We start from the raw sequence: 49279 nt of genomic DNA on the forward strand, positions 1-49279 counted from the left end.
GCCAGGCTCCCGGCCTGAGCTACGAACACCTGAATAAACTCAGCAATCGTCTGGCTCATCGCTTGCGCGAGCAGGGCGTTGGTCCTGACGTATTGGTAGGCATTGCGCTGGGCCGTTCGCTGGAAATGGCCGTGGCATTACTGGCCGTTCTCAAGGCGGGCGGGGCCTATGTGCCGCTGGACCCCAAGACACCAACCGAGCGCTTGAGCCATGTGTTGCAGGACAGCGGTCTCAAATGGCTGCTGACCCGCAGCGAGCTGCTGGCGAGCCTGCCGCCGCTGGGTGATATCCAGTGCTTGCTTCTGGATCAGCACGATGAACAGGGCGATGTCGCTGAACATGATCTGGATGTAAACGTCGATCCGGCCAATCTGGCTTACGTGATCTACACCTCCGGCTCCACCGGTCGTCCCAAGGGCGTGGCCATCAGTCATGGGGCGCTGGCCGAGTTCGTCACCCTGGGTGCGGCCTACAGCGATTTGCGCGAAGGCGATAAGGTCCTGCAATTCGCAACCAACAGTTTCGACGGCTTTGTGGAGCAGTTCTATCCGCCGCTCTGCAATGGCGCCTGTGTGGTGCTGCGCGATGATCGGCTCTGGGACAGTGCCACTTTCCATCAGGCGGTTGTCGAGCACGGTATTACCCTGGCGGACTTGCCAGCCGCGTACTGGCTGACGCTGGTTCAGGATTACGCTGCCCGGCCACCCGTTCACTATGGCGCGTTGCGTCAGATCCACGTGGGCGGCGAAGCCATGGCGGTTGAAGGTTTGCGCTTGTGGCGCAAGGCCGGGCTGGGCCATGTGCGTCTGCTCAACACTTACGGGCCGACCGAGGCCACGGTAGTTTCGAGCATCTACGATTGCAGCGCATTGACGCCTGAAGCCGTTTCCTGGCGTGGCGTGCCGATTGGTCAGGGGCTGGCGGGACGTCGCCTTTACGTGCTCGACGACCAGTTGAACCTGCTGCCGCAAGGCGCGGTGGGTGAGTTGTATATCGGTGGGCCTGGTCTGGCCCGGGGTTATCACGGCCAGCCGGCACTGAGCGCCGAGCGCTTTATCGCCGACCCGTTCGTGGCGGGTGAACGGCTTTATCGAACCGGCGACCGGGCGCGGCTGGGAGCCGATGGTGCGCTGGAATACATCGGTCGCGTCGATCATCAGGTGAAGATTCGCGGCTTCCGGATCGAGCTGGGAGAAATCGAATCGCGCCTGCAGCAGTGCTCCGGCATTCGCGAAGCGGTGGTTCTGGCGCTGCCACTGGCTGGCAGCACGCAACTGGTGGCTTATCTGGTTCCAGAATCCGTTGCAACCGGCGATGCCGAACAGGCGGCGTTGCGTCAGAACATCAAGTCCCAGCTGCAAGCCAGCCTGCCGGACTACATGGTGCCGACTCATCTGCTGCTGTTGCCGAACCTGCCGCTGACCCCCAGCGGCAAGCTCGACCGCAAGGCCTTGCCGGTTCCTGACCCAAGCCAGTTGCAGGCCACTTACCGCGCACCGCAAACCGAGTTGCAGGTCTGTCTGGCCGCCATCTGGGTGGAAGTGCTGCACGTCCCTCAGGTTGGTCTGGACGACCAGTTCTTCGAGCTGGGCGGTCATTCCCTGCTGGCCGCGCAAGTGATTGCCCGGATCAAGACGCAACTGGGTGTCAGCCTGCCGTTGCGCACGCTGTTCGAGAAACCTGTACTGAGCGATCTGGCCGCAGAAGTGGCGTTGCTCACCGATGACACGGCCGACAACGACTGGAGCGATATGGACCAGTTCATGGATTCACTGGAGGAATTTGGCGCATGACCGGGACTACTGCTGCACGTATCGCTAAACGCTTTGTCGGGCTGCCCCTCGAACAGCGTCAACAGTTCCTCGCCAGGCTGCGCCAGGAAGGCAAGGACTTCAGCCTGTTGCCGGTGCCGGTCAGTCGTCATGATTTTGCGCAGATCCCGCTGTCCTTCGCACAACAGCGTCTGCTGTTTCTCTGGCAGCTTGATCCGCTGAGCGATGCCTACAAGATGACCACCGGCCTGCGTTTGCGCGGTGAGCTGGACGAGTCGGCCTTGTTGCACTCGTTCGATCATCTGATCGAGCGCCATGAAGTGTTGCGCACGGTGTTCCACACCGAAGGCGATCAACCGCATCAAGTGATTCTCGACAACCAGCATGTGGCGCTGGAGCGTGTCGATCTGTCGGCGTTGTCGGTGGATGTGCGCGAGATCGAGCTGGCTCAGCAGGTCGAGCAGAGCACCCGTCAGCCGTTCGATCTGCAAAAGGGGCCGTTGCTGCGTGCCAGCTTGTACCGTCTGGCTGGCGACGAGTACGTGCTGGTGGTGAGCATGCATCACATCGTCTCCGATGGCTGGTCGATGGATGTGATGATTCAGGAGTTCGTGCATTGCTATCAGGCTTACAGCGAGAGCCGTGAACCTGTGTTGCCGGAATTACCCTTGCAGTACGCCGACTATGCGATCTGGCAGCGCAAATGGCTGGAGGCGGGCGAGGGCGAGCGGCAGCTCGATTACTGGCGTCAGCAACTGGGTGATGAGCAGCCACTGCTGGATGCTGCCCATGATTTTCAGCGGCCTGCGACCCAGAGCTTTCAGGGCGAGCGCCTGCACTTCGACTTCGGCCTCGACCTGTCCCGCCAACTGAACGCCTTTGCCCGTAGCCAGGGCATGAGCCTGTTCATGCTGGTACTGGCCGGTTTTTCCCTGTTCCTGTCCCGCAAGGCCGGGCAACGGGATATCCGTATCGGTGTACCCAATGCCAACCGTGGCCGGGCTGAAACCGAAGGCCTTATCGGCTTTTTCATCAACACTCAGGTGCTGCGCTGCGAAGTGGACGAACGCCTGAGCTATCTCGATCTGCTGGCCCGGATTCGTGAGACTTCCTTTGGTGCCCAGGCTCATCAGGATGTGCCGTTCGAGCAACTGGTGGATCAACTGGCACCGGAGCGCAGCCTGGGTCACAACCCGCTGTTCCAGGCCAAGTTCAACCAGAACGTGGTCCTCAAGCAGAAAGTGGCGCTCAAGCTGCCGGGGCTGGAAGTCAGCGAGTATGAGTTCCACAAGGATGGCGCGCATTTCGATCTGGCGCTGGATATCACCGACGACGGCACGTTGATCCATGGCGACATGACTTTCGCCAGCGATCTGTACAAGCGCTCGACCATCGAGGGCTTCATTCCTGCCTTGCTGGAGCTGTTCAAAACCTTGCTGGCGGCTCCCGAAGCGCCTTTGTTCAGTCTGGGCGCGTTGCCGGTCCAGCAGCCGCAAGTTGCCCGTGAACCTGCTGCGCAGGTGCTGCAACAATGGAATGTTCAGGTCGAGAAGCAGCCCCATGCCTTGGCCGCTCGTTGCCTTGAACATACCTTGAGCACTGCCGAGCTGGATCAGGCGGCCAACCGCCTCGCACATCATCTGGCGAGCCTGGGCGTGGGCGAAGGCCAACCCGTGGCCGTGCTGATGGAGCGTTCGCTGGAATGGCTCACGGCGGTGTTGGCGATCTTCAAGGCGGGCGGCGTCTACATGCCACTGGACGTCAAGGCGCCGGATGCGCGCCTGCAACAGATGTTGGAGGGTGCCCGCGCGCGGGTACTGCTGTGTGCCGAAGGCGATCAGCGCCAGACCTCGCTGGCAGTCGCTGGCTGTCAGGGCCTGGCCTATGCGCCGACGCAGTGGCAGCACCAGTCTGTGAGCAGTCCGGTTATTGAGGTTTCGGCACAGTCGCCAGCCTATGTGATTCACACCTCCGGCTCCACTGGCCAGCCCAAGGGTGTACTGGTCAGTCATGGCGCGCTGGCCAGCTATGTGCGCGGCCTGCTTGAACGTCTGGATCTGGCGCCGAACGCCAGCATGGCGCTGGTCTCGACCATCGCCGCCGACCTGGGCCATACCGTGCTGTTCGGTGCCCTGTGTTCCGGGCGTCCCTTGCACGTGCTGACCGAGTCCTTGGGGTTCGATCCGGACGGTTTTGCCGAGTACATGGTCGAGCATCGCGTCGGCGTATTGAAAATCGTGCCCGGCCATCTTGCGGCCCTGTTGCAGGCCGCCAATCCCGCCGACGTACTGCCACAGCATGCGCTGATCGTGGGTGGCGAGGCTTGTCCGCCAGGCTTGTTCGAGCAGGTTCGTCAGCTCAAGCCGGGCTGCCGTTTCATCAACCATTACGGCCCCAGTGAAACCACGGTCGGTGTGCTGACCCATGAAGTCCGGGCCATCGATCCGTCCCGCTCCGTGCCGGTGGGGACGCCGTTGCCGGGTGCTCACGGTTACGTGCTGGACGATGTGCTGAACCTGAGCGACGAACAGGTTGCGGGCGAGTTGTACATTGGTGGCGACAGCGTGGCGCTGGGTTATCTCGGGCAACCGGGCCTGACGGCCGAACGTTTTGTGCCGGACCCCTTTGCCGGTGAAGGACAGCGCGCCTATCGCAGTGGTGATCGGGTGCGTCGCAGCCGCCAGGGGCTGCTGGAGTTCATCGGTCGCAGCGACGATCAGGTGAAAGTGCGCGGTTATCGCGTGGAGCCTGCCGAAGTGGCGCGGGTACTGCTGCGTTTCGAGTCAGTGGCCGAGGCTGCGGTGGTGGCGCAAGCGGTTGAAGGTGACGAGTCCCGTCTGCAACTTGTGGCTTATTGCGTGGCCGCTGCGGGCACGACGTTGCAGGTCGAAGACCTGCGCGAACAACTGACCGCCAGCCTGCCGGAATACCTGGTGCCTGCGCAGTTCGTGGTGCTGGAGCGTCTGCCGCTGACCGCCAACGGCAAGCTGGATAAACGCGCCTTGCCCAAGCCGGGCGTGGTCAAACAGCGCTATACCGCACCGGTCGGCGAGATCGAGGAAAAACTCGCGGCGGTCTGGGCCGATGTACTCAAGCTGGATAAGGTCGGCACCACCGATAACTTCTTCGAGCTGGGCGGGGATTCGATCCTCAGCCTGCAAATCATCGCCCGCGCCAAACGCCAGGGCCTCAAGCTGAGCCCCAAGCAACTGTTCGAGAAACAGACCATCGCCCAGTTGGCGACGGTGGCCAAGCTGATCCAGAAGAAGCCTGCTGCGGTGGTCGAGCAGGTCAGCGGGAGCTTGCCGCTGCTGCCGATCCAGGCACGTTTCTTCGAGATGAACATTCCCGAGCGTCACCACTGGAACCAGTCGGTGATGCTCAAGCCCAGCAGCCCGCTGGAAGCCAGTCATCTGCTGGCAGCCTTGCAGGCTCTGATCGAGCAGCATGACGCCTTGCGCCTGGGTTTTGCCCAGCAGGATGGTGAGTGGCAGGCGACCTTCGGGCCGCTGTCCACCCGCGACCTGCTGTGGGTGCATGAGCTGGACGATCTGTCGCGCCTGACCGAACTGGCCGACGAAGCCCAGCGCAGTCTGGACCTGAAAAACGGCCCGCTATTGCGCGCAGTATTGGTGAGCCTGCCCGAAGGCGAACAGCGTCTGCTGCTGGTCATCCATCACTTGGTAGTGGACGGCGTATCGTGGCGTGTCTTGCTGGAAGACCTGCAACAGGCTTACGTCGCCCTGAATACCGGCAAGGCTCTGGCGCTGCCCGCCAAGACCAGTTCCCTCAAGGCCTGGGCTGAGCAACTGCATCGTTATGCCGCCAGCGAAACCCTGGCTGCCGAACGTGATTACTGGCGACAAACCCTCAGTGGCGATATCCAGCCGCTGCCTTGTGACAATCCGCTCGGCACGCAACGCAATCGCGATGTCGCCCATGCTTCGTCCTGGCTGAGCAAAGACCTCACCCACAAGCTGCTCAAGGTGGCGCCAGCGGCTTACCGGACTCAGGTCAACGACCTGCTGCTGACCGCGCTGGCGCAGGTGCTGTGCCAGTGGAGCCAGCAGCCATCGGTGTTGATCCAGCTTGAAGGCCACGGCCGCGAAGACCTGTTTGACGATATGGACCTGAGCCGCACTGTCGGCTGGTTCAGCAGCCTGTTCCCGGTCAAGGTGACATCGCAGGCCGATACGGGCGCCAGCATCTGCGGCATCAAGGAGCAATTGCGGGCCGTGCCGAACAAAGGCGTCGGCTATGGCGTTCTGCGTTATCTGGGCGATGCCGGTTTTGGTCGTGAACTGGCTGCCTTGCCGCAAGCGCAGGTCACCTTCAACTACCTGGGACAATTCGACGGCAGCTTCAGTGAACGTGACGGCGCATTGTTTGTGCCGAGCGCGGACAGCTGCGGCCATGCCTTGAGTGAAGACGGGCCGTTGAGCAACTGGCTGAGCATCAATGGCCAGGTATTCGATGGACAGTTGCAACTGGACTGGGCATTCAGTGCCGAGGTCTATCAGGCTTCGACCATCGAGGCTCTGGCGCGTCAGTACGAGCAGGCGCTGACAGAGGTCATCGAACACTGCCTCAATGGCCAGCAGGGCGTTACGCCATCGGACTTCCCGCTGGCGGCCCTGACTCAGGCGCAGTTGGACCGCTTGCCGATTGCCGCCGCAAATATCGACGATATCTACCCGCTGGCACCGATGCAGCAAGGCATGTTGTTCCATAGCCTTTTCGAGCATGAAGCAGGCAACTACATCAACCAGTTGCGCGTCGATGTGTCGGGGCTGGACGTCGAACGCTTCAAGGCTGCCTGGCAAGCTTCTGTGGATGCTCATGAGGTGCTGCGCAGTGCATTCGTCAGCCATCTTGAGCACTCGCTGCAAGTGGTGCAGCGCCAGGCAACCCTGCCGTTCATTGAGCTGGACGCTCGCGGACAACAGGCGACATGGCTGGATGACTGGGCGCAGGCTGACCGCCAGAAAGGCTTCGATCTGACCCAGGGGCCATTGTTGCGTCTGGCGCTGCTGCGTACGACGGACAATACCCATCACCTGATCTACACCAGCCATCACATCCTCATGGACGGCTGGAGCAGTTCGCGCCTGTTGGGTGAAGTGCTGCAACGCTACAGCGGCCAGCCGCTGCCACAGCAGGGTAGCCGTTATCGCGATTACATCGAATGGCTGCAACGCCAGGATGCCCAGGCCAGCGAGCGCTTCTGGACGGAACAGGTGGCCGAACTGGACGAGCCGACCCGTCTGGTCCAGGCGCTTAAATCCAGTGCAGGCGGGCAGGGTTATGGCGATTACTTCCACCTGATCGATGCTGTCGGCACCCAGCGCCTGAGCGAGTTTGCCCGCGAGCAGCGCGTGACGCTCAACACCTTGGTGCAATCGGCGTGGCTGTTGCTGTTGCAGCGCTACACCGGTCAAGCCAGCGTGACCTTTGGCGCAACCGTGGCAGGACGCCCGGCGGACTTGCCAGGGGTTGAAGAGCAGCTTGGCCTGTTCATCAATACCTTGCCGGTCATCGCCAGCCCGCGACCTGAACAGACCGTCGCTGACTGGGTGCAGCACGTGCAGGCCAAGAACCTTGCCCTGCGCGAGTTTGAGCACACGCCGCTGTACGAAATCCAGCGTCTGGCGGCCAGCGGCGGCGAGGCGTTGTTCGACAATATTCTGGTGTTCGAGAACTACCCGGTGTCCGAAGCCTTGCAACAGGCCCCGGCAGGCTTGGCTTTCAGTGGGTTGCACAATCAGGAACAGGCGCATTATCCGCTGACGCTGGTTGTCGAGGCTGCCGATGTGCTGTCGGTACGTTTCAGCTACGACTGCCAGCACTTTGGTGCAGAGGCCGTGGCGCAACTGGCCAGCCATTTCGATCACTTGCTGCAAACCCTGAGCGCTGCACCATCGGCCTCGTTGGGCGAACTGGCATTGCCCACCGGCTGGACGCAAGCCGTGCAGGCGTGGCCAAGCGCGCAGTGCGCTCACCAGTTGATCGAAACCCAGGCCGCTCGTGTGCCTCAGGCCATTGCCTTGACTCTGGGCAATGAGCAACTGACTTACGACGCACTGAACCGTCGCGCCAACCAGCTGGCTCACAAACTGCGCGAGCAGGGCGTTGGCCCGGATGTGCGGGTCGGTCTGGCGGTGGAGCGCAGCCTGGAAATGATCGTCGGCCTGCTAGCGATCCTCAAGGCCGGTGGCGCCTATGTGCCGCTGGACCCGGATTCCCCATCTGAGCGCCTGAACTACCTGATGGACGACAGCGGCATTACTTTGCTGCTGACCCAGGATCACCTGCTGGCCAGCCTGCCGCTGCCGCCGCAGGTGCAGACCCTGTCGCTGAGCGATTCGCTGGAAGGCTATGCCGACAGCAACCTGGTCAACCTGACGACGCCGGATAACCTGGCCTACGTGATCTACACCTCGGGTTCGACTGGCAAACCGAAAGGCACGCTGTTGCCGCATCACAACCTGATGCGCCTGTTTGCCGCCACCGATGACTGGTTCAAGTTTGACGATCAGGATGTCTGGACGCTGTTCCATTCCTACGCCTTCGACTTCTCGGTCTGGGAGATTTTTGGCGCGTTGTTGCACGGCGGTCGCCTGGTGATCGTGCCTCGCGACGTCAGCCGCTCGCCGGAAGATTTCCATGCCTTGCTGGCGCAGGAAAACGTCACGGTGCTGAACCAGACGCCGTCGGCGTTCAAGCAGTTGATGCGGGTGGCGTGCGACAGCGAAAAAGCTCTGGCCCTGCGCTCGGTGATCTTCGGTGGCGAAGCGCTGGACGTGGCAAGTCTTGCTCCATGGTTCGAGCGCTTTGGCGACCAGAGCCCGCAACTGATCAATATGTACGGCATCACTGAAACCACGGTTCACGTGACCTATCGCCCGATCAGCCAGGCAGACACCCTGAGTGCCGCCAGCCCGATTGGCGAGGCGATTCCTGATCTGTCCTGGTACGTGCTGGACGCGGACTTCAACCCGGTAGCGCTGGGTTGCAGTGGCGAACTGCATATCGGCCATGCCGGTCTGGCGCGGGGTTATCACAACCGTGCAGCCCTGACGGCCGAACGCTTCGTGCCAGACCCGTTCTCCCAGGACGGCGGCCGCTTGTATCGCACCGGCGACCTGGCCCGCTATCGCGCCGAAGGGGTAATCGAGTACGCCGGACGTATCGACCATCAGGTGAAGATTCGCGGCTTCCGTATCGAACTGGGTGAAATCGAGGCGCGCCTGCTGGCTCAGGCCAGCGTTCGCGAAGTCACCGTGCTGGCGCTGGACGGGCAACTGGCGGCGTATCTGGTGCCTCAGGATTCAAGCAGCGATCCGCAAACCCTGCGCGAAGAACTGAAAGCCGAACTCAAGGCGCATCTGCCGGATTACATGGTGCCTACCCATTTCGTGGTGCTGGACGCCATGCCGCTGACCGGCAACGGCAAACTGGATCGCAAGGCCTTGCCGAAACCGGATGCCAGCCAGTTGCAGAACAGCTATGTGGCGCCCGAAAGCGAGCTGGAGCAGCAACTGGCAGCCATCTGGGCGGACGTGCTGAAAGTCGAGCGAGTCGGGCTGAATGACAACTTCTTCGAGCTGGGCGGTCATTCGCTGGTGGCGGTGCAGGTGCTGGTCCGTGTGCGCGAGCAATTGCAGCACGAGGTTTCGCTCAAAGAGTTGTTCGAACAACCTTGTGTGGCGGGTCTGGTTGCCGTGATCGAGCAAAAAAATGGCAAAAGTGACCCTGCACTGGACGAATTGACTAAATCGCTAGAGGCACTCAAACGTTTATCAGCGGAGGAAATTGATAATTTGATTGCTTAGCAGGAGATACCCCCGTGCAAGAGTTGCTTGAGTCCGTAAAATCGCTGTCCGCCCGTGAACGCAAGGCGCTGGCGGTACTGCTGAAGCGACAGGGGGTGAATCTCTACGCCGTCACGCCAATCTTCAAGAGAGAGTCGCAGGAAGGTTCTGCGCTCTCTTTCGCCCAGCAGCGGCAATGGATCATCTGGCAGCTTGAGCCACAAAGCGCCGCCTACAACATCCCCCTGGCCCTGCGCCTGCACGGCACCCTGAATGTCGAGGCCTTGCGCCGCAGTGTCGAGCACTTGATCGCCCGTCATGAAACCCTGCGCACGACCTTCGAGCAGCAAGGCGATAACGCCCTTCAAGTGGTTCATCCGGCTGGCGCTTTCGCCCTGAGCGTGGACCGGCTTCAGAGCGGTGAAACGGTCGAGACGTACGTCGAACAGGAAGTGCAACGGCCCTTCGATCTGCAACAAGGGCCGCTCTTGCGGGTCAAGCTATTGAGCTTGAGCGATGACGAGCATGTGTTGGTCCTGACCCAGCACCATATCGTCTCAGATGGTTGGTCGATGCCGATCATGGTCGATGAGCTGCTGCGCTTTTACGAAGCCTGCAGCCAGGGACGCGAGCCGGAACTGGCCGCGCTGCCGATCCAGTACGCCGACTATGCGCTCTGGCAACGTAACTGGCTGGAGATGGGTGAGCAGGAGCGCCAGCTGACCTATTGGAAAAACCAGTTGGGCGACCAGCCGCCAGTGCTTGAACTGCCCACCGATCGTCCACGCCCGGCCGTGCGGACCTATGGCGGCGCACGCCTCAATGTCGAACTGGATAGCACATTGCTGGGCCGTTTGAAGGACGTGGCGCGGCAACAGGGCGTTACCTTGTTCATGCTGTTGCTGGCGTCGTTCCAGACCCTGCTGCATCGCTACACCGGGCAAAGCGATGTACGTGTCGGCGTGCCGATTGCCAACCGCAACCGCGCCGAAACCGAGGGCCTGATCGGCTTTTTCGTCAACACCCAGGTGCTCAAGGCAGAGTTCGATCCGCAGACAACGGTTGTCCAGTTGTTGCAGCAGATCAAGCAGACTGCCTTGCAGGCTCAGGCTCATCAGGACCTGCCATTCGAGCAACTGGTGGAAGCCTTGCAGCCGGAGCGTGACTTGAGTCGCAGCCCGTTGTTTCAGGTTGCCTATAACCATCAGACCCAAGGCCGGAACGAGGCCCGCCAGTTGCCCGGCTTGCGTCTGGAATATCAGGTGTCGGACAAGCACACCGCGCAGTTCGACCTGACCCTGGATACCTGCGAGCGGGAAGACGGCCTGGGTGCTTCGCTGATCTACGCCACTGACCTGTTCGATGCCGCCACCATCGAGCGCATGGCCGAGCACTGGCGCAATGTGCTGCACGCCATGACGGCTAATCTCCATCAGCGGATTGCGGACCTGCCCTTGCTGAGCGCTGCCGAACGTGAGCAAACATTGCAGGACTGGAACCGTGATGCGGCGGTTTACCCCAGCGAGCAGTGTGCCCATCAAGTGATCGAAACCCAGGCCGCTCGCGTACCGCAGGCCATTGCCCTGACTCTGGGCAATGAGCAACTGACCTACGATGCACTGAACCGTCGCGCCAACCAGCTGGCTCACAAGCTGCGCGAGCAGGGCGTTGGTCCGGACGTGCGGGTCGGTCTGGCGGTGGAGCGCAGCCTGGAAATGATCGTCGGCCTGCTAGCGATCCTCAAGGCCGGTGGCGCCTATGTGCCGCTGGACCCGGATTCCCCATCTGAGCGCCTGAACTACCTGATGGACGACAGCGGCATTACTTTGCTGCTGACCCAGGATCACCTGCTGGCCAGCCTGCCGCTGCCGCTGCAGGTGCAGACCCTGTCGCTGAGCGATTCGCTGGAAGGCTATGCCGACAGCAACCCGGTCAACCTGACGACGCCGGATAACCTGGCCTACGTGATCTACACCTCGGGTTCGACTGGCAAACCGAAAGGCACGCTGTTGCCGCATCACAACCTGATGCGCCTGTTTGCCGCCACCGATGACTGGTTCAAGTTTGACGATCAGGATGTCTGGACGCTGTTCCATTCCTACGCCTTCGACTTCTCGGTCTGGGAGATTTTCGGCGCATTGCTGCACGGCGGTCGCCTGGTCATCGTGCCTCGCGACGTCAGCCGTTCGCCGGAAGATTTCCATGCCTTGCTGGCGCAGGAAAACGTCACGGTGCTGAACCAGACGCCATCGGCGTTCAAGCAGTTGATGCGGGTGGCGTGCGACAGCGAAAAAGCTCTGGCCCTGCGCTCGGTGATCTTCGGTGGCGAAGCGCTGGATGTGGCAAGTCTTGCTCCATGGTTTGAACGTTTTGGCGACCAAAGCCCGCAACTGATCAATATGTACGGCATCACCGAAACCACGGTTCACGTGACCTATCGCCCGATCACCCAGGCCGACACCCTGAGTGCCGCCAGCCCGATTGGCGAGGCGATTCCTGATCTGTCCTGGTACGTGCTGGACGCGGATTTCAACCCGGTAGCGCTGGGTTGCAGTGGCGAACTGCATATCGGTCATGCCGGTCTGGCGCGGGGTTATCACAATCGCGCAGCCCTGACGGCCGAACGCTTCGTGCCGGACCCGTTCTCTCAGGACGGCGGTCGCCTGTATCGCACTGGCGACCTGGCCCGCTATCGCGCCGAAGGGGTAATCGAGTACGCCGGACGTATCGACCATCAAGTGAAGATTCGCGGCTTCCGTATCGAACTGGGTGAAATCGAGACGCGCCTGCTGGCTCAGGCCAGCGTTCGCGAAGTCACCGTGCTGGCGCTGGACGGGCAACTGGCGGCGTATCTGGTGCCTCAGGATTCAAGCAGCGATCCGCAAACCCTGCGCGAAGAACTGAAAGCCGAACTCAAGGCGCATCTGCCGGATTACATGGTGCCGACTCATTTCGTGTTGCTGGACGCCATGCCGCTGACCGGCAACGGCAAGCTGGACCGCAAGGCCTTGCCGAAACCGGATGCCAGCCAGTTGCAGAACAGCTATGTGGCGCCGCAAAGCGAACTGGAGCAGCAACTGGCAGCCATCTGGGCAGACGTGCTGAAAGTCGAGCGGGTTGGTTTGAACGACAACTTCTTCGAGCTGGGCGGCCACTCGCTGCTGGCAACTCAGGTGATTTCCCGGATTCGTCAGCAGCTGAACCTCGAACTGTCATTGCGTAACCTGTTTGAAGCTCAGAGTCTGGCCAGTTTTGCTCAGGCTGCGGATCAGGGCCAGAGCAGCAAGGCTCCAGGATTCGTTAAAGCAGACCGAAGCCAGCCGCTGGGCTTGTCCTATGCCCAGCAACGTCAGTGGTTCCTCTGGCAACTGGAGCCGGAAAGCACCGCGTACAACATGCCTGCGGCCTTGCGCCTGAGCGGGTCGCTGGATATCGAGGCTTTGGAGCAGAGCTTTACGGTCCTGATTGCCCGTCATGAAACCCTGCGCACGACCTTCCGCCAGAACGGCGAGCAGGCTGTACAGATCGTGCATCCTGCGTCGCTGTTCACCCTGCCTGTCGAACACGTGCCTGCGGGGCAGACACTGCAAGCCTGCGTGCAACAGGAAGTGCAGCGTTCCTTCGATCTGGAGCAAGGGCCGCTTTTGCGGGTCAAGCTGCTTAACCTGGGCGAGAACGAGCATGTGCTGGTTCTGACCCAGCACCATATCGTCTCCGATGGCTGGTCGATGCCGATCATGGTCGATGAGCTGGTGCGCCTGTACGAAGGCTACAGCCAGGGGCATGAAGTCGATCTGGGTGAACTGGCGATTCAGTACGCCGATTACGCCCTGTGGCAGCGCACCTGGATGGAGGCGGGTGAACAGGCCCGTCAACTGGCGTACTGGAAAGAACAGCTGGGCGACGAGCAGCCGATTCTGGAATTGCCTGCGGACCGGCCAAGGCCCGTCGTGCAAAGCCATGCTGGTGCAAGATTCGGCCTTGAGCTGGAAAACGGTCTGGTGGATAGCCTCAGAAACGTGGCGCGTCAGGAAGGCGTGACGCTGTTCATGTTGCTGCTGGCCTCTTTCCAGAGCCTGCTGCATCGCCATTCGGGACAAAACGATATTCGGGTCGGTGTGCCGATTGCCAACCGTACCCGTGCTGAAACCGAAGGTTTGATTGGCTTCTTCGTCAACACTCAGGTGCTGCGCGCCGGGTTCGACCTGCACACCACGTTCAGCGAGCTGTTGCAGCAGGTCAGGCAGACGGCCTTACAGGCTCAGGCCCATCAGGAACTGCCATTCGAGCAACTGGTGGAAGCCTTGCAGCCACAGCGCAGCCTGAGCCATAGCCCGTTGTTCCAGGTGATGTTCAATCACCAGACCCAAGGCAATGCCGAGGTTCGTGAGTTGTCCGGGCTGAGTGTTCAGGGCCTTGAGTCGGACAGCCATGCGGCGCAGTTCGACCTGAGCCTTGGCACCACGGAGCATGCCGATGGCGTGAGCGTAGGTCTGACTTACGCGACCGCGCTGTTCGACAGTGCGACCATCGAGCGTATGGCCGAGCACTGGCTGAGCTTGCTGAAAGCCATCTGCATCAACACCCGCCAGCGGGTCAGCGAACTGCCGATGCAAAGCGAGGCCGAGCGTCAGCAGATTCTGCAAGGCTGGAACCACAGCGCCGCCGCTTACCCGAGCGAGCAATGCCTGCCGGCACTGATCGAGGCTCAGGTTCAGGACACGCCGGATGCGGTGGCATTGGTTCTCGGCAATGAACAACTGACCTATCGCCAGCTCAACAGCCGCGCCAACCAACTGGCCCACAAGCTTCGCGAACTGGGCGTCGGCCCGGATGTGCTGGTGGGTGTCGCGGTGCAGCGCAGCCTGGAGCAGGTAGTCGGTCTGCTGGCAATCCTCAAGGCGGGCGGCGCCTATGTGCCGCTGGACCCGGATTTCCCTCAGGACCGTCTGGCCTACATGATCGAAGACAGCGGCCTGCAATTGCTGCTGACCCAGACGGCGCTGCGCGAGCGTCTGCCGATCCCGGCATCTGTCCAGAGCCTGTGCCTGGATCAGGCCGGTGAGTGGCTGGCAGGCTACAGCGACGAGAACCCGATCAACCCGGCGCATCCGCAAAACCTGGCCTATGTGATCTACACCTCCGGCTCCACCGGTCTGCCAAAAGGCGTGACCATCGGCCATCAGGCGCTGGTCAACTTCCTCCATAGCATGGCGGAGCAGCCGGGGCTGAATGCTCAAGATAAAGTCCTGTCCTTGACTTCGCTGTCGTTCGATATCGCCGGGTTGGAGCTGTACCTGCCGCTGATGCGCGGAGCTTCGGTGGTGCTGTTGCGCCCTGATGAAAACAAGGACCCGCAAGCCTTGCTGGCGGTGATCGAGCAACAGGTTGTCAGCGTGATCCAGGCCACACCGTCTACCTGGCGCATGCTGCTGGACAGCGCTCCGGCAGGCGCCTTGCACGGCAAGACTCTGCTGTGTGGCGGCGAGGCCTTGAGCGTCGAGCTGGCCCAACGGCTGATCGATCAGGCCGGGCATGTCTGGAACGTCTACGGGCCGACGGAAACCACCATCTGGTCGGCGCGCCATTACCTGACCCGCAGTGACGATATCTGGCTGGGCCGGCCTTTGGCCAATACCCGTCTGCACATCGTCAGTGACGATATCAATGTGTTGCCGATCGGCACCCGAGGCGAGCTGCTGATCGGTGGCGATGGCCTGGCTCGCGGTTATCACCAGCGTGCTGCGTTGACCGCCGAGCGCTTCATTCCCGATCCGTTCGGCCCGCCCGGTTCGCGGCTGTACCGCACCGGCGACCTGACGCGCTATCACGCCGACGGTGTGATCGAGTACGTCGGGCGCCTGGACCATCAGGTGAAGATTCGCGGTTTCCGTATCGAACTGGGTGAAATCGAAGCCAGCCTGCAGGAACACCCAGGCGTGCATGAAGGGGTGGTCATCGATATCGACGGGCCGGCGGGCAAGCAACTGGTGGCTTATCTGGTTCCCGCCGAGGAGGGGCAAGACCCCAACACCCTGCGCGATGAACTGAAGGCGCATTTGCGGGCCGGTCTGCCGGATTACATGGTGCCGAGCCACTTCGTCTGCTTGCAGCATATGCCGCTGACCCCCAACGGCAAGCTGGACCGCAAGGCTCTGCCCAAGCCCGATGCCAGCCAGTTGCAGCGCAGCTATGTCGCGCCGTCTACCGAGCAGGAGCGGCAGATCGCCGAGATCTGGGCGCAGGTGCTGAAGGTCGAGCGTGTCGGCCTGACTGATGACTTTTTCGAGCTGGGCGGGCACTCGCTCTTGGCGGCCCAGCTCATTTCCAGAATCCACTCGGGCCTGGGGATCGATGTCCCTCTGCGCCTTATTTTCGAGAAGCCGCAATTGAACGAATTTATCCAGGCATTTGAAAACAGCGGCTTGTCGCTGACCGAGGACGGTTTGTCCGATATCGAAAAAATGATGAATGAAATGGCGGGTATCTGACATGGACAAGTCTGCAGCAGAACGTATTGCCCAGCGCTTCGTCGGTTTGCCCGTGGAGCAGCGTCGCCAGATCCTCGCCAAGATGAGCGAGACCGGGCAAAGCTTCAGGTTGTTGCCCATCGCGGTAACCCGCCATGACGTGCAACGTATCCCGTTGTCATACGCCCAGCAGCGCATGCTGTTCCTCTGGCAACTGGAGCCGGGCAATATCGCCTACAACGTTCCGCTGGCTGTGCGTCTGAATGGCCCGCTGGATGAGCGCTCCCTGGCGCAGGCTCTTGAACTGCTGGTGCAGCGCCATGAAACCCTGCGCACCCGATTCGTATCGGTAGACGGCGAGTTTCATCAGGAAATCCTTGAACAGGCGACCGTCGCACTGGACGTCGCCTATGCCAGCCACGACGACATTGAGGCGCAGGTCAAAGCCGAATTGCAGGCGCCCTTTGATCTGCTGAGCGGCACGCTGCTGCGGGTGAAACTGTTCCGCCTGAACGACGCCGAGCATGTGTTGACCGTGTGCATGCATCACGTGGTCTCCGATGGCTGGTCGGGTGAGTTGCTGATTCGTGAATTCGTTCAGCTCTATCAGGCGCAGGTCGCCGGACAGCCTGCTCAATTGCCGCCACTGGCGATTCAATATGCCGACTACGCCATCTGGCAGCGCGCCTGGCTGGAAGCCGGCGAGGGTGAGCGTCAACTCGAATACTGGAAGCAACAACTGGGCACCGAGCATCCATTGCTGGAATTGCCGCTGGACCATGAACGGCCTGTCCAGCCGAGCTATCGCGGTGCCATTGTGCGGGCAGACCTGCCGGAAAAACTTTCCGCCCGGCTCAAGATTCTGGCGCGCAACAACGGCCAGACCGTATTCATGCTGACCCTGGCCGCGCTGTCGGTGGTGTTGTCGCGCTACAGCGGTCAGGCCGATATCCGCATCGGCGCGCCCAATGCCGGTCGTACCCGCAATGAACTGGAAGGTCTGATCGGCTTCTTCATCAATACCCACGTGCTGCGCATTCAGGTGGATGAGCGCCAGACCTTCGTCGAGCTGCTGGATCAGGTCAAGAACGTGGTGATGGGGGCGCAGTCCCATCAGGAGTTGCCGTTCGAGCATCTGGTGGATGCCTTGGCCCCCGAGCGTAATCTGGGCCACAACCCGCTGTTCCAGTTCAAGATCAACCAGCATGTCTTTGCCGGTGATCAAGGCAACGCCGGTACGGCGGTGGCCGGGCTGACCGTGGCCGAGTTCCCGGTGGGCGGCGGTGATGCGCGTTTCGACCTGGCCTTTGACTTCACCGACACCCCGTCGGGGTTGCGCGGTTATTTCACCTACGCCACCGACCTGTTCGAGGCTTCGACCATCGAGCGTATCGCGGCGTCGTTGCATGACGTGCTGGAAGCGCTGGTGGCGCATTCCGGCGAGCGCCTGGCGGATCATCCGCTTGCCGTCACGGCTCCGGCTGCACCTCGAACTGCCGATTTCGCCAGTTCCGATTTCCTGACCCTGTGGCAAAAAGGCCTGCAAGCCGGGCAGGGCAAGCCGGCATTGCGTGTTGGTCAGCAAGTGCTGAGCTATGACGAGCTGGAACAGCGCTCCAGCCAGTTCGCCCGTTATCTGCAAGGCGAAGGCATTGCCTCTGGCATGACCGTGGCGCTGTGTCAGGACCGTTCGGTGGAGTGGGTGGTCAGTCTGCTGGCTGTGCTGAAACTGGGTGCGGTTTACCTGCCGCTGGATACCCAGCAACCTGCCGAGCGCTTGCAGCAACTGGCCAGAGACAGCGGCGCGGTGCTGCTGATCCACGCCCGAGGCGATGACAAGGCTGCCAGCCTGGGTGTCTGCCCGGTGCTGGCCTATGACGCCAGCCTGTGGGCCGATGTCGATAAAAGCCCGTTGAATATTCAAGTGCTGGCGCAGCAACCGGCCTACATCATCTACACCTCCGGCTCCACCGGGCAGCCCAAAGGCGTGGTCATCAGCCATGGCGCGCTGGCCAACTATCTGCAAGGCGTGCTCCAGCGTCTTTCTCTGAGCGCCGAGGCGAGCATGGCCATGGTGTCCACCGTGGCTGCGGACCTTGGGCATACGCTGTTGTTCGGCGCCCTAGCATCCGGTCGTCAACTGCATTTGCTGTCCCATGAACAGGCATTCGATCCCGATGGTTTCGCCGCGTACATGGCCGAGCATCAGGTGGCAGTGTTGAAGATCGTGCCGAGCCACCTGCAAGGCTTATTGCAGGCGGCAAGGTCCTCCGATGTGCTGCCGGAGCAGATGCTGATTCTGGGTGGCGAGGCCAGTTCCTGGGCCTTGATCGAACAGATCAGAACCCTCAAACCGGGTTGCAGGATCGTCAACCACTACGGCCCGACCGAAACCACGGTGGGTATTCTGACCCATGAGGTGCAGGAAAAACTCGAGGCCTGCCGCAGCGTGCCCGTGGGACAACCCCTGGCCAACGGCAAGGCGCGGGTGCTGGACGCCTGGCTGAACCCGATGGCCGAGCGGGTGGCCGGTGAGTTGTATCTGGGTGGTCGCGGCCTGGCTCAAGGTTATCTGGGACGCGCGGCCATGACTGCCGAGCGTTTCGTGCCGGACCCGGAAGGCGATGGCGAGCGTCTGTATCGCGCCGGTGACCGTGCGCGCCGGGTAGACGGTTTGTTGGAATATCTGGGCCGTGCCGACGATCAGGTAAAGATTCGCGGCTATCGGGTCGAGCCGGGTGAGGTCGGCCAGGTGCTGCAAGCGCTGGATGGCGTGGCCGAAGCCGTGGTGCTGGCCTTGCCGCTGGAAAGCGACGAATCCCGCCTGCAACTGGTGGCCTATTGCGTGCCAACGGCGGGTACGAAGCTGGAAGTGGAAGCCCTGCGTGAACAATTGACCGCCAGCCTGCCGGAATACCTGGTGCCTGCGCAGTTCGTGGTGCTGGAACGCCTGCCGCTGACCGCCAACGGCAAGCTGGACAAGCGTGCGCTGCCCAAGCCGGGCGTGGTCAAACAGCGCTATACCGCACCGGTCGGCGAGATCGAGGAAAAGCTCGCCGCCGTCTGGGCCGATGTACTCAAGCTGGAGAAAGTCGGCACGACCGACAACTTCTTCGAGCTGGGCGGGGATTCGATCCTCAGCCTGCAAATCATCGCCCGCGCCAAGCGTCAGGGCCTCAAGCTGAGCCCCAAGCAACTGTTCGAGAAACAGACCATCGCCCAGTTGGCGACGGTGGCCAAGCTGATCCAGAAGAAGCCTGCTGCGGTGGTCGAGCAGGTCAGCGGAAACCTGCCGCTGCTGCCGATCCAGGCACGTTTCTTCGAGATGAACATTCCCGAGCGCCATCACTGGAACCAGTCGGTGATGCTCAAGCCCAACAGCCCGCTGGAAGCCAGTCATCTGCTGGCGGCCTTGCAAGCCTTGATCGAGCAGCATGACGCTCTGCGCCTGGGCTTTGCCCAACAGGATGGCGAGTGGCAGGCGACCTTCGGGCCGCTGTCCACCCGCGACCTGCTGTGGGTGCATGAGCTGGACGATCTGTCGCGCCTGACCGAACTGGCCGACGAAGCCCAGCGCAGCCTGGACCTGAAGAATGGCCCGCTGCTGCGAGCAGTGCTGGTGAGCCTGCCCGAAGGCGAACAGCGTCTGCTGCTGGTCATCCATCACTTGGTAGTGGACGGCGTGTCGTGGCGTGTATTGCTGGAAGACCTGCAACAGGCTTACGTTGCGCTGAATACCGGCAAGGCTCTGGCGTTGCCGACCAAGACCAGTTCCCTCAAGGCCTGGGCTGAGCAGTTGCACACTTACGCCCAAAGTCCGGCGCTGGCGTCGGAGCTGGCTTACTGGCAAGCGCAGTTGCAGGACGTCAGCGATGCCTTGCCGGTCGACCATCCGGACGGCGGGCAGCAGCAGAAACACGCCACCTCCGTGACCACTCACTTGAACGGCGACCTGACACGGCAATTGCTACAGGACGCTCCGGCCGCCTATCGCACCCAGATCAACGACCTGCTGCTGACCGCGCTGGCCCGTGTGATCAGCCGCTGGACTGGCCAGCCCGATGCCTTGATCAGGCTGGAAGGCCATGGTCGCGAAGACCTGTTCGACGACATTGACCTGAGCCGCACCGTTGGCTGGTTCAGCAGCCTGTATCCGGTCAGGCTCACTCCGCATGCGGAGCTTGCCGATTCGATCATGTCGATCAAGGAGCAACTGCGTGCCATCCCCAACAAGGGCATCGGTTACGGCGTGTTGCGTTATCTCGGCGCAGAACCTGTGCGGCAGAGCCTGCAACAACTGGCGCAGGGCAGCATTGTCTTCAATTACCTGGGCCAGTTCGATGGCAGTTTCGATGCCAGCGATGCGCTGTTCGCACCCTCGGGGGAAAGCAGTGGCACGTCCCAGAGCAGTGAGGCCCCGCTGGCGGCCCCGATCAGTATCAATGGTCAGGTCTACAACGGCGAGTTGCGCCTGAGCTGGAGTTTCAGCGCGGCGGTTTTCGAGCCCGATACCGTGCAGCGCCTGGCCGATGAATACGCCCGGGAATTGCAGCAACTGATCGCCCATTGCACCACCGAGGGCGCGAGCGGCATTACCCCGTCCGACTTCCCGCTGGCCCGTTTGAGCCAGAAACAACTGGGGCAACTGTCGATCAATCCGCGTGAAATCGAAGACATCTACCCGCTCTCGCCGATGCAGCAAGGCATGCTGTTCCACACTCTGTTCGAGGAAGAGGCGGGCAACTACATCAACCAGATGCGCGTCGATGTGGCCGGTCTTGAAGTCGGGCGCTTCCAGGCGGCGTGGCAGGCGACAGTGGATGCTCATGAAGTGTTGCGCAGCGGATTCGTCAGCCATCTGGAACACTCGCTGCAAGTAGTGCAGCGCACAGTGAACGTGCCGTTTGTCGAGCTGGATGCTCAGGGGCAATCCTCTGTCTGGCTGGATAACTGGGCACAAACGGATCGGCAGAAAGGTTTCTATCTGGCTCAGGGGCCGCTCTTGCGTCTGGCGGTATTACGCACCGGCGACAACACTCATCACCTGATCTACACCAGCCATCACATCCTCATGGACGGCTGGAGCAGTTCGCGTCTGTTGGGCGAAGTGCTGCAACGCTACAGCGGTCAGCCAATGCCACAACAGGGTAGCCGTTATCGCGATTACATCGAATGGCTGCAACGCCAGGATGCACAGGCCAGCGAGCGCTTCTGGACGGAACAGGTGGCTGAACTGGACGAGCCGACCCGTCTGGTCCAGGCGCTTAAATCCAGTGCAGGCGGGCAGGGTTATGGCGATTACTTCCACCTGATCGATGCTGTTGGCACCCAGCGCCTGAGCGAGTTTGCCCGCGAGCAGCGCGTGACGCTCAACACTCTGGTGCAATCGGCATGGCTGCTGCTGTTGCAGCGCTACACCGGGCAATCCAGCGTGACCTTTGGCGCAACCGTGGCAGGACGCCCGGCGGACTTGCCGGGTGTCGAAGAGCAACTTGGCCTGTTCATCAATACCTTGCCGGTCATCGCCAGCCCACGTCCTGAGCAGACAGTGGCGGACTGGGTGCAGCAGGTGCAGGCCAAGAACATTGCCTTGCGCGAGTACGAACATACACCGCTGTACGAAATCCAGCGTCTGGCGGCCAGCGGCGGCGAGGCGTTGTTCGACAACATTCTGGTGTTCGAGAACTACCCGGTGTCCGAAGCCCTGCAACAGGCGTCGCCGGACGGCCTGGCCTTCAGTGGCCTGATCAACCAGGAACAGACGCATTACCCGCTGACCCTGGTGGTGAATCTGGGCGAGACGCTGTCCCTGCGCCTGAGCTACGCCCGTCAGTACTTCAGTGAAGACGTGGTGACGCAACTGGCAACCCACTTCCAGCACCTGCTTCAGGCGCTGGTGCGTGATCCGGCTGCTGCCATCGGCGAGCTGTCGTTGCTGGATGAACAGGAGCAGCAACAGATTCTGCACGAATGGAACGCCACCTCTGCCGAGTTCCCGGGCGAGCGGTGCGTACAAACCCTGATCGAAGCCCAGGTGCTGGCGACCCCCGATGCTCCGGCGCTGATCTTCGACAATCAGCAGATGAGCTATGCGCAACTGAACGCACGCGCCAACCAGTTGGCTCACAAACTGCGCGAGTCGGGTATCGGTCCTGATGCGCTGGTGGGGATCTGCGTCGAGCGCAGCCTGGAACTGGTGATCGGCTTGCTGGCGATTATCAAGGCCGGTGGGGCTTATGTGCCGCTGGACCCGGATTATCCGCAGGATCGTCTGGCCTATATGCTGGCTGACAGCGGCATTGGCCTGTTGCTGACCCAGACTTCGTTGCTGCAAGGCCTGCCGGTGCCTGATCATGTTCAGTCGTTGTGCCTGGATCAGGAAGGCGACTGGCTGGAGGCTTACAGTCAGGACAACCCGGTCAATCGCACCCATCCCGAAAACCTGGCGTATGTGATCTACACCTCAGGCTCGACGGGTAAACCCAAAGGCGCTGGCAATAGCCATCGCGCCCTGGTCAACCGGCTGCACTGGATGCAGAAAGCCTACGGGCTGGATGCCAGCGACACCGTGTTGCAGAAAACCCCGTTCAGTTTCGACGTTTCGGTCTGGGAGTTCTTCTGGCCGCTGCTCACCGGCGCACGTCTGGCGATAGCCTTGCCGGGGGATCATCGGGACCCTGAGCGTCTGGTGCAGACCATTACCCGCTACAACGTCACGACCCTGCACTTCGTACCCTCGATGCTTCAGGCCTTCATGACCCATGAGCAGGTGGAAAACTGCCACAGCCTGCGCCGCGTGGTGTGCAGTGGTGAGGCCTTGCCAGCTGAACTGGCGTCGCAAGTGCTCAAGCGTTTGCCGCAAGCCGGTCTGTTCAACCTCTATGGCCCGACCGAAGCCGCCATCGATGTGACCCACTGGACCTGCACGCCGGAAGATACCCTGAGCGTGCCGATCGGCCAGCCTATCGATAACCTCAAGATGCACATTCTGGATGACGGCCTGCTACCGGCAGCCCGTGGTGCCGCGGCCGAGTTGTATCTGGGCGGTGTGGGTCTGGCACGGGGTTATCACCAACGTGCTGCGCTGACTGCCGAACGATTCGTGCCCGATCCGTTCTCGGCCAATGGCGGTCGCCTTTATCGTACCGGCGACCTGGCGCGCTACGGTGCCGATGGGGTGATCGACTATGCAGGCCGGATCGACCATCAGGTCAAGATCCGCGGGCTGCGCATCGAACTGGGTGAAATCGAGGCGCGGCTCAATGAACATCCGGGCGTGCGCGAAGCCCATGTGATCGATATCGACGGCCCGAGCGGCAAGCAGCTTGCAGCCTACTGGGTCGCGAACGATGGCGCGCAGGATGCGAATGGATTGAAGGATCACCTCAAGACGCTGCTGCCGGATTACATGGTGCCGACGCACTTTGTCGCGCTGGAAGTCATGCCGCTGACCGCCAACGGCAAGCTGGACCGCAAGGCCCTGCCAAAGCCCGATGCCAGCCAGTTGCAACAAGGTTATGTGGCGCCACGTACCGAACTGGAAGAGCGGCTTGCCGGTCTCTGGGCGGACGTGCTGAAAGTCGAGCGTGTGGGCCTCAACGACAATTTCTTTGCTCTTGGTGGCCACTCGCTGTTGGCGGTGTCCCTGGCGGGCAGGATTCGCGAAGCGTTCGATATCTCCATCAAACTGCATGATTTCCTGTTGATGCAGACTCTGGGCGAACTGGCTGACTTCCTGCGGGCAGGCAAGGCGAAGGTCAAGTCTGCGGTCATCCGCATGAACAACAGCCAGTCTGACAAAACCCCGCTGTTCTGCTTGCCGCCCGGTGGCGGCGGCACTTACTCCTATTACCCGCTGGCAGGCAGGCTGAGCGAAGATCGGCCGGTGTATGGTCTGGTCAACAAGGCCTATGTGGTGCCGGGCTGGTTCGACAGGTCATGGGAGGAAATGGTCGGTTACTTCGTCGAGCAGATCAGACTCACCCAGCCTGTCGGACCATACAACCTGCTGGGCTGGTCCCTGGGCGGAGCCTTGGCCATCGATGTCGCACATATCCTGGAACGTGGCGGCGACAAGGTGAACTTCCTGGCGCTGGTGGACACGATGCTGCCGGCTTGCGCAGGCCTGAGCTGGATCGAGGAAGACCCTGAAGTCCGGGCACGGAATCAGGACCAGAACCTGTTTCAGAGCCTGATCCAGAGTCTGGTGGCGTTCGTGCCGGGGCTGGCCCGTGAGCGTGTTATCGAGCTGATCGCAAGCGCCAGGGTATCGCTCAAGGATGAACGTGAAATCGCTGACCGGGTGATCGAACAGGTTGCACAGGATGCCGGTATCGGCGTCGAAAGCCTGCGCAGCGTGTTCCAGGACATCGCGATCCAGGATGAAATCGAAACCGGCTACAAACTGCTGCACGCCAATGCCGTACTGGCCGAAGCCTTCACCCTCAAGACACTGGACGTGAAAGTGGATTGCTGGTGGGCAGGACAAAGCCGCGAACCGGATCAGATCCTCAAGGCGCAAGCCGTGGTTGAAGAACAATGCTCGGTAAACGGGCTGCGCTCCTCGACCACGATCCAGGAACGGCACGACAACATTGTGATAGGGGAGGCGTTTTTGGATGGGGTTGTAGAAGAACTGAAGGGGAGGTGAGCGGCAAGCGGCAAGTGGCAAGTGGCAAGCTTTAAGCTTTAAGTCAAAAGCTTGTAGCTTGTAGCTTGTAGCTTGTAGCTTGTAGCTTGTAGCTTGCCGCTGCTGCCTTCGGCAGCTCTAAAACTCCCCACGCAATGTGAGCATGTAATTGCGCGGGTCGCCGTAATAATTCCCTCGGTCGACATCCCCGGTCGCCTTGTAATACTTGCGATCCAGCAGGTTATTGCCGTTCAGGGCCACGCTCCAGTTTTCGTCGATTTTCCAGGAGGCTCTGGCGTCCCAGATAGCGCGGCCGGGGTTTTTGATTTCTGCTGATGATTCCGCTTCCGAATAGCCGCTCTGGGCCGAAACCCCGGCGCCGAGGGTCAGACGGTTCCAGGTGCCGGGCAGGGTGTAGTTGCCGGTCATGCGAAACAGGTGTCGGGGTGTTTCGGCCGAAATGGACTGGCCGTCGCTGCCACGGGTCATATTGAAGGTGTAGCCCGCCACGGTTTGCAGGCCGGGCAAGGGTTCGCCGCTGGCTTCTACTTCAAAGCCCTTGCTGCGCCGGATATTGCCGTTCAGGTAGCAGGTGCCGTAGATATCGTTCATCAGGCACTCGCCAGGGTGGGTGTTGTCCTCTATGGCCACATCCTTTTGCTTGACGTAGAACAACGCAAACGAAAGGTTCAGGCGCTGATCGAACAGTTCGCCCTTGATGCCGGTTTCGTAGTTGGAGCCTATGGCCGGTTCCAGCAGGTTGCCAGCGGCATCCCGGTAAACGCTTTGCGGCAGAAAGATATCGGTGTAGCTGGCATACAGCGACCAGTTCGGGTCCAGGTCGTAGATCGTGCCTATGAACGGCGTGACTTCATGTTCCTCCCTGGACTTACGGGTGACGCCTGCCGCCTGGGTCTGGTAGTCATACCAACTGAGGCGACCGCCCATGACCAGGCTCAACGATTCGGAGAGATGCAGGCGCAGATTGGTGTAGGCACCATAGCGTTTGTCGCTGAAATCGGTGATGGAAGTCCAGTCGGGCTGTGCCGGTTCGGCAATCAGGTGGTTGTCGGGGTTGAAGATGTCGATTGGCTGGTTGGACGTTACGTTGACCTGCCTGGACTTGCGCGTCTGCTCCGACCAGTTGCCGCCGAAGGTCAGTTGGTGCTCCAGGCCGAAGGCCTCGAAATGACCATCCATGTGCGCGTCGAAGCCGTTGCTTTGCAACTGGTCGGAGCGAAACAGGGTCCGGGCGATACGGGAGCCGGTCAATGTCGTCGGGTCGATGGCGCCTTGGGCATAAGCCACTTTCTGCTCGAATGAACCCGTGGAGTGGGTGGCGGACAATGTGCCCGACCAGCTCTCGCTGAAGTGATGATCCAGCTCCGTGAACACTTCGTCCGTACTGGTCTGGTGACGGTTCCAGTCCTGAGCCAGAGAGGTCGAGCGCGGCAGGTCGATGGCACCGCCATCGCTGTAGCGGGGCAGGCCGAAGATGGTGAATCCTTTGATGTCGGCTTCCTGGCGACGCAGACCTACAGCCAGGGTCGTGTCGTCACTCAGATCGGTTTCCAGGATGCCGTACAGCAGAGGTGCAGACTTCTCCAGGCCATCGATGAAGTAACCACGATCCGCATAGGACGCCACGAAACGGCCACGAATGCTGCCTGAATCGTTCAGCTTGCTGCTGCCATCCAGATCGACCCGATAGTTGTCCCAGGTGCCGGCGCGGGTAGTGATCGAAAACTGCGGTATGGCGGTAGGACGTTTACGTACCAGATTCACCGTGCCGCCGGGGTTGCCTGCGCCGATCAGCAGCCCTGCAGCGCCCCGGAGGATTTCCACCCGGTCATAGATTTCCATATCGGGAGTCATCCAGCCGGTCACGCTATAGCCCTGACCGGATATGCCGTCGATGGTGTAGCTCTCGTCCTCCATGGCAAAGCCACGGGAACTGAAGACATGGGAACCGAAATTGCGCTGGGAAAAGGTGACGCCGGTGGCCTGGGCCATCACGTCTTCCAGGCTGTAGAGGTTCTTGTCGTCCATCAACTGGCGGGTCACGACACTCACCGACTGCGGAATTTCACGCAGGGACTGGGCGCTTTTGGTGATGCTCACTGCGGACGTGGTGTAAGAACCCGAGCCTTCGGTCGTCAGGCCTGTCGGCGGCGCCTGAATCGACAAGGGCTTGAGGCTGACCGGAGGCACAATGGCGGTTAGCGTCAGGGTGTTGTTTTCAAGGCTGTAAGGCACTCTGGCCTGTTCGAGCAGGTTTCTGGCTGCCTGCTCGGGGGTGAACCTGCCGCGCACGGTCTGGCTGCTTTTGCCCTTGATATCGTCCGGGTTGTACAGCACTTGCAGATCACCCTGGCGCCCCAGCTCATTCAGGGCGCTGTTCAGGGGTTGGGCGGGGATATCGAACTCGATTTCCTGAGCCAGGGCCTCACCCTTGAACGCCATCAGCAGCGCAAGGCTCACCACTCTCATCGCAGGCCTTGGCTGGAGCAGCAGGCGGACAGGCAGTGGAGGGCGGGTGCGTGATTGCATAGTGATGGCTCTTCGATCAGTAACGCAGGGTAAACCATACAGCCGTATGGGGCACTGCCTCTGGTCGTCCTTTACCAGGCTATGTGAAAACTACTGCGTTCGGTCATGCTGCGTTGAAAGCAGTCTGTTCACGGCACGTTTTTTCAGCGTGATTCATAAAGAATCCATACGAATGAGGTCGGAATCAATTTAGTGAATTCTGTAAATAAAAAAGACCAGAGGTTGGCCTCTGGTCTTTTTGTGGTGCGCTGCGGATCGATTCATCCGCAGACAGTGAGCGGGATCAGAAGTCGCCGCGCAGGGTCAGGACGTAGCTGCGTGGTTCGCCGTACAGGTTGGAGCGATCCAGAGCCACGGCTGTGGTGTAGTACTTGCGATCAAACAGGTTGTCGGCGTTCAGAGCGACGGTCCAGTGCTCGTCGAGCTTCCAGGAGGCGCGTGCATCCCAGATGGCGCGGCCTGCAACACCCAGTTGATCGTTGGACGGTACTGTATAACCGGAGTCAGCCGATACGCCAGCGCCCAGAGTCAGACGGTTCCAGGCGCCGGGCAGGTTATAGCTGGTGTTCAGACGCAGCATGTGTTTTGGCGTCTCGTAGGCCACTTCCATATCGGAACTGTTTGCCAACTGGTTGAAGGTGTAGCCGCCAAAGACCTGAAGCCCTGGCAGTACTTCGCCACTTGCTTCGATTTCAACACCTTTGCTGCGCTTGATGCCGCCCTGGACGTAGCAGGTGTTGTCAGAGCCGCCTGGGCAGAGCTCTTCTGTCGTCTGGTCGACATAGGCCACGTCTTTCTGCTTGATATAGAACAGAGCCATCGACAGGTTCAGTCGCTTGTCGAACAGTTCACCCTTGATACCCGTTTCGTAGTTGGAGCCAATGGCCGGGTCCAGCGGGGCGCCGCCGACCTGTCTGTAAGCGGCTTGCGGGGTGAAGATATCCGCATAGCTGGCATACCAGGACCAGTTGTCGTTGATGTCATAAATCAGGCCGGCGAAAGGTGTAAATTCCTGAGTCTGTTTGGATTCATAGGACAGGGCCGGGCCGTATTTGGCGTTGTAGTCATACTCGAACCAACTGAGGCGTCCTCCCAGTACCAGGCTCAAAGGCTCGGTCAGGTGGATGCGGGTATTGGCGTAGAGGCCAGCTCGTTCTTCAGTCGAGACGTAATTGCTTGTCCAGCCTGTATTCACCGGTTTGGCAAGTGAGCTGGTGTCGACATCGAAGATATTGATGGCAAGGGGAGTCGCGATTGTGACGTTCTTGTTGTCTGCTCTCTGTCTCGACCAGTCAGCACCCAAAGTGACCTCATGGGACAGGCCGAAGGCGTCGAACTTGCCTTCCAGCTGGCTGTTCAAGCCCAGGCTGTTGACTTCATCATCGCGAAACAGCGTGCTCTGGAAGCGTGAGCCAGCCAGTGTTGTCGGGTTGACTGCACCACGTGCAAATGCAACGGCCTGATCGAATCCGCCTTCGGAGTAGGTCAGGGAGGTCTTGTTGAGCCAGTTTTCGTTGAAGCGATGCTCGACTTCAAAGAAGGCTTCGTTCATGTAGGTTTCGAGACGGTTCCATTTGGGAGCCAGGTTCGTCGAACGGGAAAGATCCAGCGACTGCCCGTTGCTATAACGCGGCAGGCCGTAGATCGAGTAGCCGTTGATGACCTTTTCCTGACGACGCAGGCTCATGGTCAGCGTGGTGTCGTCGGTCACATCGGCTTCGAGGATGCCGTACAGCAGGGGCGTGCGGCTGTTGCGGTTATCCTGATACGAGCCGTTGTCTTCATAAGCGGCCACCATGCGGCCACGGACAGTGCCCGAATCATTGAGCTTGCCGCTGCCATCCAGGTCGACGCGGTACTGATCCCATGAGCCCGCACGGGTAGTGATCGAGAACTTGTTCTCGGCGGTCGGACGCTTGCGCACCAGATTCACTGCACCACCGGGTTGGCCTGCGCCCACCAGCAGGCCCGAAGCGCCGCGCAATACTTCAACGCGGTCATAAATCGCCATGTCCGGCTGCATCCAGCCGGTGATCTGGTAGCCCTGGCCGCCAATGCCATCGACCAGAAAGCTTTCCGCCAGCAGCGAGAAGCCACGGGAGGTATACACGTGACCACCGAAGTTACGGTACTGGAAGCTGATGCCAGGGGTGTCTTCCAGCACCTCGCTCAGGCTGGTGAGGTTATTGTCGTCCATGACCTGACGGGTCATGACCGTGACCGATTGCGGCGTTTCACGCAATGATTGTGCTGCGCCCTTGCCGATAGTGGTCGCACCGGTGGTGTAGGAGCCGGTGCCGTCAGTGGTGGTGCCCAGAGACTGGGAGTCAATCGCGGTCGGTGCCAGGTTGATGGCCGCCGATGAGTCCTGCGCACTCAGGGTCAGTGCATTGCCTTGCAGGCTGTAGGTCAGGCCTGCTCCGGCCAGCAGTTTCCCCGCTGCCTGTGCCGGAGTGAACTTGCCTTGTACTGCGCCGCTGGTTTTACCTTGTACGTCCGCCGGGCTATAAACCGCGCGCACACCACCCTGGCTTTCCAGTTGACTCAGGGCACTGCTCAGCGGTTGGGCCGGGATACTGAACTCGATTTCCTGGGCTTGTACCTGGGCGGCCATGGGCATGCTCAGCGCCAGACCAATTGCTGCCATGGCAGGTCTTGGGCGGAACATGCGGCTGATCAGCAAGGCCTTGCTCAGTGGTGTGAGTCGTGATGGTGTGTACATGGAGTGGCTCTTTCTAGTTGGTATTGGCAGGGAGATCAAAGAGCGTTGTTCAGGCCTGTCCGGAAGCTGGCTTGTGCAGAATCGGAGCAGACGCTGTTCAACTTTTTACAGGGAGCCAGGCTGACGACAGATGCCCGCGCAGGTTTGTTGCTAAAGAGAACGAAAATGCCTCTCAGTTATTTAATGAATTTTTCACATTTGCCTTTAAAAAGATGGCGCAAGGCCATTTCTGGTGTTTCCCAAGAGCAAAAAAAGCCCCGCTCGCGGTCTGAGCCGGGCGGGGCCATGTCATGGATAACGGGCTGGATTCAGGCAGATACCTGTTCGGCCTGCACCTGTTCCACGTCGATCTTGCCGGCCTGCATGCGCACCAGTTGGTCGGCAATCGGGAAATACCGGTCGTCGTGGGAGATGACGATGATGGTCTTGCCTTGCTGCTTGAGTTCGGGCAACAGCTCGGTGTAGAACACGCGGCGGAACGCCGGGTCCTGATCGGCGGCCCATTCGTCGAACACCAGCACCTGGCGCTCGTCCAGCCAGGCATTGATCAGGGCCAGGCGCTTGCGTTGGCCGGTGGACAGGTCGGTGGTGGTAAAAGCGCCATCGCGGATGCTGACCTTGTGAGCGATATCCAGACGCTCCAGGTATTTACCCGCATCGGCAGGCAGTTTCGCTTCGCCCTGCATCGGTTCGTCGAACAGGTGGTAGTCGGCAAAGATGGTGGTGAACAACTGGCGATAATCGTCCAGCTCTTCTGGCATGACCGCTTTGCCGTTGAGGCGGATTTCACCTTGCTGTGGCTTGTAAAGCCCTAGCAGCAACTTGATAAGCGTGGTCTTGCCGCAGCCGTTCTCGCCCACAATGAATACGATATCGCCCTGTTTGATGCTCAGGTTGACCGGGCCGAGATGGAAGGACTCGCTGCCTTCCACGGGTGGGTAGTCATAACGCAGTTGATGCAATTCCAGGGTCTGCATGTTTGCCAGCGTATTGGGGCGATCGCTGACCAGCAGGTGCGGCTCGGGGCTGGAGAATTTCCACGACAGTTCGGCGATGCGGCGCATGGCGATCTGGGCGCGGCTGATGCCGGGCAGGGCGGTGATCAGGCGTTCCAGCGGGCCTTTCATATACAGCATGACCAGCACGAAACCGCCCAGCACGGTCTTTTCGGTGCTTGGCCATAGCGCCTGAAAGGCAATGGCGATGCCGATGACGGCGAAGAACAGCATCGAGCCGAAGGTTTCTGCGCTGACGAAAATGTTGGCGGCGCGCACGTTGGATCGGCAGATGCGCTCGGTCGCGCCATGGATCTGCTCATCAAGCATGTGCTGACGGCGTTTGCGCTGGATGCGCAGTTCCTTGGCACCGGCCGACAGGGCCTGATAGTGCTTTTGCAATTCGTCTTCGCCGTTACGTGCTGCGATGATGCTGCGGGTTCCGAAATGATGAGCCAGGTACTGCGCGCCAGTGCCCAGCACCACGGTCAGTACCGTCAGGGCCAGAATTTGCCACGAGAGCAGGGCCAGATACGTCAGGCAGCCCAGAGTGACGGTGAACGAAATCACCATCGGCGCAATCGACAAGGCGAAGGTGCTGAGGGTGTTCACGTCATTGAGCAGCACCGGGATCAGGCGATGTGAGCGGTAGCGCTCCAGTTGCTCGATGGGCGCGACCAGCACCTTGGCGGCCAGCTCCCGGCGCAGGTTGGCGACCACACGCTGGCCGACATAGTTGGTCGACAGGTTCGAGACAGTAGAGCAGGCCAGGGTCAGCACGCACAGGCCGGCGAACAGCAGAGCGGTGTGGGTGTCGGGGCCGCCTGCCATGTTCATCGCATTGTTGATGGTGGCCAGCAGGGCGGTCACGCTCAGGCCGCTGACAACCCCCAGCACAGTGGAGAGAACCACCAGCCACCAGAATGGCTTGAGGATCCTCAGGGTTTCCCGGGCGAGGCTTTCTGATTTGGGTGTCATGCTGTTGTCTCGTTATTGTCCGTTGTAGCGGTAATGCCGATCAGTCAAGGCACAAGCAAAACCTGTGGGAGGCAGCTTGCTGGCGAAAAAGGCCTGAAAACTGGCAGATATTCTGCGTCTGTACGCCAGAGTCGCCAGCAAGCTGCCTCCCGCAAAGTGATTCATTGACCTTGACTGATCGGCATTGCGTTGTGAAAGCGTCAGAGTTCGCGAACGACCCGAAAGCCCAGCCAGTCGCCACGTACATCGGGCTTGCGGCTGTTACGGTTACCGGAGCGGGAGAAGATCGGCGCTTCGGTCCAGTCGTTGCCGCGAATCATCTTCCAGCTGCAATCACCGGCCAGCCAGGCACTGCCATCGGTGGGGGCGCCGTTGTAATTGCTGGTTTCGCAATCGGCGGTCCACTCATACACGTTGCCGTGGGCGTCATAGATGCCGAAGTCATTGGGGCTGTAGCTGCCCGCGGGGGCCGTGACGCTGAAACCGTCTTCCGGGCCATAGGTGTTGGCATGCTTGGCGATGCCGTATTGCTTGCCTTCATCCATGGGGAAGGGGAACGGGCCGGTGCTGCCGCCACGGGCTGCATATTCACGCTCGGCCTCGCTGACCAGCCGGTAGGTTTTGCCGGTCTTCTTCGACAGCCAGGCGGCGTAGGCCTTGGCTTCGTTCCAGTCCATGCACACCGCAGGCTGGCGATCGGTCAGTGGATAGCGCGGCTGTCCGGCCTTGCACTCGCGACCCGGACGGGTATCGCCATCGGGCATCTTGTAGCCGGTGCTTTTGATATAGGCCTTCCACTCGCCGCTCAGCACCTGGAACTGGCTGATGGCGAACGGTTTGGCAAAGGTCACTTCATGCAGCGGGCCTTCGTCGGGCTGGCGGCCGAGTTCGGATTCCGGTGCGCCCATGGTGAAGGTGCCGGCAGGCAACACGACCATTTCCGGACAGTCCTTGCAGTCCTTGAACACCTTGCCCGGTTCGGGCGTGGCGGCCATGGCGGCTGCTGGCAACAGCGCACCCAGCAGGGCGGTCAGTGACAGAGTGGACAGCATGTTGTTCATAACGGGCCTCAAGGCAGCAAACTGAAAGCGGGTGACAAGCGTCATGGGTGTTGGCCGAGGACGGCCAGGAAGCGATCTATTTCGGCCTCGTTATTGAGCAGGCCCGGAGCGGTGCGCACGACCGGTCCGATATCTCGATCCACGGCATCGACCACTACATGGTTTTTCATCAACCAGGCCGCCACGTCGTCGCAGTTGCGGTCCTTGACTCTGAAGAAACTGAACCCCGACGACAGCTCGGGCGCCATGGGCGTGACCAGTTCGATGCCCGGCTGTTCTTTCAGGCGTTGCTTGATGTAGGTGTTGAGCTGGTGGATGCGCGACTGGACATCGGCCTTGCCCAGTTGCAGGTGCAACTCAAAGGCCTTGTCTACCGCCCAGCGGTGCTCGAAGGAGTGGTAGCCGCCGGGTGTCATGATCGTGCCGAAGTTGGTCGCTTCCGAAAAACTGGGGATCAGCGGGGTGACATCTTTCAACTGCTCCGAGCGGGCGCAGATGATGCCGGTGCCTCGTGGTCCGAACATCCATTTGTGGGTCCCGGCGACGAAGAAGTCGCAGTTCATGCTCGGGAAGTCCAGGTTCTCGACCCCGAAACCGTGTACGCCATCGATCACGTACAGGATGCGGTCCTTGTCGTCGCGATTACGGTTCTGCTCCTGAACCAGGGCACCAATCTCACCGACCGGCAGCTTGACGCCGCTGCCCGATTGCACCCAGGTCATCCCCAGTACGCGGGTTTCGGGACGAATGGCCCGGGCGATGTTGCCGATGATCTCGTCGGTCGAAACGGTGCTGGAATCCTTGAACAGGCGGATCTTGCGGACCTGTGTGCCTTCTCTCTTCTTGCGCGAGTTCAGGATGTTGCGGGTACAGAAGTGTTCATGTTCGGTGGTGAGGATTTCCTGATCCGGCCGTACATGAATGCCGCCATAGATAATGGCCAGACCTTCGGTTGTGCTGCCGGTCAGGGCGATCTGACCGGGCCTGGCATTGAAGTACTTGCCGGCCCACTCGCGAACCTTGTCTTCGCGACGGCTGGTTTCCTGCAGGTCCCAGTCCATGGCCAGGCCGGGGTTGCGGTCGATATTGGCCCGGTGTTGCTCGATGGCATCGCTCACCGGCCTGGGGTGCGAAGTAATCAGGAAGTTGGCGAAGTGGATATAGTCCGGGTCCTGATTGAACAGGCCGCGCAAGGTGGTCCATTTGTCCTTGGGAGCCAGTTCGATAGCGGCCGCCGTGGCCGAGTGGGTCAGGCTGGCACCCATGGGCAGTGCAGCCGCGAGCAGGCCAGCCTGTTTGAGAAAGGTTCTGCGGTCAGTCATGAGCGGCCATACCTGAAATGTCGGTGTGCAAGCTGTAGAGGTTCATTGGCGGGTGACCGGTCTGGCCGAGTTCTGCACCTGCTCCCAGACCCGCAGGAAGTTGCCACCCCAGAGCTTGGCAATGTCGGCTTCGGCATAGCCGCGCTCGATCAGTTCGGCGGTCACGTTGCGGATCTCGCTGACATCCTTGAAGCCATCCACGCCGCCGCCATCGTTGAAGTCGGAGCTGATGCCCACGTGATCGATGCCGATCTTCTTCACCGTGTAGTCAATGGCGTTGACGAAGTCCTTGACGGTGGCCTTGGGCTCTTCTTCGAGGATGGCGTACAGCTTGCTGGCGTAAGCACCGAAACGTTGCTCCGGCCAGACGGTAATGATCGCGTCGCCCGGCATCAGCGCCATGGCCAGGTTCGGCAGTGGCGGCAGGTCGAAGTCCTTGCGCAGCTTGTTGAGCTTGTCCTGGGTCTTCTGGGTCAGGGGTTTCAGGTAGGCCGGGAACGCCACGACCTGCACCACGCCGCCACTCTGCTTGATGAGCTGCAATTCCTCGTCGCTCAGATTACGTGGAATGTCCACCAGCGCCCGTGGCGCGGAGTGCGAGGCGACCATGGGTGTGCGGCTCAACTGGCTGACCTGCTCCAGGCCCTTGGTCGACATCTGTGACACGTCGATGATCACGCCCAGATCATTCAGGCGATGCACCGCCTGCTTGCCGATCTCGGACAGCCCGCCCAGCGGGTCCTGGGAGTCATTGAAGAACGGCAACGGACGAGAAGAGTCCGCCCAACTGTTGTTGCCCACATAGCTGAAGCCGAACATGCGCATGCCGCGCGCCGTCCACTGGTCCAGCAGATTGATGTCGTTGCCCAGCGGGTAGGCGTTGAGCATGCTGATGAAAATCGCAAACTTGCCTTCGCCATGCAGGCGGCGCATGTCGTCCGGGGTGTAGGCGATGCCGACCTGGTTCGGGAAATCGCGGACCATGCCGGTGATGATCTTGTAGCGGACCTCTTGCTGATGGCGCGCCTCATCCACGAAGCCCGGTGTCGGGCGGTGCGGTGCATTGGGGCCGTTCCAGATTTCCGGCCAGCCAAATACCGTCAGTGCCGCACCCGACAAACGCCCGCGTGCGGTCTTCACCAGATCGAATTGCCCGGAGCCATCCTTGTCCGCTTCGTTGCGCTCGCTGCCGAACTTCAAAGGCACGGTGATGTGGCTGTCAAAGGAAATGATTCGTTCCTGCAGCTCTTCGGCCTGTTTCATCACCTTGACCGGGTAACCCGATGGCGACCAGTAATTCCAGGCCAGCCAGCCTGCGCCTGCACTGATCGCCAGAGCCAGGGGCAGGCCAATGAAAAGAGCCTTTTTCCAACGCGGTTTTGTCATTGCCATCTCTTTCAGGTTCGCCGTTCAGAAGCACGCACAAGGGCCTTTGCTATCTGGGGAGAACGAGCGGATGACGGAAAAATTTAGCGCGGATGCAGTTCGCGGTTCTGCCCCTAAATTTCTCCGTCGATGCTACGTCCTAGCTTGGATAAAGACCGTTTCGGGGCGTTAACAGGTAGGGCAATGACGATTTCTCGACGAGGTTTTATAGCGGGCCTGGCGCTGACCGGTGCTGCGGTACCGGCTGCTTATTACGCACATCGCGAACTCACGCGCGTCGAAGAGCCCGTTACACCGGGGGAAGCGACTGCCGCAGCGGCCGACACCGCCACCCAGAGGCTGGCCGATAAGCTGCGCGGGATATGGGATATCCGTTTCGAGGGGCGTGATGCTGGACTGGCCGGAGCACCGCTCAAGGGCCTGGAAATGTTCCTGGACATTGCCCCGCGTGGTCGTGGCCTGCGGGGTTATATCGACACCGCTGAGCGTCTGCGTGGCGAGGCTGAGCCGCGCTTCCGGGTGATCGGCGACCTGCGTTCTGCCGACGCCTCGAAGCTGTATTTTCGGGTCATTGACGGCCATCTCGATGACAGCCCGCAAAGCGATGCGCCGGACTATGAATTCAGCATGGTTCTGGATGAAGTCTGGGGCAGCTTCGGTAATGCGGGCAGCGGCACCTTGAGTGGGCGCATCGAGCGTCTGGATCGTCCGCTGGCGTTGCCTGAGCTGGAAAATCGTTTTATTGCCACCAAGCAAGTGTTCCCCGAAGCCCGTGACCGTATCGGGCTGACGCCGCCGTTTCTGGCCTGGCTGGTTTCAAAGGAGCATCGCCTGTTTCACCAGCTCTGGCATGCCAGCCGCGACAAGTGGCATCGCCTGCCCGAAGAAAAACGCAATGCCCTGCGCGGTATCGGCTGGCAGCCAGGTCCGCGAGACAAGGAGCGCGATGCCCGTGGTGAGCGCAAGGACCGTAATGGCTCGGGCATCGACTTTTTCTATATGCATCGGCACATGCTGATTCAGGCCCGTCAGTTTCAGGAGCTTCCTTCCTGGCCGCGCTTTCCCTTGCCGCAACCGGAGCTGGAGCGGGATCGTCAGGGCTTTGCCCGTTACTTCGATAATCACGATGGCTGCGCGTTGCCACCGCCCTGGCAGGCCAATGGCGATGCGGAATATAGCCAGTTGGTCAGCGATATCAAAAGCGACGAGACATTCAGCACGCATTTTCAGGCGTGGGAATCCCAATACCGGGACCCGCGCTTCTTGTCGAAACTGACCCTTGGCCAGTTCGGTTCCCAGGTTGAGCTGGAGCTGCATGACTGGTTGCACATGCGCTGGGCGTCCGTTGCGCGAGACCCTTCAAATGGCGAGCCGGTGCCCATGGCCCGTGACTCGGCGGATTTCGCGGCACGCTGGTTCGAGCCGGAAAACGACTTTCTCGCTGACCCGTTTTCATCCCATGTGCATCCGGTGTTCTGGATGTTCCATGGCTGGATCGATGACCGGATCGACGACTGGTTCCGTGCCCATGAGCGCTTTCATCCGGGAGAGGTGAGCCGTCTTGAGGTCAATGGCGTGCCATGGTTCGCGCCGGGGCGCTGGGTTGAGATCAGCGATCCCTGGCTCGGCCCGCAGACTCATGGATGCAGCACCACACCGGGCCTGAATGCCGGGACCACCATGGAAATGGACCCGGAGGTCATGAAACTGGCGCTGCGCATTACTTTTGCGGCCGATGACAAGCTCGGCAACCTCCTGCGCCGCGTGCCGCGTCGGCCGTGGTATGCGAGGAACCTGCTGCCGGAGAAGTGGTTTGGCGGGGTTTGATTCCTGAATCTGTAGGATCGAATTTATTCGGGAAGGCATTATTTCTTCAGATAAAGATGCGGCGGATGTACAGGCCCTTTCCCGGATAAATCCGGTCCTACTCTAGTACGGTGCAAATCTGTAGGAGCGAATTTATTCGCGAGACATTAGTGAAGGGTTTGTGTCCAACCGCCACCCAGGGCCTTGTACAACGCAATACTTGCCTGCACCCTCGACAGCCGAAGCTGCACGCTCACATCCTGGGCCAGATACAGCGTGCGTTGGGTTTCCAGCACGGTCAGCAAATCCTCCGCGCCAGCCTCGTAACGGCTCTGGGCGATGCGGAATGCGGTCTGGGCCTGTTTGAGTTCTTCGTCGTGCCAGTACCTTTGCTGGTCCAGGCCGCTGATGCTGTTCAAGGCTTTCTCCACGTCGGCGAAGCTGTTGATGATCGCGCCGCGATAGGTTTCCAGCAGTTCTTCCTGGCGGGCCGTGGCCTTGTCGCGCTCTGCGCTCAGGCGTCCGTTATTGAAGATCGGTCCGGTCAGGCCGGCAGCCAGACTGCTGAAGGGCGCTCGCAGCCAGTCTTCGGCCCGAACCACCTCCGTGCCTAAAGTAGCGCTCAAGGTCAGTTTGGGCAGCAGGGCAGCGCGGGCTACGGTGACATCGGCTTGGGCGGCGGCCAGTTCGGCTTCGGCCTTGGCGATGTCAGGACGACGGGTCAGCAGTTCGCTGGGCAGCCCTGTGCCGATCTGTGGCCAGCTCAGGTTCTCGAAATCCTGATTGCCCAACTGCAGATGTTGCACGGGTTGGCCGAGGAGGGCAGCGAGGGTGATCTGTTGCTCATTGGCCAGTTGCTGAATACGCGGCAGTTCACGTTGTTGAGTTGCAACCAGGTTCTTCTGCTGAGCCAGTTCCAGTGCCGTGGCGGAACCCGAGTCGTAGCGAGTCTGCACCAGTCTCAGCACGTTCCTGGCATTGGCCAGGTTCAGCTCGGCGATATGGCTCTGCTCTCTGGCTGACAGGGTTTGCGCGTAGCGATCGGCCACGCTGCTGAGCAGGGTCAGTTCCACCGTGGCCCTGTCGAACTCACTGGCTTTCAAACTTTGTAGCGCACTGTCCCGAGCGGCGGATACGCCACCCCAGAAATCCACTTCGTAACTGGCGGTCAGGCTGGTGGTAAAGGCGTCGGTATTGTTGTCATCCGAAGGGCTGGCCTTGCGGTCGCTGCTGCGCAGGAACTTGTTGCGCTCGCCCCGGATGTCGTAAGTGAGTTCAGGGCGCGTGGGTGCTCCGGCGATGGTCGCCGTTGCCTGAGCCTGACGTACACGGGCCATGGCGGCGGCGACTTCATGGCTGTTGACCCGGGCCTGTTCGATCAGGCGGTTCAGGTCCGGGCTGCCGAATTGTTGCCACCACTGAGCATCAGTGCGCTGCAAGGCGGCGCCTTGGGCGAATTCCCAACTTGGCGGTGGCTGGATGCCGCTGTCGATGGAGGGTGTAGAAGTGTTGCAGGCCGCCAGCAGCAGGCAGCAGGTCAGCAAGGTGAGGGTTGGCTTCATCGATAGATCATTCGCTGGTTAGGGCTGCAACCGGATCGAGCCGGGCAGCTTTGCGGGCAGGCATGAAACCGAAGACCACGCCGGTCACCAATGCACAGGCAAAGGCCCCGACAACGGCAAACAGCGAAAACGCCACGGCGATCTTGCCGAGCAGCAGCGCTGCGCCCATGCCGAGGGCCAGTACGATGCCAGCCAGCCCGCCGACCACCGAGAGCATCACGGCTTCGGTGAGGAACTGGCGCAGAATGTCGCCCTGGCGTGCGCCGGTGGCCATGCGGATACCGATTTCCCGAGTGCGTTCCCGTACGGTCATCAGCATGATGTTCATTACGCCGATACCGCCCACCAGCAGCGAGATGGCGGCAATCGAGCCGAGCATCAGCGACAGGGTGTTCTGGGTCCGGGCTTCGGCCTGGATCATTGCGGCGTTGTTGGTCAGTTCATAATCGTTCTTGCCGTTGTGCAGGCGCTGCATCAGGTCATTGATCGAACGTTCGGCTTCCTTGACCTTGCCGGCATCCTTGGTGGCGATGGCGATGTATTCCGGGTTCTGGGTACCGAACAGCCTGATGCTGGCCGAGGAGTAGGGGATGGCAATGCGGTTGTCGCTGTCCAGGTCGCCGGAACTGGCGCCTTTTTCCTGCAGGACGCCAACCACCTGGAAGGGCACGTTCTCGATCAGGATGTACTGGCCGATGGGGCTGGCCATATCCTTGAACAGCTTTTGCCGGACCTTATGGCCGATCACTGCCACGGCTGCTGCGTTTCTTTCGTCGGCTTCGGTGAAGTAACTGCCTTCGACCACCGGCCAGTTGAAGATGGCCGGGAAGTGCGTGTCGTTGCCGCCCACGTAGCTGGAGTGATCGGCATTGCCAAAGCGCACGCCTGCCTGTCCGCCATTGACCGGCATGATCATTTTCACCTCGGGCAGTTCGCCCAGTGCGGCGACTTCCTCCAGCGTGATGATGCCTTTGGGAGTGCGCGGGCTGGGGGATTTGCCGTTGAGGTAAATGATGTTGGAGCCGAAGGACGACATCTGCGCCATGACCTGACGCTTGCTGCCTTCGCCCACCGCCAGCATGACCACCACCGAGGCAACGCCGATCACGATGCCCAGCAAGGTCAGTGCGGTACGGAACCGGTTGATCCACATCACCCGCCAGGCGGCCTGGATGGCATCGAGCAATTCACCTTTCCAGGCGCCATTGCGGGTACTGCCTTCGCTCAGGCGCTGGCGCAGGTCGACGGCCTGCAAGGCGGCCGGATTGGTCGGGGCTTGTGCCTGCGGGTTGCCGGATGCCGTATCGCTGACGATCAGGCCATCACTGACTTCAATGACGCGCCTGGCGCGGGCGGCGACTTCCCGGTCGTGGGTGATCAGAATCACCACATGCCCCTGGCTGGCGAGTTCGTCCAGCAGGGTCATGACTTCTGCGCCGCTATGGCTGTCCAGTGCGCCGGTAGGTTCGTCGGCGAGGATGATATGCCCGCCATTCATCAGCGCCCGTGCGATGGAAACCCGTTGCTGCTGGCCGCCGGATAGCTGGTGCGGGCGGTTTCCGGTGCGCGAGGCCAGCCCCAGTCGGTCGAGCAGGGCGGCGGCGCGGGCATGGCGTTCAGCAGCGGGTGTTCCGGCGTAGATGGCTGGCATCTCGACGTTTTCCTGGGCCGAGCCCGACGGAATCAGGTGATAGCCCTGAAACACGAAGCCAAAGGCTTCACGCCGCAACCAGGCCAGTTCGTCGCTGTCCAGCCCGGCCACATCTTCTCCGGCGAACAGATATTGCCCGGAGCTTGGGCGATCGAGGCAGCCGAGAATATTCATCATGGTCGACTTGCCCGAGCCGGAGGCGCCGACAATGGCCACAAACTCGCCGGCATGGATCGACAGGTCGATCCCTCGCAGCACGTTGACCAGCGGGCTGTCGCCACCCCCGTAGGATTTGCGGATATCCCGCAGGTCGATCAGCGGCGTTTGCATTCAGCCTCCGCTGCCGATGGACGGGCCGATCAACAGCCGGTCACCTTCATTCAGCCCTTCGAGAATCTGCACCCGCAAACGGTCGCTGATGCCGGTACGGACTTCACGGTTCTGTATGTCGCCGCTGGCGGTGAGAACCCGTGCGGTCTGCAGATCGGCCTGTGGTCCGCTTTTCAGGGCGGCAAGAGGAGCGGTCAGGGTGTTCTGGGCGCTATTGGCGACAAAGAAGATCTGCGCGGTCATTTCCGCCATCAGTGCCTGATCGGCATTATCGACATCCAGCAACACGGTATAGAGCACCACGCGGCCGCTGCCGTTCTTGCCCGAGCTGCTCGGGCTGCCGCCACCCTGATTGGCTTGCTCCAGAGGCTTGGGCGGCACCGGGAGAATCTGCCGCACCGTACTGCTCCAGCGCCGGGTACCGCCGCTCAAGGTGGTGAAGTAGGCGTTCATGCCGGGTTTGACGTGGCCGATATCGGCTTCGGACACCTCGGCCCAGACGGTCATGGGCGAGAGGCGGGCGATGCGCAGGATCAGCGGTGTCTGCTGCTGGGCATTGAGGGTCTGGCCTTCCCGTGCATCCAGCGCGACCACGGTGCCGGACATCGGCGCGTAGATGCGGGTGTAGCCCAGCGCGGCTTCGTCACTGCGCAGGCTGGCCTGGGCCTGGAGAATCTGCGCCTTGAACATGTCGACCCGTGCCTGAGTGGCGCGAAACTCGGATTCGGCGGCCTGCACATCCTCGGCGCGAGTGGCACCACCGGCAGCCAGGCTTCTCTGACGCTGCTGTTTCTGCTGGGCCAGTTCGTGCAGGGCACGCTGCTCCTGAAGTTGCGCCTTGAGGTTCTCAATGGCATAGCGTGCGGCGTCGAGCCGGGCCTTTTGCGTGGACGGATCGATCTCCACCAGCAACTGGCCTTCCTTGACCTGATCGCCGACCTGCGCGTGGATCTTCATGATCTGGCCGGTGGCCTGGGAACCCACATCCACATAACTGCGCGGTTGCAGAGTGCCCAGCGCCGTCACGCTGCTTTGAATGTCGCTGCGGGTGACGAGCGCGGTGGCTGCATCGTTGTTGCCCGAAGGCATGATTTGCCAGGCGCATACGGCGATGACCGGAAACATGCACAGCGCCAGAAGGACGGCGCGTCCAGGGTGTCGAGAGCGTTTCATGCAGGGTTCCTGCTTGGAGAATTCAGCCCGTCGGCAGGCGACGGCCACGGGAACTGTCCATTAAACGAGGAGCGGGGGCGGGAATTTAGCGGTATGAGTCAGCAGGTAAGGGCGCCGTGTCTTTTGTCGGAAGGCTCCAGAAGGGGGGTGGTATGGGTAACAGGAGCCCATACCACCCAGGCTTTCTGTTTTGCGTCGCAATCAATAAAAAAGCCCGACATTGTCTTGTTTTCTACCTTCCAGCTTTCCCCAGGGGTCACTAGGGAGGTAGACCTGGACTTTCGTCGCCGTTGAATTACTGAAAGGGAGAGTGGCAAGTTGGGAGTTGGTATTAGTGGTTTTCCCCAGTAAACCATTGGCCACGGCGCGAACCAGAAGGTGCTCGCAGTTGTTGGCCCCTTTCAGATACATGGAGTGCCCGCCCGACACGGTCGGCAGGCAATAGGCGCACAAGATGTTTTTCGCATAGGCATTGGGTATGCCCATGATATGGAAGACTTCCGTACGGCTTTTCCATCTGTCAAAGGCATTATCGGCATAGCCCACATAGGTTGAGTTCTCATGGGTGTTATGAATGATATATATGCAGGCGGTGGTAGCCGGTGCCGGGTTACTTGAATTCGTGATGGTGGTGCCGCAGGCAGGTCCCATGTTCCATGCGTTCTGTGTCTGGAAGTAAAATTCTACTGTGGCCATAAAACGCTCCAATGCCTGACCTGAAATCAAAGAAGTGATACGCAGTTTGTAAATAAGGTGTTGTGTTGTTTTTCCATGCTCAAAGCGTTGCGGTTTTACAGGAGCACACTCATGAAAAAGGGAAGCCAGACTTGCGTCTGCTTCCCTTGTTGTCCTAATCGGCGTGCGCCAATACTTACTGCGACATCATGAAATGGATTTTGTAGTTGTAAGGTGCCGACCATTTCTTGGAAACGTATTCATAGCAGGCACCATCCGATAGTTGTCCGTAACCCTTGGCGCTGCTGGTGTATTGCGGGCCGGTCGAATATTCCTTGTGGCCTGCCTGGAATCGGCATCCGCCGGTGGACTGGCCGCTCGCATAATCAGCCTGCACATCGCTGCTGCTGAAGCCGGATGGCGCGATGAACGTGACGGTTTGATAAGGAGCCAGAGTGGACGGGAAGCCGCTGGTTGAAGAAACAAGCGTCAAGGTCTTTGGCGTGTTGTTCTGCATGGTGACTTCAATGACGGCCGCCATCGATGCCAGTGGGCTCAGCGACAGGGCCAGGGCTGCTGCAGTGAAGGGGAGTTTGAAAGATTTGAACTTCATGTAATCTCCGTATTGTCCTGAATACATTCTGATGCAGGCGATATCGCCTGCTTGTCCATGTGGGCTTTCATCCAGAAAACCACGGACAGATTAGCGGCCCTGCCGGAAATAACTTGAGGTGTTTTTTGCAGGTACAAAAAAAGGAAGCCGGACTCTCGCCCGGCTTCCCTTTCATGTTGCAGTGCAGATTTACAGCACTTGCTTGATCGCGTCACAGACCGCGTCGATGTTCTTCTGGTTCAGTGCTGCCACGCAGATACGGCCGGTATCCAGAGCGTAGATACCGAACTCGTTGCGCAGGCGTTGAGCCTGTTCGGCGGTCAGGCCCGAGTAGGAGAACATGCCGCACTGACGGCCGACAAAGCTGAAGTCCTGACCGGCCGGGTTGTTGGCCAGACGCTCGACCATGGCTTTGCGCATGCCGTGGATACGCACGCGCATTTCGCCCAGTTCTTCTTCCCACATGGCGCGCAGTGCCGGGTCGTTGAGGACCGCAGCAGAGATGATTGCGCCGTGGGTCGGCGGGTTGGAGTAGTTGGTGCGGATCACGCGCTTGACCTGGGACAGGACGCGGGCGGTCTCTTCTTTGGACTCGGTGATGATCGACAGTGCGCCGACACGCTCGCCGTACAACGACAGGGACTTGGAGAACGAGCTGGAGGCGAAGAAGGTCAGGCCCGAATCGGCGAACAGACGGACTGCCAGTGCATCTTCGTCGATGCCTTGACCGAAGCCCTGGTAAGCCATGTCCAGAAACGGTACGTGACCTTTGGACTTGACCACTTCCAGAACCTTTTTCCAGTCTTCCAGAGTCAGGTCGACGCCGGTCGGGTTGTGGCAGCAGGCGTGCAGCACAACGATGGAACCGTTCGGCAGGTTTTGCAGGTCTTCGAGCATGCCGGCACGGTTGACGTCGTGGGTCGGAGCATCGTAGTAGCGATAGTCCTGAACCGCGAAGCCCGCCGCTTCGAACAGGGCACGGTGGTTTTCCCAGCTTGGATCGCTGATGGCGACCACGGCATTTGGCAGCAGGCGCTTGAGGAAGTCTGCGCCGATTTTCAGAGCGCCAGTACCGCCGACGGACTGGGTGGTCAGCACGCGGCCGGAGGCGATCAGTGGCGAGTCGGCACCCAGCAGCAGTTTCTGCACGGCCAGGTCGTAGGCCGAGATACCGTCGATTGGCAGGTAGCCGCGAGGAGCGTGTTGTGCCACGCGAATCTTCTCGGCCTCGGCAACTGCGCGCAGCAGCGGAATGCGCCCGTCTTCGTCACAGTAGACGCCCACGCCAAGGTTGACCTTGGTGGTGCGGGTGTCGGCGTTGAATGCTTCGTTGATACCCAGGATCGGATCGCGGGGCGCCATTTCGACAGCGGAGAACAGGCTCATTGTTTGCGGCAGCTCTGAATGAAGAGTGAAGGGGAGTGCAGTGCATGCTCCGACAGAATGCGCCAGAGCGGTGCACAAACGGGGAGTCAGTATAAAGAGCATCCACTCCGGGAGCGACAGGGCGTAACAGGTTTTTTCAAGGTTTTTCCGGCTTATGGGACAACGTTCGTCTATTCGATAGGCAATCGATGACTTGAAAGATGAGTATATGGCTCCATCTACACTGCATCACTTCAAGCACTGCACGTCCTTCCCGGCGGGATCGGGCGTTGGCGGTGATTTCGTTTTTGCGTGTAGGCTCTGCGCAGACGAACCCTTTGCGCGAACGAATCAAGAGGTAGGTCATGTCCGAGTTTCAGCTCGTCACCCGTTTTGAGCCAGCCGGCGATCAGCCCGAGGCCATTCGCCTGATGGTGGAAGGGATCGAGGCCGGGCTGGCGCATCAGACCCTGCTGGGTGTGACCGGCTCGGGCAAGACCTTCAGCATTGCCAACGTCATTGCCCAGGTGCAGCGCCCGACGCTGGTCCTGGCGCCGAACAAGACCCTGGCAGCCCAGCTATATGGCGAGTTCAAGACGTTCTTCCCCAATAACGCGGTGGAATATTTCGTCTCTTATTACGACTACTACCAGCCTGAAGCCTATGTGCCGTCGTCGGACACCTTCATCGAGAAGGATGCCTCGATCAACGACCATATCGAGCAGATGCGTCTTTCCGCGACCAAGGCTCTGCTGGAGCGCAAGGACGCCATCATCGTCACCACGGTGTCCTGCATCTATGGCCTGGGCAGCCCGGAAACCTATCTGCGCATGGTCTTGCATATCGACCGTGGCGACAAACTCGACCAGCGGGCCTTGCTGCGCCGTCTGGCGGACCTGCAATACACCCGCAATGACATGGATTTTACCCGGGCGACCTTCCGGGTCCGTGGCGATGTCATCGATATCTACCCGGCCGAATCCGATCTGGAGGCGATCCGCGTCGAACTGTTCGATGACGAAGTGGAGAGCCTGTCGGCGTTCGATCCGCTGACAGGGGAGGTGATTCGCAAGCTGCCGCGTTTTACCTTCTACCCCAAAAGTCACTATGTAACGCCGCGCGAGACGCTGCTTGAAGCGATGGAAGGCATCAAGGTCGAGCTTCAGGAGCGTCTGGAATACCTGCGCAACAACAATAAGCTGGTGGAAGCCCAGCGTCTGGAGCAGCGAACCCGTTTCGATCTGGAAATGATTCTGGAGCTGGGTTACTGCAACGGCATCGAAAACTACTCGCGCTATCTTTCGGGCCGCCCGTCGGGAGCACCGCCGCCCACGCTTTACGACTATCTGCCGCCTGACGCCTTGCTGGTGATCGATGAATCCCACGTCAGCGTGCCGCAGGTCGGCGCGATGTACAAAGGCGACCGCTCGCGCAAGGAAACCCTGGTGGAATATGGCTTCCGGCTGCCTTCGGCGCTGGATAACCGGCCCATGCGTTTCGACGAGTGGGAGGCGGTCAGCCCGCAGACCATATTCGTTTCGGCCACGCCCGGCAATTACGAGGCCGAGCATGCGGGGCGTATCATCGAGCAGGTGGTGCGCCCGACAGGGCTGGTGGACCCGCAGGTCGAGATTCGTCCGGCGCTGACTCAGGTCGATGACCTGCTCTCGGAAATCACCAAGCGTGTGGCGCTGGAGGAACGGGTGCTGGTCACGACCCTGACCAAGCGCATGGCCGAGGATCTGACCGATTACCTGGGCGACCATGGGGTGCGGGTCCGGTATCTGCACTCGGACATCGATACCGTTGAGCGCGTCGAGATCATCCGCGATCTGCGTCTTGGGGCTTTCGATGTGCTGGTGGGGATCAACCTGCTGCGTGAAGGCCTGGATATGCCGGAAGTGTCGCTGGTGGCGATTCTCGATGCCGACAAGGAAGGTTTTTTGCGTTCCGAACGCTCCCTGATCCAGACCATTGGTCGGGCCGCGCGTAACCTCAATGGTCGGGCGATTCTGTATGCCGACCGTATTACAGGCTCCATGGAGCGGGCCATTGGCGAGACTGAGCGGCGTCGTGAAAAGCAGATCGCCCACAACCTGGCCCATGGCATCACGCCCAAGGGCGTCATCAAGGACGTGGCGGACATCATGGAAGGCGCGACGGTCCCCGGTTCGCGCAGCAAGAAACGCAAAGGCATGGCCAAGGCCGCCGAAGAAAATGCCCGCTACGAGAACGAACTGCGTTCGCCCAGCGAAATCACCAAGCGTATCCGGCAACTGGAAGAGAAGATGTACCAGTTGGCCCGGGATCTGGAGTTCGAGGCCGCGGCGCAGATGCGCGACGAGATCGCCAAATTGCGCGAGCGGTTATTGGCAGTTTGATGGGGTATTGGGGCCGCCTCTGTCGCTGCCAAGGCCCCTCCCACTTCAGCCTTGTGCAAGTTTCGTGGGAAGGGGCTTGCCCGCGAAGCTTTTACCCGTGCTGGAGCGCCTGTTAAGATTCCGCGCTTGATCGATCTATTTCGGAATTTTTCATGACCACCGTTCGCACTCGCATTGCGCCATCACCCACTGGCGATCCCCACGTTGGCACCGCCTACATCGCGCTTTTCAACTACTGCTTTGCCAAGCAGCACGGTGGCGAGTTCATCCTGCGTATCGAAGATACCGATCAGTTGCGTTCGACTCGCGAGTCAGAGCAGCAGATTTTCGATGCATTGCGCTGGCTGGGCATTGAGTGGAGCGAAGGTCCGGATGTTGGCGGGCCTCATGGTCCGTATCGGCAGAGCGAGCGGGGCGAGATTTATCAGAAGTACGCTCAGCAACTGGTCGATCTTGGTCATGCCTTCCCTTGCTTCTGTACCGCTGAAGAGCTGGACCAGATGCGCGCCGAACAGATGGCCAGGGGCGAGACGCCGCGCTATGACGGTCGTGCCTTGCTGCTCTCCAAGGAGGAAGTGCAACGTCGTCTGGATGCAGGCGAACCGCACGTCATCCGCATGAAAGTGCCGACCGAAGGCGTTTGCGTGGTGCCGGACATTCTGCGTGGCGAAGTGGAGATCCCTTGGGATCGCATGGACATGCAGGTGCTGATGAAGACCGATGGCTTGCCGACCTACTTCCTGGCCAACGTGGTCGATGACCACCTGATGGGCATCACCCACGTACTGCGTGGTGAAGAATGGCTGCCGTCCGCGCCGAAACTGATTCTGCTCTATGAGTACTTCGGCTGGGACAAACCGCAGCTGTGCTACATGCCGCTGCTGCGTAACCCCGACAAGAGCAAACTGTCCAAGCGCAAGAACCCGACGTCGGTGACGTTCTACGAGCGCATGGGCTTCATGCCCGAGGCGATGCTCAACTACCTGGGTCGCATGGGCTGGTCGATGCCGGACGAGCGCGAGAAGTTCTCTCTGCAGGAAATGGTCGATAACTTCGACCTGTCCCGTGTCTCCCTGGGCGGTCCGATATTCGATATCGAGAAGCTGTCCTGGCTCAATGGCCAGTGGCTGCGCGAGCTGCCTGTCGAAGAGTTTGCCAGCCGGGTGCAGAACTGGGCGCTGAACCCCGAATACCTGATGAAGATCGCGCCCCATGTTCAGGGTCGTGTCGAAACCTTCAGCCAGATTGCGCCATTGGCCAGCTTCTTCTTCGCGGGCGGCGTGACGCCGGATGCGAAGCTGTTCGAGCACAAGAAGCTGTCGGGCGATCAGGTCCGCCAGTTGATGCAGTTGATCCTCTGGAAGCTTGAGTCCCTGCGTCAGTGGGAGAAGGACCCGATCACGGCCTGTATCCAGGCCGTCGTCGATCATCTGGAGCTGAAGTTGCGCGATGCCATGCCGTTGATGTTCGCTGCGATTACCGGGCAGGCCAGTTCGGTTTCGGTGCTCGATGCGATGGAAATCCTAGGTCCGGACCTCACTCGTTTCCGTCTGCGTCAGGCCATCGATCTGCTCGGTGGCGTTTCCAAGAAGGAAAACAAGGAGTGGGAAAAACTGCTGGGCGCCATAGCCTGATGCAGTAGAGGATCACTGTGCGCTCGCAGGGCAGGGCGCACAGTGGTCGATTCGACCTCGGTTTTTCGGGGGCGAAGCGTTAAGTGTTTGTTATGTCGACGAAAAATTTTCAAAAATGTTGAAAATAAATTTGACAGGTTAGCGACTCACGCTTAACATGCGCCCCGTCCACTGATGTGGGGCTATAGCTCAGCTGGGAGAGCGCTTGCATGGCATGCAAGAGGTCAGCGGTTCGATCCCGCTTAGCTCCACCAAACAAAGAGTTTCAAGGTCGGCTACATTACCTTGAAACAGTACGATGACCGGAACCAGCGCCGGTCATGTACGAAAGAAGGTTTTGTCCCCTTCGTCTAGTGGCCTAGGACACCGCCCTTTCACGGCGGTAACAGGGGT

Annotated in this window: 19 protein-coding genes and 1 tRNA gene (1 of these 20 running past the window's edge); 8 read left to right on the forward strand and 12 right to left on the reverse strand. The window is 60.4% G+C overall.

Annotated features, from left to right (window positions below; genetic code table 11):
• The 4 genes in view from ACODS3_RS17330 to ACODS3_RS17345 are tightly spaced (at most 14 nt apart) and all read left to right on the forward strand, a layout consistent with a single transcriptional unit that may run on beyond the window.
• A protein-coding gene (locus ACODS3_RS17330; protein ID WP_489035435.1) for an amino acid adenylation domain-containing protein crosses the window boundary here: on the forward strand, nt 1-1793 show its 3' portion. It extends 1621 nt beyond the left edge of the window; only the last 1793 of its 3414 coding nucleotides appear in the window; the start codon falls outside the window, past its left edge; its stop codon occupies nt 1791-1793.
• Nucleotides 1790-9604, forward strand: a complete 7815-nt coding sequence (locus tag ACODS3_RS17335) for an amino acid adenylation domain-containing protein (RefSeq protein ID WP_489035437.1) — start codon at nt 1790-1792, stop codon at nt 9602-9604. The genes ACODS3_RS17330 and ACODS3_RS17335 overlap by 4 nt, the downstream gene beginning before the upstream one ends.
• A gap of 14 nt (nt 9605-9618) precedes the next feature.
• On the forward strand, nt 9619-16074 hold the full coding sequence (locus tag ACODS3_RS17340; RefSeq protein ID WP_489035439.1) for an amino acid adenylation domain-containing protein: 6456 nt from the start codon (nt 9619-9621) through the stop codon (nt 16072-16074).
• Nucleotide 16075: 1 nt separating this feature from the next.
• The gene (locus ACODS3_RS17345) at nt 16076-24703 is read left to right on the forward strand and encodes an amino acid adenylation domain-containing protein (protein WP_489035441.1); all 8628 of its coding nucleotides are present in this window, start codon (nt 16076-16078) and stop codon (nt 24701-24703) included.
• Between the two features lie 117 nt (nt 24704-24820).
• Here the strand turns inward: ACODS3_RS17345 and ACODS3_RS17350 are convergent, their stop codons facing one another.
• The 6 genes from ACODS3_RS17350 to pvdM form a co-directional block, all read right to left on the reverse strand.
• Complete coding sequence (locus tag ACODS3_RS17350; protein WP_201020440.1) at nt 24821-27172, reverse strand: TonB-dependent siderophore receptor; 2352 nt, start codon at nt 27170-27172, stop codon at nt 24821-24823.
• Nucleotides 27173-27515: 343 nt separating this feature from the next.
• Entirely contained in the window at nt 27516-29954 is a 2439-nt protein-coding gene (locus ACODS3_RS17355) for a TonB-dependent siderophore receptor (protein WP_374063493.1), read from the reverse strand.
• A gap of 308 nt (nt 29955-30262) precedes the next feature.
• Entirely contained in the window at nt 30263-31927 is a 1665-nt protein-coding gene (locus ACODS3_RS17360; protein ID WP_201020433.1) for a cyclic peptide export ABC transporter, read from the reverse strand.
• A gap of 200 nt (nt 31928-32127) precedes the next feature.
• Nucleotides 32128-32988, reverse strand: a complete 861-nt coding sequence (gene pvdO / locus ACODS3_RS17365) for a dihydropyoverdine dehydrogenase (RefSeq protein WP_371856538.1) — start codon at nt 32986-32988, stop codon at nt 32128-32130.
• Between the two features lie 41 nt (nt 32989-33029).
• Nucleotides 33030-34310 (reverse strand): pyoverdine-tailoring periplasmic protein PvdN, encoded by a 1281-nt coding sequence (gene pvdN / locus ACODS3_RS17370; RefSeq protein WP_489035444.1) that lies wholly within the window; start codon nt 34308-34310, stop codon nt 33030-33032.
• 42 nt (nt 34311-34352) lie between these two features.
• Nucleotides 34353-35696 carry a pyoverdine-tailoring dipeptidase-like protein PvdM gene (pvdM, locus tag ACODS3_RS17375; protein WP_201002620.1) on the reverse strand — a complete coding sequence of 448 codons (1344 nt, stop codon included), beginning with the start codon at nt 35694-35696 and terminating at the stop codon, nt 34353-34355.
• A gap of 183 nt (nt 35697-35879) precedes the next feature.
• On the opposite strand from pvdM, the gene pvdP reads away from it, so the two are divergent.
• The gene (gene pvdP / locus ACODS3_RS17380) at nt 35880-37523 is read left to right on the forward strand and encodes a pyoverdine maturation tyrosinase PvdP (protein WP_201020430.1); all 1644 of its coding nucleotides are present in this window, start codon (nt 35880-35882) and stop codon (nt 37521-37523) included.
• A 146-nt stretch (nt 37524-37669) separates the two neighbouring features.
• Here the strand turns inward: pvdP and ACODS3_RS17385 are convergent, their stop codons facing one another.
• The 6 genes from ACODS3_RS17385 to ACODS3_RS17410 form a co-directional block, all read right to left on the reverse strand.
• Nucleotides 37670-39064 (reverse strand): efflux transporter outer membrane subunit, encoded by a 1395-nt coding sequence (locus ACODS3_RS17385; protein WP_304575388.1) that lies wholly within the window; start codon nt 39062-39064, stop codon nt 37670-37672.
• Nucleotides 39065-39071: 7 nt separating this feature from the next.
• Nucleotides 39072-41045, reverse strand: a complete 1974-nt coding sequence (locus tag ACODS3_RS17390; RefSeq protein WP_201020428.1) for a MacB family efflux pump subunit — start codon at nt 41043-41045, stop codon at nt 39072-39074.
• Entirely contained in the window at nt 41046-42218 is a 1173-nt protein-coding gene (locus ACODS3_RS17395) for an efflux RND transporter periplasmic adaptor subunit (protein ID WP_221607172.1), read from the reverse strand. It lies immediately after the preceding gene.
• A 201-nt stretch (nt 42219-42419) separates the two neighbouring features.
• Nucleotides 42420-42914: a hypothetical protein gene (locus ACODS3_RS17400; RefSeq protein ID WP_201002610.1), complete on the reverse strand. Its 495-nt coding sequence runs from the start codon at nt 42912-42914 to the stop codon at nt 42420-42422.
• 175 nt (nt 42915-43089) lie between these two features.
• Nucleotides 43090-43506 carry a hypothetical protein gene (locus ACODS3_RS17405; RefSeq protein WP_201002608.1) on the reverse strand — a complete coding sequence of 139 codons (417 nt, stop codon included), beginning with the start codon at nt 43504-43506 and terminating at the stop codon, nt 43090-43092.
• 189 nt (nt 43507-43695) lie between these two features.
• Nucleotides 43696-44892 carry an amino acid aminotransferase gene (locus ACODS3_RS17410; RefSeq protein ID WP_201020426.1) on the reverse strand — a complete coding sequence of 399 codons (1197 nt, stop codon included), beginning with the start codon at nt 44890-44892 and terminating at the stop codon, nt 43696-43698.
• Between the two features lie 344 nt (nt 44893-45236).
• Here ACODS3_RS17410 and uvrB point away from each other — a divergent pair, with 344 nt between their 5' ends.
• From uvrB to ACODS3_RS17425, 3 genes are all read left to right on the forward strand, one after another.
• Nucleotides 45237-47252: an excinuclease ABC subunit UvrB gene (gene uvrB, locus ACODS3_RS17415; protein ID WP_489035448.1), complete on the forward strand. Its 2016-nt coding sequence runs from the start codon at nt 45237-45239 to the stop codon at nt 47250-47252.
• Nucleotides 47253-47404: 152 nt separating this feature from the next.
• Complete coding sequence (gene gltX, locus ACODS3_RS17420; protein ID WP_201002603.1) at nt 47405-48886, forward strand: glutamate--tRNA ligase; 1482 nt, start codon at nt 47405-47407, stop codon at nt 48884-48886.
• 178 nt (nt 48887-49064) lie between these two features.
• Nucleotides 49065-49140: transfer RNA gene (locus tag ACODS3_RS17425), tRNA-Ala, on the forward strand.
• Nucleotides 49141-49279: the final 139 nt, after the last annotated feature.

It is taken from the genome of Pseudomonas sp. FG43, from assembly GCF_057809175.1.

Bases quoted from the DNA above. Each gene is read 5' to 3' on its own strand.
- ACODS3_RS17395 (WP_221607172.1), bottom strand. From the start codon at position 42,218: ATGAAACGCTCTCGACACCCTGGACGCGCCGTCCTTCTGGCGCTGTGC.
- ACODS3_RS17390 (WP_201020428.1), bottom strand. From the start codon at position 41,045: ATGCAAACGCCGCTGATCGACCTGCGGGATATCCGCAAATCCTACGGG.
- ACODS3_RS17355 (WP_374063493.1), bottom strand. From the start codon at position 29,954: ATGTACACACCATCACGACTCACACCACTGAGCAAGGCCTTGCTGATC.
- pvdP (WP_201020430.1), top strand. From the start codon at position 35,880: ATGACGATTTCTCGACGAGGTTTTATAGCGGGCCTGGCGCTGACCGGT.
- uvrB (WP_489035448.1), top strand. From the start codon at position 45,237: ATGTCCGAGTTTCAGCTCGTCACCCGTTTTGAGCCAGCCGGCGATCAG.
- ACODS3_RS17385 (WP_304575388.1), bottom strand. From the start codon at position 39,064: ATGAAGCCAACCCTCACCTTGCTGACCTGCTGCCTGCTGCTGGCGGCC.
- ACODS3_RS17400 (WP_201002610.1), bottom strand. From the start codon at position 42,914: ATGGCCACAGTAGAATTTTACTTCCAGACACAGAACGCATGGAACATG.
- ACODS3_RS17410 (WP_201020426.1), bottom strand. From the start codon at position 44,892: ATGAGCCTGTTCTCCGCTGTCGAAATGGCGCCCCGCGATCCGATCCTG.
- ACODS3_RS17360 (WP_201020433.1), bottom strand. From the start codon at position 31,927: ATGACACCCAAATCAGAAAGCCTCGCCCGGGAAACCCTGAGGATCCTC.
- ACODS3_RS17335 (WP_489035437.1), top strand. From the start codon at position 1,790: ATGACCGGGACTACTGCTGCACGTATCGCTAAACGCTTTGTCGGGCTG.
- pvdM (WP_201002620.1), bottom strand. From the start codon at position 35,696: ATGACAAAACCGCGTTGGAAAAAGGCTCTTTTCATTGGCCTGCCCCTG.
- ACODS3_RS17350 (WP_201020440.1), bottom strand. From the start codon at position 27,172: ATGAGAGTGGTGAGCCTTGCGCTGCTGATGGCGTTCAAGGGTGAGGCC.
- ACODS3_RS17405 (WP_201002608.1), bottom strand. From the start codon at position 43,506: ATGAAGTTCAAATCTTTCAAACTCCCCTTCACTGCAGCAGCCCTGGCC.
- pvdO (WP_371856538.1), bottom strand. From the start codon at position 32,988: ATGAACAACATGCTGTCCACTCTGTCACTGACCGCCCTGCTGGGTGCG.
- ACODS3_RS17345 (WP_489035441.1), top strand. From the start codon at position 16,076: ATGGACAAGTCTGCAGCAGAACGTATTGCCCAGCGCTTCGTCGGTTTG.
- pvdN (WP_489035444.1), bottom strand. From the start codon at position 34,310: ATGACTGACCGCAGAACCTTTCTCAAACAGGCTGGCCTGCTCGCGGCT.
- gltX (WP_201002603.1), top strand. From the start codon at position 47,405: ATGACCACCGTTCGCACTCGCATTGCGCCATCACCCACTGGCGATCCC.